Genomic DNA, 55,627 nt, shown 5'->3' on the forward strand with positions numbered 1-55,627 from the left:
CGTCTCGAAGTAACCGGTATCATCCGGCCGCCGGTCGCAAGACCCGGCGGCGACCGCGCGCGGCCGCGTCGTTCCGACCGGCCGCGCGCCATTTAAACCACCTCAGCGAAGGAATCATCATGGTTGAACTGCATACGAACCACGGCGTCATCAAGCTCGAACTCGACGCCGAGAAAGCGCCGAAGACGGTGGAAAACTTCCTTGAATACGTGAAGAAGGGCCACTACGACGGCACCATCTTCCATCGCGTGATCAACGGTTTCATGATCCAGGGCGGCGGCTTCGCGCCGGGCATGACGCAAAAGCCGACCGACGCGCCGATCGACAACGAAGCGAACAACGGCCTCAAGAACGACACGTACACGATCGCGATGGCCCGCACCAACGATCCGCACTCGGCCACCGCGCAATTCTTCATCAACGTCAACGACAACGACTTCCTGAACCACTCGTCGCCGACCCCGCAAGGCTGGGGCTACACGGTGTTCGGCAAGGTCGTCGAAGGCCAGGACGTGGTCGACCAGATCAAGGGCGTGAAGACGGGCAGCAAGGGCTTCCACCAGGACGTGCCGAACGACGACGTCGTGATCGAAAAGGCCGTGGCGGTCTGACGCGGCGCGAGGAGGCCTTCGATGCTGCAGGAAACACCGCCGCGAAGCGTCTCCGCGGGCGTGCCGGGCGAGCCTTCGCTCGCGCATGCGGCACGCCCGTTCCTGTTCGTTTCCGATCTGCACCTGAGCGAATCGATCCCGCACACCGTCGCGGCGTTCGAGCATTTCGTCCGCTTCACCGCCGACAGCGCGGATTCGGTCTTCATCCTCGGCGACCTGTTCGAATACTGGATCGGCGACGACACCCTCGACGACGATCCGTTCGCCGCCCGCATGGCGGCGCTCATGCATACCCTCTCCGAACGCGGCATCGCGCTCTACGTGATGCACGGCAATCGCGACTTCCTGCTCGGCCGGCGCTTCATGAAGGCGGCGGGCGCGATGCTGCTGCCCGATCCGTCGGTGATCCTGGCGTTCGGCAAGCGCATCGTGCTCGCGCACGGCGACGCGCAGTGCACGGCCGATCGCGGCTATCAGGTGTTCCGCGCGTTCGCGCGCAACGGCTTCGCGCAGTGGCTGTTCCTGTCGTGCCCGCTGCGCTGGCGGCAACGGCTCGCGCAGCGGATGCGCGCGAACAGCGAAGCGGGCCGCACGCGGCCGGCCTCGCCGCGCTACGACGTCACCGCGCGCGGTGTGGCCGCGCTGTTCGCGCGCAGCGGTGCGCGAACCATGATCCACGGCCACACGCACCGCCCCGCGCGACATCTCGAAGCCGACGGCGTGCGCTGGGTGCTGCCCGACTGGGAGCTCGATCACGGGCCGCGGCGCGGCGGCTATCTGCGCGTCGACGCCGAAGGCATCCACGCGCTGCCGCTCGACTGAGCCCCACGCGTCGGCCCCTGCGCGCGTTCGGCCGCGCAGGCCCGGCGCCCCACCCGGCGTTCAGCGCGATTCGAGCGCCTGCCCCTCCAGCACCGCCGACAGCCGGCGCAGGTCGAGACGGGCGCCGTCGGCGCCCTGCAACGCTTCGAGCCGCGCGCCGAGACGCTCCAGCGCCGCGACGATCTCGTCGACCCGCTGGCTTTCCTTCGCCGCATGATCGATCAGCCCGTGGATCGCGAGCGACATCGGATCATCGGCGTTCGGCGTGATGCCATAGGCGCAAAACGCCGCGCGCTCGGGGGCGGGCTTCGCGTCGGCGGGCATCACCACGCGGGCCGGATTGCCGACCGCGGTGCCGCCTGCCGGCACCGGCTTCACGACCACCGCGTTCGAGCCGATCTTGGCGCCGTCGCCGACCGTGAAGCCGCCCAGCACCTTCGCGCCCGCGCCAACGATCACGCCGCGCCCGAGCGTCGGGTGGCGCTTCGCGCCGCGCGTGAGCGAGGTACCGCCGAGCGTCACGCCCTGGTAGATGGTGCAGTCGTCGCCGATCTCCGCCGTCTCGCCGATCACCACGCCCATGCCGTGATCGATGAACACGCGCCGGCCGAGCGTCGCGCCCGGATGGATCTCGATCCCGGTCGCGGCGCGGCCGAGCTGCGACACGAAGCGCCCGAGCCAGCGCCGGCCTCGCCGCCAGCACGCATGCGCGGCGCGGTGGAACAGCAGCGCGTGCAGCCCCGGGTAACAGGTGAGCACCTCCCAGGCGCTGCGGGCGGCGGGATCGCGCGCGCGGATCGTGGCGATGTCTTCGCGAAGTCTCGTGAACATGGTCGACGGAGGAAAAGGCCGGGCGCGGCGCCGCCGGGCGTGGGCGATAGCAGCGTGGCTGCTTTGCTTATCACGTTTCGTGAGATGCGAACGGATTGTAGGACCTGCCGCGCGAACGCGCTGGGCGCGCCGCGTTCACCCCGCCGCCGGCAGGGACATTGACGGCGCGCGGCGCGACAAACGGGCGCGGCCCCGTTGGGAACCGCGCGCGCTTGTCATGGTGTGGGCAGGGTCAGGCGTCCGGATCCGCGCCCGGGCCGCGCGCCTTCAGCAGCGCATGCTTGGCGATCCCGCGCAGGATGTTGACCTCCTCGCGCTCGAGCCCGGTGCGCGCGAACAGGCGCCGCAGGCGCGACATCAGCTTCTTCGGATGGCGCGGATCGAGGAATTCGAGCGCGATCAGCGCGTTCTCCAGGTGCACGAACATCCGCTCGATCTCGTCGCTCTGCGCGAGCGAGCCGACCTCGGCATCCGGGACGGGCGCGCCGGTGTCCTCGAGGAGCGCGATCCGCAACTCGTAGGCCAGCACCTGCACCGCTTGCGCGAGGTTGAGCGAGCTGTAGGCGGGATTGGCCGGAATATGCGCGAGCGCGCTGCAGCGCTCGACATGCTCGTTCGACAGGCCGGTACGCTCGTTGCCGAACACCAGCGCGATGTCGCCCGTCGCCACCTGGCGGTGCGCTTCGCCGGCCGCGGCCCGCGGCGCGAGCCGCGGCGGCCCGTATTCGCGCGAGCGCGCGGTCAGCGCGATCGACCAATGCACGCCGTTCAGCGCGTCGGCGAGGGTCGGCACGACATGCGCGGACGCGAGCACGTCGTCGGCGCCGCTCGCCATCGCGATCGCCTCCGGATCGCTCTGGACATGGGGCACGCGCGGCGCGACCAGCACCAGCCGCGAAAAGCCCATCGTCTTCAGCGCGCGCGCCGCCGCGCCGACGTTGCCGGGATGGCTCGGCTCGACGAGCACGAATCGGGTGGACGTGAAACCGCCCCGCGCGGGGCCGGAGGATGCCGCGCCGCCGGCGGGCGCGGAGGGATTCTGCATAGGTTCCAAAACAGTGCGGTTCATTCAGTTCGAATCCCGCTATGGTAGCGCCAAAGCGCCCGCCGCCCCGCTCGTCCGGACGGCCGACCGGGGTTGGTCTCGCCGTTTCGCGAAAATACGGCGCGACTCAGGTAAAATCACGGCTTCACGCGCGGCAGCCGCCCTCGGTGGCCGCGCATCGTTCTTTGTCAATTCGCGTCCTCCGTCGACGAAATGCGTGCCCAGCCCCGGTCAGACCAGCCGGCACCGCTTCGCCCGGTTCGATCCACTATCGTGGCGCCTCGCGCCGCCAGCTCCAGGATTCAGTCTCATGCATCCCATGCTCAACATCGCTGTCAAGGCCGCGCGTCGCGCCGGGCAGATCATCAACCGCGCCTCGCTCGATCTCGATCTGATCGAGATCCGCAAGAAGCAGCACAATGATTTCGTGACGGAAATCGACAAGGCGTCGGAAGACGCCATCATCGAGACGCTGAAGACCGCCTACCCCGACCACGCGATCCTCGCCGAGGAATCGGGCCAGTCGGACAACGAATCCGAATTCCAGTGGATCATCGATCCGCTCGACGGCACGACCAACTTCATCCACGGCTTTCCGTACTACTGCGTATCGATCGCGCTCGCGCACAAGGGCGTGATCACGCAGGCTGTCGTCTACGATCCGAACAACAACGACCTGTTCACCGCCACGCGCGGCCGCGGCGCCTACCTGAACGACCGTCGCATCCGCGTCGGCCGGCGCGACCGCCTCGCCGACGCGCTGATCGGCACGGGCTTCCCGTTCCGCGAGAAGGACGGCCTCGAAGCCTACAGCCGCCTGTTCATGGAAATGACCCAGGCCTGCACCGGCCTGCGCCGCCCGGGCGCCGCCGCGCTCGACCTCGCCAACGTGGCGGCCGGCCGTCTCGACGGCTTCTTCGAGCAAGGCATCAACGCCTGGGACATCGCCGCGGGCAGCCTGCTGATCACTGAGGCGGGCGGGCTCGTCGGCAACTACCTGGGCGACGCCGACTTCCTCGACCGCCGCGAGGTCCTCGCCGCGAATCCGAAGCTGTACGCGCAGATGATCCCGATCCTGAACCGCTATTCGCACATGCGCCCGGCCGCGGAATAAGCCTCCGCATCCGGCCTGCACGGCCCGCGTCGCGTCCTGCGACGCGGGCCGTTTTCATTGGTGAAGCCGTGGTTTCTTGCGTCACGGATGAGCGTGCGACGTTTGTTTCGTGCGCCGCTGGAGACGGCCAGAGGCATCCGCACGCGGGCGTCCCGATCGCTGATCGCCGCGCGCCCGCTGTGCCGCGCCGATGCGAGATGCGACGCGTCAGTCAGCGCTCCCAGCGCCAGCCGCATCGCACGCGTGGCGTGGACGTCCGGCGCTCGCGAACAACGCCGGCCCCGCATCCGCCGCCGGGGATGCGGGCCGCCCTCTCGCCGCCATCGCGATGAGCAGGCGCAATCGATCGCCGCCGCCGCGACGGCATCGGACTGGATCCGGAACGCCGCGCCCGCTCAAACCGCGTCGTCCGCGTGCGCCTTCCGGTAATGCAACGGCGTTTGCCCACACCAGATCTTGAAGGCGCGCGTGAACGCGCTCTGCTCGGAATAGCCGAGCATCAAGGCGATCTCGGGCAAGGACAAGCGCCGATCCGCCAGATAGCGCCGAGCCAGTTGAAAGCGCAGCTGATTCAGTAAGCCCTTGTAGGTCAGGTTGCGTTCCTGCAAACGTCGATAGACCGTGCGCGCAGGCACCCCCATCCGGCGGGCGACCTGCTCCAGCGCGGGTTCGCCTTCCCGCAGCGTATCGGCCATCAGTTGCTGGAACTGGTTCAGGAAATTGTCCGGTTGCGGCAATACCTGCAACAGCGCTTCCGCTTGCTGATCGAGCACGGCATGCAGGTGCGGATCGCCGCCCGTGATCGGCAGATCCAGCGCAGCCCGAGGCAGATGCACGAGCAGCACGGGCGCGCCGAAGCGCACCGGACAGCCGAGCAGCGCCGCGTGAACGGTGGAATCGGCCGGCTCGCCGCCCGGAAAATCCACCTGCATGGGCGCGAGCCCGGCCCGACCGGTCAGCGTCCGGGTAATCCGGATCAGGCCCGCCACCAGCACTTCGTTCGACAACTGCGTGGACTGCCCGTAGGAGGCGTCCCAGCTGACGCGAAGTTCCCGGCCCTGTTCGTTGACGAAGCTCGGCGCGAGATTGTGCAGCAGGGGCTGGAAGCGCTGGAACCGCAGCAGGGCCTGCCCCAGGGTGTCGCAGGACGCCGCCAGATAGCCGAGCACGCCGAGGTGACGCACCTCGGCGTGCGAGCCGATCCGCAGGCCCAGGGCGGGCAGCGGTTGAACCTGCGCCATGCGTTCCAGCAGCGCCCACCAGACCGTGATGGGCATGCGTTGGCTGGCTGCGTAGGGCTTGAGGGCGACGCGCAATTCGGGGGCCGGGAGATCGCAGTCGTCCAGGTAGCTCAGCAGCAGCCCCGCCAGTCCGCCCCACACGTAGACATCGGCCGTCACGACCTCACCTCCGTGGCGCAAATCGTCAAAAACGAAAATTCTATGTCAATACAGCGCCGGCTCGGCAGCGGAAGATGCCCCATTCATCGAGACCCGAGGTGTCGTCATGCACGCGTTCATTGAGTGGGCCAACCTGAACATGGCTCCCTATTTCGACTGGATGCAGATCGTGCTCATCGCCGGGCTGCCGGCGTTCGGGCTCAGCTTTCTGCTCGAATGGGTCTGGGTGCGCCGCCGCAGCGGCGCATGGCAGGCGGCCGAGCGCGGGCAACGGTTCTACTGGAAGGAGGTGCTGGCCAATCTCGCGCTGGGCCAGGTCTATTACCTCGCCGAATTCGCGGCCAATCTCGCGTTCCTCGCCACCTTCACGACCTTCATCTGGCAGCATCGGCTGCTGACAGTGCCGATCAACGCGTGGACGCTGCCGCTCATCTTCCTCGTCGAGGAACTCTGCTACTACGGGTATCACCGCAGCGCGCACCGGATCCGCTGGTTCTGGACGCAGCACGTCTCGCACCACAGCGGGGAGATCATGAACATGAGCACCGCCGCGCGACAGAGCGTGCTCAACGGCGTGATCGGCGTGTGGCTGTTCTTCATTCCGCCGGTGCTGCTGGGCGTGCACCCGGCCGTGATCGCGGCGATGCTCGGCCTGAACCTCGCGTTCCAGTGGTTCGTGCATACCGAGACCGTGCCGAAGCTGCATCCGGTGCTCGAATGGCTGCTCAATACGCCCTCGAACCACCGCGCGCACCACGGGCGCAATCCGCAGTACATCGATCGCAACTACGGCGGCGTGTTGATGATCTACGATCATCTGTTCGGCACTTACGTCGTCGAGCGCGAGAAGGTGGCGTACGGCATTCCGCGTCAGATCAAGAGCTACAGCTGGGTCGTGCTGAATCTGCATGAGTTCGTGGATATGTGGCGCGACGCGCTGGCGCCCGGGCCGCTGGCGCAGCGTTTGAAGCACTTCTGGATGCCGCCCGAGTGGGAGCGTCCGGGGCATGCGCCGATTCATACCTGGACGGTGGAACGCGAGGAGCGTGGGGCCGTGGAGGATCGCGAGGATCAGGTCGCGTGATCCGGCGCGTGGCGCGAAGGACGCCCGCCGAGATGTCGCCCGGAAACGAACCCGGCCTGCTTGCTACCCGCCTGCAAGCCCCTGCACTGCTCCGCAATCGTCGGACGTCGAGACGATATGCGCGCCGCTCGACAAGGTGCCCGGACCGAGGCGCGCACCTCGAAATCGCGGAGGCCGTCGGAGGGTTCAAAACGGCACGCTAAGCGGCCACGTTTGCCGTTTTGCTCGCCAGATTGGACGCAAAGCAGATCAGGTTGCCGTCGACATCGTTGACGATCAGGCTGCGCATTGCCCAAGGCTCGTCGCGCGGCGCTTGCCAAATCCGAGCGCCGGCCTTTTGCAGTGAATCGTGCAGGACGTTGACGTCAGAAACCTCGATGAACGCGCTCAGCAAGTCCTCGCCGGCAGCGCGATCGATGACAGGCCGGCACACGTGACGGATTGCCAGAATCGCCTCGTCACGCGCCACGTGAGCGTAGAAAGGGGGTTCGCCGAAGACGAACAATGGATGAAAGCCAAGTGGTCCCGTGTAATAGGCGAGCGCCGCCTGGAAGTCTTGGACGAAGAGGTTCGGAATGGCCTGTTTCAACATGGCTGTCTCCTTGGATGCTCATGCGCCGAATACTTCCATCATCCGCCAATGCGGCCTTCAGCCCGCGCGAATCATGGCGTCGCGTGGGTGCGTCGGCGCCGCGGGCAAGCGCCGACGAACAGCCATCCGAAGTGATGCCCGGAGTGGACTGGATGCCGCATCTGCGGATCGCGCTCACACGGCATCCACTCCGGGAGGCGCGCGCATTGATCCCGGCCGCCGCCGATAGACTACCCCGGGCATGTCGGAATGGCGAGCCGGGTCGAAATCCGGCTCACCGGGCGGGATGAGCGCCCCCGATACGAGCGTGTGAATTCAAGGTTCGACACACTTCACCTGCCCGCGCGGTGTTCAAGTTCGCCTCAATCGACAGCGCTGTCGTCGTCGGACGCGGCGCTCCATCGACCTAACTCTGCAGAAAAAACCACGCGCAGCGCGGCGGATGAGCACACGCGCCTTGACCGATCAGGCGCGCAGGCATCCGCATGCATTCGGCGCCCCTCTGCGCCACGCCATGCCGCCGACCCCGCGCCCTTGTTCACCCTACCTGCATTTGAACGCTGGCTGCCTGCACGCGATCGCCTGACGGCCGAACCACATGGCTCATCTGGCGCAGGGCATGCTCGAAAGCACGTAGACTGTCGTGACTAAACGCCTCAACCCGCCCTCCGGCCGCCCGGAGACACGCCGCCTCTGCCCGCCTGCAAGCCCCCCACGCCGCCGTCACGATCGTTAGCCGCACGGACGACCTCACCCCACCGTCTCCACCCATGTAAACTAGCGCCTGTTACCCAAGCCTTCCGCTCACCAGCGGATCCCCCCGCGCGCCGCCACGGCCTGCGCCCCGGGATCCCACGCACCGAATTCACAGTTGATGGAAAACACGCCCGTTAGTGCAGAACCGCAAATGGACCCGACCGCGCCCGCGCCGGGCTCCAACGACGCCCCCAACGCGGCGTCGCGCGCGCTGCGCGACCTGGAGAACCATACGCCGATGATGCAGCAGTATCTCCGCATCAAGGCCGATCATCCCGATACGCTCGTCTTCTACCGGATGGGCGACTTCTACGAACTGTTCTTCGAAGACGCGGAAAAAGCCTCCCGCCTGCTCGACCTGACGCTCACGCAGCGCGGCGCCTCGGCCGGCACGCCGATCAAGATGGCGGGCGTGCCGCACCACGCGGTCGAGCAATACCTCGCGAAGCTCGTCAAGTTCGGCGAGTCCGCCGCGATCTGCGAACAGATCGGCGATCCGGCCACCTCGAAGGGGCCGGTCGAACGCAAGGTCGTGCGCGTCGTCACGCCCGGCACGCTGACCGACGCCGCGCTGCTGTCCGACAAGACCGACGTCTTCCTGCTCGCGCTCAGCGTCGGCCACAACAAGCGCGGCGTGCCGTCCACCCTCGGCCTCGCCTGGCTCAATCTCGCGAGCGGCGCGCTGCGCCTCGCCGAGCTGCCGCCCGAGCAGCTCGGCGCGGCGCTCGAACGCATCCGCCCCGCGGAAGTGCTCGCCGCCGAGGCCGACGCGCAGGCGCTGCCGCCCGGCATCGGCGCGGTCCGGCGCGTGCCGGCCTGGCACTTCGACATCGCCTCGGGCACCCAGCGCCTGTGCGACCAGCTCGACGTCGCGAGCCTCGAAGGCTTCGGCGCGCATTCGCTGACGAGCGCCTGCGGCGCGGCCGGCGCGCTGCTGCTCTACGCGGCGGCCACGCAGGGCCAGCAATTGCGCCACGTGCGCAGCCTGAAAGTCGAGAACGAATCCGAGTACATCGGGCTCGATCCGGCCACGCGGCGCAATCTCGAACTCACGGAGACCCTGCGCGGCACCGAATCGCCCACGCTGTTCTCCCTGCTCGACGCCTGCTGCACCACGATGGGCAGCCGCCTGCTGCGCCACTGGCTCCATCACCCGCCGCGCGCGTCGGTCGCCGCGCAACACCGCCAGCAGGCGATCGGCGCGCTGCTCGACGCCCCCGCGCACGACGGCCTCGACGGCCTGCGCAGCGCGCTGCGGCAGATCGCCGACGTCGAACGCATCACCGGCCGGCTCGCGCTGCTGTCCGCGCGGCCGCGCGACCTGTCGAGCCTGCGCGACACCTTCGCCGCGCTGCCCACACTGCGCGCGCGCGTCGCGGCGATCGCGCCGAACGCCGCCGCGCTCGCCCGTCTCGAAGCGGCGCTCGAACCGCCCGCGGAGTGCCTGCACCTGCTGCAAAGCGCGATCGCCGAGGAGCCGGCCGCGATGGTGCGCGACGGCGGCGTGATCGCGCGCGGCTACGATGCCGACCTCGACGAGCTGCGCGACATCTCCGAAAACTGCGGCCAGTTCCTGATCGACCTCGAGACGCGCGAGCGCACCCGCACCGGCATCGGCAATCTGCGCGTCGAGTACAACAAGGTGCATGGCTTCTACATCGAGGTCACGCGCGGCCAGACCGACAAGGTGCCGGACGATTACCGACGCCGCCAGACGCTGAAGAACGCCGAGCGCTACATCACGCCCGAGCTGAAGACCTTCGAGGACAAGGCGCTGTCCGCGCAGGAACGCGCGCTGTCGCGCGAGCGCGCGCTGTACGACGCGGTGCTGCAGGCGCTGCTGCCGTTCATCGAATCGTGCCAGCGGGTCGCGGCCGCGCTGGCGGAACTCGACGTGCTCGGCGCGTTCGCCGAACGCGCGCGCGCGCTCGACTGGGTCGCGCCGGCCTTCTCCGACGAGATCGGCATCGAGATCGAGCAAGGCCGCCATCCGGTCGTCGAGGCGCAGGTCGAGCAGTTCATCGCGAACGACTGCCGCCTGAACCCGGAGCGCAAGCTGCTGCTGATCACCGGCCCGAACATGGGCGGTAAGTCCACCTTCATGCGCCAGACCGCGCTGATCGCGCTGATGGCCTATGTCGGCAGCTACGTGCCGGCCCGCGCCGCGCGCTTCGGCCCGATCGACCGCATCTTCACGCGGATCGGCGCAGCCGACGATCTCGCGGGCGGCCGCTCGACCTTCATGGTCGAGATGACCGAGGCCGCCGCGATCCTCAACGACGCGACCCCGCACAGCCTCGTGCTGATGGACGAGATCGGCCGCGGCACGTCGACCTTCGACGGCCTCGCGCTCGCCTGGGCGATCGCGCGCCACCTGTTGTCGCACAACGCGTGCTACACGCTGTTCGCCACCCACTACTTCGAGCTGACCCAGTTGCCGTCGGAATTCCCGCATGCCGCGAACGTGCACCTGTCGGCCGTCGAGCACGGCCACGGCATCGTATTCCTGCACGCGGTCAACGATGGCCCGGCGAACCAGAGCTACGGCCTGCAGGTCGCGCAATTGGCGGGCGTGCCCACGCCCGTGATCCGCGCGGCGCGCAAGCACCTGGCCTACCTCGAACAGCAGTCCGCGGGCCACGCCACACCGCAACTCGACCTGTTCACCGCGCCCGCCGTGTTCGAGGACGCGGACGACACGCCCACGCCATCCTGCGACGCGCCCGCGCATCCGGCGCTCACCCGCCTGCTCGCGCTCGATCCCGACGATCTGAAGCCGCGCGACGCACTCGATCTGCTGTACGAGCTGCACGCGCTGGCCCGCGCGGATGGAGCGGATGCGCAACGTTGAGCATCCCGCGCGGCGGCGCGGCGCCTCCTGGCGCCCGCCGTTGCTCGCGCTCGCGCTGTCCGCCATGCTGACCGGCCCGGCGGCTGCCGCGCCGGAGGCGCGCGGCAGCGCCTATGCGTTCGCGGTGCTGACGAGCGTGTTCGACACGCCCACCGACGAAGCGCCCGCGCAACGCCTGCTGGACGCGATCGGGCGCGACCGCTCGGTGTCGTTCATCGTCTACGACGGCAACCTGAAGGGTGCGCGCGAAGCCTGCCGCGATGCGCTGTACGAGCAGCGTCTCGCGCTCTTCAACGCATCGCGCATCCCGCTCGTGTTCGTGCCCGGGCAGGCCGACTGGGCCGCGTGCGGCGCAGCGGCGCTGGGCGGCTACGATCCGGTCGAGCGGCTCGATTTCCTGCGCCAGGATCTGTTCTCCGATCCCGCCACGCTCGGCCAGACCCCGCTGCCGCTGACGCGCGAGAGCGAAGTGCCCCGCTTCCGGCCGTACCGCGAGAATGTCCGCTGGGTGCAGGGCGATACGGTGTACGTCGGCCTCAACGCACCCGCGCCGAACAACCGCTATCTGATCGCGGGCGGACGCAACGGCGAATTCGAGGACCGGGTGATCGCCAACGGGTTCTGGATCGACCACGCGGCCGAATACGCGAAGCGCCGCGACGCGCGCGCGCTCGTGATCTTCATGGAAGGGGATCCGCAGTTCGAGCGCTACGAGCGCGCGGACCGCTTTGCCTGGCTGCGCTTCAACCGGCCGCGCAACCGCGACGGTTTCCGTGAGTTGAAGCGAGCGCTGGTGAAGGCCGCGGCGACTTTCCGCCGGCCGGTGCTGATCGTGCATGCAAGCGGCGAGCCGCTCGCCGACGGGTTCCGGATCGATCGTCCGTTGCGTGACGACAAGGGGGAACTGGTGACGAACCTGACGCGTATCGCGGTGGCGTCGCACCAACGTCTCACGCAGTGGTTGCGGATCGACGTCAATCCCGGGCGCCAACCGATGTTCAGCGTCGGCGTGCGGGCCGTGCCGAAGTCGCTGCCTCAACCGCCCGCGCTGCCCGCCGCACCGCGCGACGAGACGCCGTTGCCGCCGATGCCGGAAATCCCCGCGCTGCCGGATCTGCCCGATCCGGGCGCGAGCGACGCCATGCCGCCCGCGCATGAACATCCCGACTACCGCGCGCCCGAACCGCAGTCGGGCGCGACGGCGCCGGGCTCAATGCAAGGTACGCCCTGAGTCGCGATCGTTCGACTCGTCGTCTTCATCCTCGTCGACGATCTCGAGGCCTTCCGCGCCATGCGCGTGCTCGTGTTCGATCTCATCCTCGGTCGCTTCGCGCACGTCCTTGACCGTCAACGCGAAACGCAGCGCCATGCCGGCGAGCGGATGGTTGCCGTCGAGCACGACCTTGTCTTCCGCGACGTCCGTCACCGTGTAGATCAGCGAATCCACTTCCTCGTCGCCGTCTTCCGGCGTGCCTTCGAACTGCATGCCGACTTCGAGCGGCTCCGGGAAACGCTCGCGCGGCTCGATCTTCACCAGTTCCGGATCGTAATCGCCGAAGGCATCCTGCGGTTCGAGCTGGATCTGCGTCTCGAAGCCCGGCTCATGCCCGTCGAGCTGTTCCTCGATCTTGGGGAACGTGCCATCATAGCCGCCGTGCAGATACACCATCGGCTCGTCACTTTCCTCGATAAGGTTGCCCTGTGCGTCCGACAGCTTGTACGTGACCGAGACCACAGTGTTTTTTGCGATTTTCATCCAATTCTCCCAATTACAAATCTCATTATACGATGCCCAAACGGTCCCAAGTCGAACCGTCCGGCCGTGCGCGCGCAAGTGTCGGCGCACCGCGGCCCGACGCGCCGACGCCGCTGCTCGGCGGCCTGACGCCCGCGCAATTCATGCGCCGATACTGGCAGAAAAAGCCCTTGCTCATCCGTCAGGCAATACCCGACGTCACGGCGCCGCTGTCGCGCGACGCGTTGTTCGAACTGGCCGGCGACTACGATGCGGAAGCGCGCCTCATCACGCACTTTCGCAACCGCTGGCAACTCGAGCACGGCCCGTTCGAGGCCGAGCAGTTGCCGAGCGTCACGCGCCGCGCGTGGACGCTGCTGATCCAGGGGCTCGACCTGCACGACGACAATGCGCGCGCGCTGCTCGAACGCTTCCGCTTCATCCCCGACGCGCGCCTCGACGACCTGATGATCTCGTACGCCACGGACGGCGGCGGCGTCGGGCCGCACTTCGACTCGTACGACGTGTTCCTGCTGCAGGTTCACGGCAAGCGCCGCTGGCGCATCGGCGCGCAAACCGACCTGTCGCTGCAGACGGGCGTGCCGCTCAAGATCCTCGAACACTTCGAACCGACCGACGAATGGGTGCTGGAACCGGGCGACATGTTGTACCTGCCGCCCCACATCGCCCATGACGGCCTCGCCGAGGGCGAATGCATGACCTGCTCGATCGGCTTCCGCGCGCCGTCCGCGGGCGAGCTGGGCGCGCAGTTCCTCTATCATCTGGCGGAGCGCGGCGGCGTGCGCACGGGCGCGCGCGCCGACGCGGCGTACCGCGATCCGGGCCAGCCGGCCGTGGACACGCCCGCGCAACTGCCGCCCGCGATGGTCGAGCGCGTGACGGCCATGCTCTCCAGCATCAAATGGAGCGATCGCGACATTGGTGAATTCCTCGGTTGTTATCTGAGCGAACCCAAACCGAACGTCGTTTTCGAGCCCCCCGCCCGCGTGCTCGGCGAGGCCGCCTTCGCGGCCCGGGCGGCCCGCGAAGGCTTACGACTCGACAGAAGGACCGCGTTGTTGTATAACGCGCGCTCGTACTTCATCAACGGCGAGGAAAACCCGCTTCAAACGGCCTCAAAATGGCTGCCGGAGGTGGCCAATACTCGCCAGATGGGGGCGAAACGCTTTGTAACACTATCTGGCGACCCTGCAATGACAGCCTTGCTGCACGAATGGTATCGTGCGGGCTGGATACGGGTCGGCAAGCTGGAGTAAAGTTGCTGATTCGTCAGCCCATGCAAAGCGGAATTTGTATGGGAAAGACAACGTATTGACCCCGGATTTGTCGACGGTCGATAGGAAAGTGCATATAATTTCCGCCCAAGCCGTAGGGAAGATTCACGCTCTTGAAAGTGCATCTCCACCAGCGGCCCAGGTCGGTGTTGGAGCACATTACCGGTATTGTTTCGCGCTGTTGCTTACCTTTAACCATAAAAGGACGTGATCATGAAGAAATCCCTCCTCGTAGCTTCCCTGTTGGCTGCTGTTGCACTGGCTGCGTGCAACAAGAGCGCTGATCAAGCTGCTTCGGCTGCTAGCGACGCTTCGGCTGCTGCTGCTTCGGCTGCTTCGACGGCTGCTGCTGCAGCGACGGACGCTGCTTCGAGCGTGTCGGCTGCTGCAAGCGATGCAGCTGCTGCAGTGGCGTCGGCTGCTTCGGCAGCGACGGCCGCTCCGGCTTCGGGCGCAAGCCAGTAAGTCGCAGGGTCAGCATCAGCTGAAAAAAACCGGCCTTCGGGCCGGTTTTTTTATGGGCGCGAAAAACGCGCCACGCATCGCCACTGAAAGCCTAACGCAAGCAGAGCCAATCAAATCCGTCGCTCTGCGACGCCACCCGCACGTCGTCGGGCTGCCCGCCCAGCGCCCCCGCGAGCCCCGCCTGCGCCAGCTCCGGCAGGTTGTTCTGCTGACTCAGGTGAGCGGCGACCACATGCTGCAGGCGCGTGCGATCGAGCGACGCGAGAATCTCCGCCGCCGCCTCGTTGCTCAGGTGGCCGTGATTGCCCCCGATCCGGGCCTTCAGCGAGGCCGGATAGCGGCTGCCCGCCAGCATGGCGACATCATGATTGGATTCGAGCACGAGGCCGTCGCAGCCGCCCAGCGTCGCGCAAATATGCGGCGTCGCCGTGCCGACGTCGGTCAGCACGCCAAGCCGATGCGCGCCGTCCGAAAACACGAACTGGAGCGGTTCACGCGCATCGTGGGGAACGGTGTAGGGATGCAGGCACAGATCGCCGAGCGGCGCCGCCTCGTCGCCCCACAACACGTGGAGATCGATGTCGGCCGCATCGGCGCCCACGGCGCGCGCGGTGCCCCAGCTCATGTAGAGCGGCAGCGCCGCGCGGCGCGCGAGCGTCAGCGCACTGCCGATGTGGTCGCTGTGTTCGTGAGTGATCAGGATCGCGTCGAGCTGGTCGACGCGCAGATCGAGGCGCGCAAGCCGGCGCTCGATCTCTTTCCCCGAAAAACCGCAGTCGAGCAGGACGCGCGTGGTCGTGACGCCGTCGGAGGCCTCGACGACCAGCGCGTTCCCTTCGCTGCCGCTTCCCAGGCTCGCGAAGCGCACCTCAGTTCAACTGCGCGTGCAGCAGCGAGATGATGCGCTGCGCATCGGAGGAGTTGTCGACCTGGCCGTTCGCGTCGACCACCGCGATCTGCGTCTTCGCATCGCCCTGCGGACGCACGTTGACGAGGAACTCCTTGCCCGGCTTCGCGGCCGTCGGGCCGCCGTAGAACAGCTTGCCGAACAGGCCGTCGCGCTTCAGCTCTTCCATCGAGTTGGCGTAGCGCACGTAGTAGATGCCCTTTTCGCGATCGCGATTGTCGACCGTGAAGTTGGTGCGGTCGAGCGCGAGGCCGACGCGCAGCCAGGCGCGATCGAACGACTCCGACAGGTCGAGGGTCGCGCCGGAATCCACCACCGTCGCGGGCGCCGTCGCCGGACGCGCTTCCGTCAGCAGTTGCTTCGCCTGCGCGTCGGTCAGCCCGAACTTCTCCATCAGCTTCGCGAGGAACACGGCTTCCAGCACCGGATTGCGCGGACGCTCCTCCCAACGCGACGAGGTGCCGCCCTGCGGCCCCGTCATCATTTCCTCCATCGCGCTGTGCGTGATCGAGATGTCGGTGTTGCCGTCCGCGGTGCGCGTGACGAGCGTGCGGAAGCGGTCGCGCGTGCCCGACGAGTAGACGAAATCGATCACGCGGCCGATCGAGCGGCGGAACCAGTCATCCGGAATGTTCGCGCGGTTTTCCGCCCAGTCGGTCGCCATGATGCCGGTGGCGGGCGCATCGGTCTTCAGCGAGAAGCCGTTGTCCTGCCAGAATTCCTTGAGCTGCGGCCACAGCTGCTCCGGCGTGCGGCCGTCGACCACGAGCCAGCGATGGTCGCCGTCGCGCTCGACGTGCATGCCGTACGGATCGCGCGCGCTCGGCTGCCCTTCCGTCGCGTTGCCGGCCGGCGTCACCTGGCGCGTCGGCGCCGAGCCGAGGCCCGAATTGGTCGGCGGCGCGACATACGCGGGCGTGAGCGGCACCGCGCTCAGATCCTGCGGCACCGCGAGCGGCGGCGCCGCGCCGGTCGACTTGTAGTTGACCCGGTCGGGCGCGAGATAGTCGTTCAGCGTGTCACAGCCGGCGAGCGCGCCCAGCGCGAACGCGACGATCGCAACCTGGAGGGCGCGCGGGGAAAAGGCGAAATGTTTCATGAAGTCCTTCGTCTTGCTAGAACGCATGTCATGGGCGACGCCGGGCTGGTATGCCGGGTCAGTGTCGAAAAAAGCGGTGCAATACCAATGCGGCCGCCCGATGGGGCGGCCGCGTCCGGCTCAACTCGGGATGCCGGCTTCGCGTAACGCGCCGCGCACGGCGTCGTGGCAGCGTTCGTCGAGCGGCGTCAGCGGCAGGCGGATACCGCCCTCGATCCGACCCATCTGCTGCAGGGCCCATTTCACCGGAATCGGATTCGCCTCGATGAACAGGTGCTTGTGCAGCGACAGCAGTTTCATGTGGATCTCGCGCGCCGTCGCGACATCGCCCGCCAGCGCGGCACGGCACAGCGCGCTCATCGCGCGCGGCGCGACGTTCGCCGTCACCGAGATATTGCCGTGGCCGCCCAGCAGCATCAGCGCGATCGCGGTCGGATCGTCGCCGCTGTAGATCGCGAAATGCGCGGGCGCGCCCTTGATCAGTTGCACGGCGCGATCGATGTTGCCGGTCGCCTCCTTCACGCCGACGATGCCCGGCACCTCGGCGAGACGCAGGATCGTCTCGTTCGACATGTCCGCGACCGTGCGGCCCGGCACGTTGTACAGGATCACCGGCAGGTCGACCGCCTCGGCGATCGTGCGGAAATGGCGGTACATGCCTTCCTGGGTGGGCTTGTTGTAGTACGGCACCACCTGAAGCGTCGCGTCGGCGCCGACCGCCTTCGCCTGCTTCGACAGCTCGATCGCTTCCGCCGTCGAATTGCCGCCCGCGCCCGCGATGATCGGGATCCGTTTCGCCGCGTGCTCGACCGCGGTCTGGATCGTCTGGATATGTTCGTCAACCGAAACCGTCGCCGACTCCCCGCTCGTGCCGACCACGACGAGGGCATCCGTCCCCTCTTCGATATGCCAGTCGATCAGTTTGCGGAACGCCGGCAGATCGAGGCTGCCGTCTTCGTGCATCGGGGTGACGATCGCGGGGATGCTGCCGCGGATTTGAATGCCGTCTTGAGTGCCGTTAGCCATGAAGCGCGATGAATTTGAACCAGTAAACGTCGATTGTAGCGGATTAGACAGCCAGTCCGTAACGCGGAAATCCCGCCCCTGCCTGCAAAGCCTGTTCGCGCACCGCGCAGATGCGCTGCACGAAGGCTGCACGCGGCGCCGCCACGAAGCCGTCCTCGAACGCGATCACGCGCAGCGTGCCGCGCACCGCGTCCAGCAATTCGCCGGGCGCGAGCAGGAATGCGGGGTTGGACGGCTTGCCCAGCGTTTGGTTGCCGTGTGCGAAGGTTTCGTACAACAAGGCCCCGCCCGGCGCGAGTGCGTCGATCAGACGCGGCAGCAGCGGACGGTGCAGGTAGTTCGTGACCACCACGGCAGCGAAGCGCGCATCGGCCGCAAGCGGCCACGGCGCCCCCTCCAGGTCGGCCGCGCGCGCGTCGACCCCCGGCAGCGCCGCGAGCGACGCCAGCGCCGCCGGATCGCGCTCGAGCGCGCAGACCGGATGACCGCGCCCGGCGAACCAGCCCGCGTGCCGGCCGTGTCCGGCGGCGACGTCGAGCACCGCGCCGCCCGACGGCACGAGCGCCGCCCAGCGGCGCACCCACTCGGAGGGTGCGGGCGGCGCGCCGCCCGACGGAGCGCCGCCCGCCATCGTCACGGATGCCGCCTGCATGCTCAGTTGTACGAGAGGCCCATGGCCTCGCGCACGTCGCGCATCGTCTCGGTCGCGTGCTTGCGCGCCTTGTCGCAGCCGTCCGCGACGATCGCGCGCAGCAGCGACGGATCGTCCATGTATTTCTGCGCGCGCTCGAGCATCGGCTGCTGCTCGCGCAGGATGCCTTCGATCACCGGCTGCTTGCAGTCGAGGCAGCCGATGCCCGCCGTGCGGCAGCCGTTCTGCACCCACTCGTGGGTGGTCGCGTCGGTGTAGACCTGATGCAGCTGCCACACCGGGCACTTGTCCGGGTCGCCCGGATCGGTGCGGCGCACGCGCGCGGGATCGGTCGGCATCGTGCGGACCTTCTTGCTGATCGTCTCCGCGTCCTCGCGCAGCCCGATCGTGTTGCCGTACGACTTCGACATCTTCTGGCCGTCGAGGCCGGGCATGCGCGACGCCGCGGTCAGCAGCGCCTGCGGCTCGACGAGGATGATCTTGCGCGCGCCTTCGAGATAGCCGAACAGGCGCTCGCGATCGCTCATCGACAGGCTCTGCGACTCCTGCAGCATCGCGCGCGCCTGCTCGAGCGCCTCGTCGTCGCCCTCCTGCTGGTAGGCGTTGCGCAGCTCGTGATACAGCTTCGCGCGCTTGCCGCCGAGCTTCTTCGCGGCCTCGAGCGCCTTCTCCTCGAAGCCCGGCTCGCGGCCGTAGAGGTAGTTGAAGCGGCGCGCGATCTCGCGCGTCATCTCGACGTGCGGCACCTGGTCCTCGCCGACCGGCACGAGCGAACCGCGGTACAGCAGGATGTCGGCCGCCATCAGCACCGGATAACCCAGGAAGCCGTAGGTGGACAGATCCTTGTCCTTGAGCTTCTCCATCTGCTCCTTGTAGGTCGGCACCCGTTCGAGCCAGCCGAGCGGCGTGCTCATGCCGAGCAGCAGCGCCAGCTCGGCGTGCTCCGGCACCTTGCTCTGGATGAACAGCGTCGCCTGCGACGGATCGATCCCGGACGCGAGCCAGTCGATCAGCACGTCCCACACGTTCTTCTCGATCACCTCGGGCGTTTCGTAGTGCGTGGTCAGCGCATGCCAGTCGACCACGCAGAAGAAGCACGGATACTCGGACTGCAGTTTCACCCAGTTCTTCAGCACGCCGTGGTAATGGCCGAGGTGGAGCGACCCGGTGGGTCGCATGCCGGAAAAGATACGGTCTGGGAACATGATTGTCGTTAGAAAAGCGATGCGAATGGGGTCAGGACGGCGGTCACGACGTCGTAGCCGACGCCGACGAGCGGGCGCAGCCAGAATTTCGTCAACAGGCCGGTCGCGACGAGCGCGAGCACGATGAAGAAGCCGTACGGTTCGATCCGCGACAGCATGATCGACTGCTTCGGCGGCAGCAGCGCGGTCAGGATCCGGCCGCCGTCGAGCGGCGGCAGCGGGAACAGGTTCAGCACGCCGAGCACGAGATTCACGCCGACGCCCGCCGCGGCCATGCGCGTGAAGAACGGTTCGTCGACGCCCGCTCCGGCGAGCCCGATGCTGACGAAGCCCCACAGCAGCGCCTGCACGAAATTGCAGCCGGGGCCCGCGAGCGACACCCACAGGCTGCCCCAGCGCGGATTGCGCAGGTTGCCGAACGACACCGGCACGGGCTTCGCATAACCGAACAGGAACGCGCCGCTCGTCAGGAAATACAGCACGAGCGGGATCGCGATCGTGCCGATCGGATCGATGTGGCGCATCGGATTGAAGGACACGCGGCCCATCATGTAGGCGGTGTTGTCGCCGAGCAGGCGGGCGGCGTAGCCGTGGGCGGCCTCGTGCAGCGTGATCGCGAAGATCACGGGCAGTGCGTAGACGGCGATTGTTTGTATCAGGGAAGCATCCATAGCGCGCTATTGTAACAAGCAGGATCGGACCAGAACCGAACGGTTCGGTCAGGCATCACGCGTCGGCCGTCAGGCCGAACGGTTCGAGCGGGCCGCGCCCCGCGCGCACGAGCTGCGGCGCGTCGCCCGTCAGGTCGATCACGGTCGACGGTTCGCGCGGACACGCGCCGCCGTCGATCACGAGATCCAGCTGTTTCTCGAGCTGCATGCGAATCTCGTCGGGATCGTTGAGCGGTTCGTCGTCGGGCGGCAGGATCAGGGTCGTGCCGAGCAGCGGTTCGCCGAGCGCATCGAGCAGCGCGAGCGTGATCGCGTGATCCGGCACGCGCAGCCCGATGGTCTTGCGCGACGGATGCGACAGCCGGCGCGGCACTTCCTTGGTCGCCTGCAGCAGGAACACGTACGGGCCGGGCGTGACCGAGCGGATCAGGCGGTACTGGCGATTGTCGACCATCGCGAAATTGGCCAGCTCGGACAGATCGCGCACGAGCAGCGACAGATGCTGCTTGTCGTCGAGCTGGCGGATCCGCCGGATGCGCTCGACCGCGTCCTTGTCGTCGAGGCGGCAGCCGAGCGCATAGCTCGAATCGGTCGGCAGCGCAACCACGCCGCCCTGCTTGACGATCTCCACCGCCTGCTTGATCAGGCGCGGCTGCGGATTTTCCGGATGAATCCTGAAGAACTGGGACATGGGGGCGACGTTGAGAATGAGTACGCGAGCGCGCCGCCCCGCATCGGGCGGGGCCGCCGCGCCGCTTGCGCGGCGCTACAGCCAGCGTTCCCAGACGGGTTTGAGATCGGACGGCAGCGGCGGCAGGCTGCCAAGGTCGACACGGCCCTCGCCCGGCCCGTGGAAATCCGAGCCGCGCGACGCCTCGAAACCGAAGCGCCGGGCCACATCCGCGTATTCGCGGTACTGGTCGGGCGTGTGGCTGCCCGTCACCACTTCGATCGCGCGGCCGCCGAGGTCGATGAATTCCGCGAAGAACGCATCGAACTCGATCGGCGTGAACGCATAGCGCCCCGGATGCGCGATGATCGCCTCGCCGCCCGCCTGCCGGATCCAGCCCACCGCGTCGGCAAGCTTCGCCCAACGATGCGGCACGTAGCCGGGCTTGCCGTCGCCGAGGAAGCTGTCGAACACGTCGGCCGTCGAGGCCGCGACGCCGTGCTCGACCAGGAAGCGCGCGAAATGCGTGCGCGAGATCAGGTCGGGATTCGACACGTACTTGAGCGCGCCCTCGTACGCGCCGGGAATGCCGAGCGCCTCGAGCTGCTCGCCGATCGCGACCGCGCGCGCCGCGCGCCCGTGCCGGGTGCGGTACAGGCCGTCGACGAGCGCCGGGTGAGCCGGATCGAGATTGAGGCCGACGATGTGCACGGTGCGCGACGCCCAGGTCACCGAGATCTCGACGCCGCTCAGATAACGCATGCCGAGCGCCTCCGCGGTCGCGCGCGCCTCCTGCTGTCCGCCGATCTCGTCGTGGTCGGTCAGCGACCACAGCGTGACGCCGCCCGCATGGGCGCGGCGCGCGACGTCGACGGGCGACAGCTGGCCGTCGGAAACATTGGAATGGCAGTGGAGATCGGCGTTCATCATCGGCATGGAAGGTTCCCAGCCATTCTACTGCAATGCGACAATCCGCCCCTGCCCCTCGCACGTCGACTTACGCGCAGAATGCCTCGATCAGCGCGGCGATCTGCTCGGGCTGGTCGTGATGGACCATGTGGCCCGCGTCGTCGACATACTTCTCGCGCCAGTCCGGGAACGCGGCGAAGCGCGCCTTGAACTCCGCCAGCGGGATCTCGCCCGCGAGCTGCGCGAGGGTCGGCGAGTTCACCGCCTCGACGTGCAGCACCTTCGCGCGCACCTGCGCCCAGCTCGCCATCACCTCGTCGAGGCGATACAGCATCGGCCCCATCATCTTGTGCGCGGGGTCCGCCAGCAGGTGATAGCGGCCGTCGTCGCGCAGCGTCGCCCAATGCCGGGCCAGGAAGGCCGCGCGGCGCGGCTCAAGGCGCGGATTGGTCTTGGTGAGGCGCGCGGCAACCTCGTCGAGCGAGGCGTACGCGCGCAACTCGGGCGGCGCATGCAGATCGTCGAGCCAGCGCCGCAGCCGCTTCGGCGCCTGCTCGGCGCGCGCCGGCGGCAGCCCGAAACCCTCCAGGTCGACCACCCGCCGCACCCGCTCGGGCCGCACGCCCGCATACAGGCACACCACGTTCGCCCCCATGCTGTGGCCGACCAGGTTCACCTCGCCCGTCGGCGTGTAGTGGTCGATCAGCGCATCGAGATCCGCGAGATATTCCTGGAACCAGTAATGACCGCCGCCGCTCGCCGCGACCGTCCAGTCGGACAGCCCGAAGCCGCGCGCGTCGGGCGCGAGCACCTGCCAGTCGCCCGCGAGCGCGTCGACGACGAACTGGAACGACGCCGCGACATCCATCCAGCCATGCAGCATGTAGAGCGTCGGCGCATCGGGCCGCCCCCAGCGCCGGACGTGCAGTTTGACGCCACGCACGGTGACGAAGTCGGATGCGGATTGGATGGGATTCATCGCCGGGGCCAAAAAAGAATGGTCGTTCGATTATATCGGGCGCGGTGCGGCTGTACAGCGCGCGGATGCGCCCGTCTATCGAGGCCGCGCTCTAGGCGCGCTCGGGCGCGGACGGCTCGGCGTCCTGCGCCGCGAGCGCCGCCAGTTCCACGTCGTCGAAGCCGGCATCGCGCCGCGCGTCGAAGTTGAACGGGCCGCGCAGGCGCGGTGCATGGTGGGTTTCGGCAAGCCGCAGGTAGGTCACATGAGGGTCGAGCCCCGTCTGCGCGCACAGATGGCGGAACCACTGATTGCCGATCCGCACGTGGCCGATCTCGTCGCGCAGGATCACGTCGAGGATCGCCGCCGACGCCATGTCTCCGGCCTGCGCGAGCCGCGCGCGGATCGGCGGCGACGCGTCGAGCCCGCGCGCCTCCAGCGTGCGCGGCACGAGCGCCATGCGCGCGAGCACGTCGGCCGCGGTGCGTTCGCACATCTCCCACAGCCCGTTGTGCGCGGAAAAATCGCCGTACGCGTGGCCGAACTCGGCGAGACGCGCCACCAGCAGCGTGTAGTGATGCGCCTCTTCCGCCGCGACTTTCAGCCAGTCGGCGTAGAACGCCTCGGGCATGCCGCCGAAGCGCCAGACCGCGTCGAGCGCCAGATTGATCGCATTGAACTCGATGTGCGCGAGCGCGTGCAGCAGCGCGGCGCGCCCCGCTTCCGAGCGCATGTTGCGTCGCTGCAACTGGCGCGGCTCGACCAGCTCGGGCCGCGCCGGCCGCCCGGGCAGGCCGGCCGGCTCGGCCGGCGTGCGCGCCGGATCGGGCGTCGCGCAGCCCGCCTGACAATCCGCCCACAGCGCGCGCACCTGCGCGCACTTCGCCGTGGGATCGGTCTCGCGCAGCGCAGCGAGCGCCGCGTCGCGCAGGCCGCGCGCCGGGACGGAGGATAAATTCGGGACGGACATGAGGAATCCACGTCGAGGCGCGCCGGGAAGCTGCGCGCGCAAGCGTTTACAATAGGCGGTCAGGCCGGCGCGCCCAGCGCGCGCCGCACCTGGCGCCATTGTACCGGCGCCCAACCAGATCAATCGGAGACTTCGTGACCATCTACAAGCTCGGCGATACCGCCCCGACCATCCATGAAAGCGTCTTCGTCGCGGATACCGCGGCGATCATCGGCCAGGTCGTTCTCGAGGAGAACGCGAGCGTGTGGTTTGGCGCGACGATCCGCGGCGACAACGAGCCGATCAGGGTCGGCGCCGGCAGCAACGTGCAGGAAGGCGCGGTGCTGCACACCGACCCCGGCTGCCCGCTGACGATCGCGCCGAACGTCACGATCGGCCACCAGGCGATGCTGCATGGCTGCACGATCGGCGAGGGTTCGCTGATCGGGATTCAGGCGGTGGTCTTGAATCGCGCGGTGATCGGCCGCAACTGTCTGGTTGGCGCGGGCGCCGTGATCACGGAAGGCAAGACCTTCCCGGACAATTCGCTGATCCTGGGCGCGCCCGCCCGGGTCGCGCGCACCTTGTCCGACGAGGAGATCGCGAGCCTGCATGTGAACACGCGCAATTACGCCGAACGGCGTGCGTATTTCAAGGAGCAGCTCGTGCGGATCGGCTAGGCCGACTGCCCGCGCGAGCTGTCCGACTAGCGAGGAAAAAGAGTGAGCGACCAGTTACAGAAATTCATGTTCAGCGCGGCCCCGGTGCGCGGCGAGATCGTCTCGCTGAGCAATACGTGGCAGGAAGTCCTGACGCGCCGGGACTACCCGGCCCCGGTGCGCACCATGCTCGGCGAGATGATGGCCGCCTGCGCGCTGCTGTCCGCGAACCTGAAGTTCGACGGCATGCTCATCATGCAGATCTTCGGCGACGGCCCGGTCAAGATGCTCGTGGTGCAGTGCGGATCGGATCTGTCGATGCGCGCGACCGCGAAGTTCTCGGACCAGGTCGCGGCAACGATCGGCGACGACGTGGGCTTCGCCGAGCTGATCAACGCGAGCGGCCACGGCCGCTGCGTGATCACGCTCGATCCGGCCGACAAGCGACCCGGCCAGCAGCCGTACCAGGGCATCGTGCCGCTCAACGGCGAACATGGCCCGCTCGAATCGATCGCGCAGGTGCTCGAGCATTACATGCACCATTCCGAGCAGCTCGACACGCGCCTCTGGCTCGCGGCCAACCGCGACCGCGCCGTCGGCATGCTGCTGCAGAAGCTGCCCGGCGACGGCGGCATCGTGCCACGCGCGAACGAAACCGATGTGGATACCTGGGAACGGGTCTGCACGCTCGGCGGCACGCTGTCCTCGAAGGAACTGCTCGAAGTGGAACCCGAGACGGTGTTTCGGCGTCTGTTCTGGCAGGAGAACGTGCAGCACTTCGAACCGGCCGCGACGCGCTTCCAGTGCACCTGCTCGCGCGGCAAGGTCGGCTCGATGCTGCGCATGCTCGGTCGCGAGGAAGTCGACGGCGTGATCGAGGAGCGCGGCCACGTCGAGATCCACTGCGAATTCTGCAACCAGCGCTACGAGTTCGACCCCGTCGACATTGCGCAATTGTTCGCGGCGCCCGCGCTCGACACGGGTGTCGCCCCCGCCGCCGACCAGCGGCACTGACGTCCGCCGCGCCCCGTCCCGGGGCGTCGGCCGGCGCCGGATCGTCGTCGTTGTTGGAGATGCCAAGATGAAACCGTCTTACCGCCGCACCGCGCCGCTCGTCGCGCCCCTTGCGGTCACCCTCGCGCTCGCGGGCTGCGCGGTCGAGCCGCCGTCGACGCTGCTGAGCCGCCTGCCGGACGGCCAGCCCGGTGCGGCCGGCCCGGCTCACCCGCTCACGCCCGACGAACGCAAGCGTTTCGACGCGATCGATCGGCAGGTGCTCGCCGAGCAGAACCGGGCCATCACCGCCGACGCCGCCGCGCGCGCCTGGAGCTACTACACGCCGCCGCCCGTCACCTACTACGGCGGCTATTACGGCCGGGGCGGCTGGGGCAGCGGCATCGGCTACAGCTATCCCGGCTGGTGGTGGTAAAAACGCACGTCCGATTAACAAGCCGCAGGAAATAAAAAGCGCGACTCGCAAGTCGCGCTTTTTATCATGGGATCCGAAGCATCAGCCGTCGTGGTGCGCGGGTTTCGCCGCCTTGTTCGCATGCCGCTTGTCGGGCTTCGCGCGCGACTCCGGATTCGGCACCACGCGCACCGGCGCGGCCGACACCTCGCCGCGCGTCGACGTCGCCGCCATCTGCGCGCCGCTCGCCGCGAGCGCCGGCGCGTTCGGCGAGACGAACTGCACGAACACCTCGCTGTCCTTGACCATGCCCATCTCGTAGCGGGCGCGCTCCTCGATCGCCGCGGTGCCGTTTTGCAGATCCTGCACCTCGCCGCCGATCCGCTCGTTGCGCAGCTTCTCGTCGGCGTTGCGCTGCAACTGGTCGCTCAGCTGCTGGCGCAGCTCGTGTACCCGCAGCCAACCGCCGTGCCCCCACCAGAGAGGGTACTGAATCAACGCCAACAGGGCGATCAGAACGACGGTAACAAGCCGCATGAATGAACCGCAGATATAAGAATCGCCGCTCTGCGAGGATCACAGAGCGGCGTCATCGATGACAAGGACCGATAGTAACGCGTTAGCGCAAGTTATAGAACGCCGACTTGCCCGGATAGCTCGCGATGTCGCCGAGATCCTCTTCGATGCGCAGCAGTTGGTTGTACTTCGAAATGCGGTCGCTGCGCGACAGCGAACCCGTCTTGATCTGCCCCGCGTTCAGGCCGACCGCGATATCGGCGATCGTCGAATCCTCGGTTTCACCCGAACGGTGCGAAATCACCGCCGTGTAGCCCGCGCGCTTGGCCATCTCGATCGCCGCGAACGTTTCGGTCAACGTACCGATCTGATTGATCTTGATGAGGATCGAGTTCGCGATGCCCTGATCGATGCCTTCCTTCAGGATCCGCGTGTTCGTGACGAACAGGTCGTCGCCGACCAGCTGCACCTTCTTGCCCAGACGCTCGGTCAGCAGCTTCCAGCCGGCCCAGTCGCCTTCGTGCATGCCATCCTCGATCGACACGATCGGGAACTTGTCGGCGAGCGTGGCGAGATAGTCGGTGAATTCCGCCGACGACAGCTGCAGGCCTTCGCCCGCGAGCTGGTACTTGCCGTCGTGGTAGAACTCGGACGCCGCGCAATCGAGCGCGAGCAGCACGTCCTCGCCCGCGCGGTAGCCGGCCTTCTCGATCGCCTGCAGGATCATCGACAGGCACTCGTCGTTGCTGCCGAAGTTCGGCGCGAAGCCGCCCTCGTCGCCCACGGCCGTGCTCATGCCGCGATCCGACAGGATCTTCTTCAGCGCGTGGAACACTTCCGCGCCGCAACGCAGCGCTTCACGGAAGGTCGGCTGGCTGACCGGCACGATCATGAATTCCTGGATGTCCAGGCTGTTGTTCGCGTGCGCGCCGCCGTTGACGATGTTCATCATCGGCACCGGCAGCTGCATCGCGCCCGAGCCGCCGAAGTAGCGGTACAGCGGCAGGCCCGCTTCCTCGGCCGCCGCCTTCGCGACCGCCATCGACACCGCGAGCATCGCGTTCGCGCCGAGGCGCGACTTGTTGTCGGTGCCGTCCAGTTCGAGCAGCGTCTTGTCGAGGAACGCCTGCTCCGACGCGTCGAGGCCCATGATCGCCTCGGAGATTTCGGTGTTGATATGCTCGACCGCCTTCAGCACCCCCTTGCCGCCGTAACGGCCGGTTTCGCCGTCACGCAGTTCGATCGCCTCGCGCGAACCGGTGGACGCGCCCGACGGCACCGCCGCGCGGCCCATCGTGCCCGATTCGAGCAGCACGTCGCACTCGACCGTGGGGTTGCCGCGCGAATCCAGAATCTCGCGGCCGATGATATCTACGATTGCACTCATGGTTTCCTCTGAGGATGACGATGGATTCTGTCTGTCTCTACGTCTGCGGCGAGCGGCCCGCGCCCTCTGTGGACGCGTGGGCGGCCGCCGAGTTCATCAATTGAAATCGTTTTCCAGGAACGGCGTGCGCTTCACGGCCTGATCGAGCGTGACGAGCGTCTCGAGCAGCGCTTCCATGCGGTGCAGCGGCACGGCGTTCGGGCCGTCCGACTTGGCTTCGGCCGGGTTCGGGTGAGTCTCCATGAAGAGCCCGGCGACCCCCGTCGCGACCGCCGCGCGCGCGAGCACCGGCACGAATTCGCGCTGGCCGCCCGAACTCGTGCCCTGCCCGCCCGGCAGCTGCACCGAGTGGGTGGCGTCGAACACGACCGGCGCACCCGTCTCGCGCATGATCGCGAGCGAACGCATGTCGGACACGAGGTTGTTGTAGCCGAACGACGCACCGCGCTCGCACGCGAAGAAGCGGTCCTCGGACAGGCCGGCTTCGCGCGCGGCCGCCCGCGCCTTGTCGATCACGTTCTTCATGTCGTGCGGCGCGAGGAACTGGCCCTTCTTGATGTTGACGGGCTTGCCCGAGCGCGCGCAGGCGTGGATGAAATCAGTCTGGCGGCACAGGAACGCGGGCGTCTGCAGGACGTCGACCACCGACGCAACCGCCTCGATCTCCTCGATCGCGTGCACGTCGGTCAGGATCGGCAGGCCGAGCTGGCGCTTGACCTCGGACAGGATCCGCAGCCCTTCGTCCATCCCGAGCCCGCGGAACGACGTGCCGGAGCTGCGGTTCGCCTTGTCGTACGACGACTTGTAGATCAGCGGTACGTTCAGCTTCGCGCAGATTTCCTTCAGCCGGCCCGCGGTATCGAGCGCCATCTGCTCGGATTCGACGACGCAGGTGCCGGCGATCAGGAAGAACGGCCGGTCGAGACCGACTTCGAAATCGCCCAGTTTCATGCTTTCACTCCGGCCCGCGCCTGCTGGTTCGCGAGCGCGGCTTCGACAAACGACTTGAAGAGCGGATGACCGTCACGCGGCGTGGACGTGAATTCCGGGTGGAACTGCACGCCGACGAACCACGGGTGCATCGAACGCGGCAGCTCCATCATTTCCGGCAGGTCCTCGCTCGGGGTCCGTGCGCTGATGATGAGGCCGCCCGCCTCGAGTTGGGGCACCAGGCGGTTATTCACTTCATAACGGTGGCGATGGCGCTCGTTCACGTCGTTGCCATAAATCTCCGCCGCGAGCGTGCCGGGCTTGATCGGGCAGCGCTGCGAGCCGAGCCGCATCGTGCCGCCGAGATCCGACTCCTCGGTGCGCTTCTCGACCTTGCCGTCGCGGTCGTACCACTCGGTGATCAGCGCGACCACGCGCGACGGCGTGTTCGGATCGAACTCGGTGCTGTTCGCGCCGGCCAGGCCGACCACGTCGCGCGCGAACTCGATCACCGCGAGCTGCATGCCGAGGCAGATGCCGAGGTACGGCACCTTCGCTTCGCGCGCATAGCGGATCGCCGCGATCTTGCCTTCCGTGCCGCGCCGGCCGAAGCCGCCCGGCACCAGCACCGCGTCGAGATGCGCGAGGCTCGCCGCGCCGTTGGTCTCGAGTTCCTCGGAATCGATGTACTCGATGTTGACCTTGGTCGAGGTGTGGATCGACGCATGGCGCAGCGCCTCGATCAGCGACTTGTACGACTCCGTCAGGTCGACGTACTTGCCGACCATGCCGATCGTGACTTCGTGCTTCGGATTCTGCAGCTTGTCGACGAGCCCCGCCCACATCTCGAGCTGAGCCGGCTGCGGCGACAGCTTCAATTCCTCGCAGATGATCTTGTCGAGACCCTGGTCGTGCAGCATCTGCGGAATCTTGTAGATGCTGTCGACGTCCCACACCGAGATCACGGCGTCTTCCGGCACGTTCGAGAACAGCGAGATCTTCTTCGATTCGTCGTCGGGGATGCGGCGGTCCGCGCGGCACAGCAGCACGTGCGGCGAGATACCGATCTCGCGCAGCTTCTGCACGCTGTGCTGGGTCGGCTTCGTCTTCAGCTCGCCCGCCGTCGCGATGAACGGCACGAGCGTCAGGTGGACGAAGCAGGCGCTGTTGCGGCCGAGGCGCAGGCTCATCTGGCGCGCGGCCTCAAGGAACGGCAGCGATTCGATATCGCCCACCGTGCCGCCGATCTCGACGATCGCCACGTCGGGCTCGCCGCAGGTCGCGGACGCCGCGCCGCGCTCGATGAACGCCTGGATCTCGTTGGTGATGTGCGGGATCACCTGCACGGTCTTGCCGAGATAGTCGCCGCGGCGCTCCTTGCGGATCACCGATTCGTAGATCTGGCCCGTGGTGAAGTTGTTGGCCTTGCGCATCTTCGTGCTGATGAAGCGCTCATAGTGGCCGAGATCGAGGTCGGTTTCCGCACCGTCTTCCGTCACGAACACTTCGCCGTGCTGGAACGGGCTCATCGTGCCGGGGTCGACGTTGATGTACGGATCGAGTTTGAGGAGGGTGACTTTCAGGCCGCGCGATTCGAGAATCGCGGCGAGGGAGGCGGCGGCAATCCCCTTGCCGAGGGAAGAAACTACGCCGCCGGTGACGAAAACATATTTGGTCATCGCTGAGTGCTCGCGGGAAAAACGGATTATACCGTAAAGCCCGCTCATCTCTCAGCATTCGCTCCCCGATCCTGCCCTATCGAGGTGAGTCCCCGCTCCGTTTCACGCGCACCGCGGCGCCTGCGCGCCGCCCTCCGCGATGCGCAGCGCATTGAGCATCCGCTGCAGCGCACGGGCGGTCTCGAGTGGCCGTTCCATCGGGAACAGATGGCTGCCCTCCAGCCATTCGACCCGGCCGCGCGCCGCCCGCCGCGTCGCATCGAGACCGATCTGGCGGACCTCGCGCGAGCGCGTGCCGGCGAGGAACCCGATCGGCACGGGCGCGCCGTGCGCGAGCCGCGGGCCGAGCGTGTGCGGCAGCGTGCGGTAGATCATGTACTCGACCTCGCGGTCGAATGCGAGCGCCCGCTCACCGCCGGCGCTGGTCTGCGGAATACCGTGGTCGATGTAATCGGACAACATCCGCTCGTCCCAGCGCGCGAACGCGGGCTTTTCGCGGAAATGCCGCCACGCGTCGTCGCGGCTCGCCCAGTGGGTGCGCCGGGTGCGCGTGGCCGCGGCGGGCGACAGCCGCTCGTCGAGCCCGGTCCACTGGCTCGCGCGCAGCGCGCTGCTGCGCCAGCCGGCGATCACCGGCGAATCGAGCATCACGACGCCGCGCACCCACTGCGGCCGCTTGAGCGCCGCCATCAGCGACAGATAGCCGCCGAGCGAGTGACCGACCAGCCAGACCGGCCGCTCGTAGCGGCCGCCGATGTCGTCGAGCAGCTGGTCGACGAGATGCGGCCAGTCGCGCGTCACCGGAAAGCGCCGGTCGTGGCCGATGCGCTCGATGTAGCGCAACTCGTACTGGTCGCCCAGCTCGGCGAAGATGGTCCGGTAAGTCGACGCCGGAAAGCCGTTCGCATGCGAGAAATGGAGGATGTCCTTCAAACGCCGCTGTCTCCTGTGATCGGGGCTCGCACCGCGTCACCGGTCCATCCAGTAGCGCCGATGCGCGTCGCGATAACGCTCGAGCTCGAGCCCATCCGCCGCCCCGGCCCGGACCTCGATGCGCACCGCGCCGTCCTGGTCGGTGCGCGGCAGCGCGATGGCGCGCCCGAGATAGCGCGCCCAGACGGTCGGGTGCGGGTGCCTGAAACGATTTGCGTAGCCTACCTGAAATACCGCGATGCGCGGCGCCACCGAATCGAGGAAAGGTTCGGTCGACGCGGTGCGGCTGCCGTGATGCGGCACCAGCAGCACCTGCGCCGCGAGCGCCGCGCGATCGCGCGCGACGAGCCGCCGCTCGGCGCGCGCATCGATGTCGCCCGTCAGCAGCGCGGCCTGCGCGCCGGCCGCGACGCGCAGCACGCAGGAACGGCCGTTCGTACCGGCCGCGCCCGGCCCGCGCTCCGGCCACAGCATCGCGAACTCGACGCCGTCCCAGTGCCAGCGCTGCCCCGCCACGCACGGCAGCCGCGCCGCGCCCGCCGCCTGCGCGGTCTGCCACAGCGGATGCGCGGGCGGCAATTCGCCCACCAGCTGCCGCACCGGCAGCGCGCCGAGCACCGCCGGCGCACCGCCCGCGTGGTCGGCGTCCGCATGGCTCAGCACCAGCGCGTCGAGCGCCGCGATGCCGCGCGAGCGCAGGTAGGGCGCGACGATCCGTTCCCCGGCATGCGTCGCCTCCGGGCCCGGACCGGCATCGAACAGCAGGCTGTGGCGCGCGGTCTCGACGAGCGCCGCGCCGCCCTGCCCGACATCGAGCACGGTCAGGCGGAATGCGCCGGGCGGCGGCGCGGATGGCGGCGGCGCGAGGCACGGCAGCCAGGCGAGCGGCGCGGCCCAGCGCAGCGGCCAACCGCGCGGCGCGAGCGCCCACAGCGTGCCGGCCGCGGCCAGCGCCAGCACGCGCCCGTCCGGGGCCGGCAGCCACCAGAGCGCGCCCGGCGCGTCGGCCAGCCATGCGCCGGCGCGCATCATCCCGGCCACCAGCAGGTGTGCAAGCCGGAATGCGAGCGCGTCGAGCGGCGCCGGCAGCACGACGCCGACCAGCACCGTCGGCGCAACGACGAGGCTGACCCAGGGAATCGCGAACGCGTTCGCGACCGGCCCGAGCAACGGAATCTGCGAGAACCACAGCAGCGTCAGCGGCGCGAGCGCGACGGTCACCGCGTACTGGGTGCGCGCCGCCTGCGCCGCACGGCGCGCGAGCCCCCGCCACGCGCCGGCGCGCCAGCACCGCCCGCCGTGCTCCGCCGCCTCTCGCTCAGCCGGCTCGCGCGCCGGGCCGAACCGCCCGGACACGACAAACAGGATCGCCGCGACCGCGCCGAACGACAGCCAGAATCCGGGCGCGAGCACCGCCCACGGATCGGCCAGCAGCACGCAGCCGAGCGCGAACGCCAGCACCGCCGAGGGCGCGACGCGCCGCCCGCTCAGGTAGGCGACGCTCACCGCCGCGAGCATCCACCACGCGCGCTGCGCCGGCACGTTGAAGCCCGCCAGCGCCGCATAACCGGCCGCGCCCAGCAACGCGCCGAGCGCGCCGACCTGCTGCGCGGCCGCGATCAGCGGCGCGTCCCGGCCGAACCCGCGCGCGCGTCGCCACCCGGCGGCGGCCAGGCCGCCGCACAAGCCGCCGACGATGCCGATATGCAGGCCGGAGATCGCGACCAGATGGCTCGTGCCGGTGGCCCGCAGCACCTGCCAGTCCGCCGCGCGGATCCCGTGCTGCGCGCCGATCGCGAGCGCGGCGACGATGCCGCGATGCGGCGCGTCGCCGAGCACGGCGCCGATCCGCGCATCCAGCGCGGCGCGGGCGCGCTCGATCACGGCCTGCCGGGCAGGCCGGCCCGGCAGGCGCCGCGCCGCCTGCGGCACGGACACATAGCCGCGCGCGCGGATGTCGCGCGCGAGCCAGCCGGCCTCGGCATCACGCACGCCGAAATTCGCATTGCCGTGCGGCCGCCGCAACCGCACGACCAATCGCCAGCGTTCGCCGGGCGTCAGCGTGGGCGGCGCGGGCGCCGCCCCGCGCACGATCCAGGCCAGCGCGACGCGTGCGGGAAACCGCGCGCGGGCGCCGTCCGCCTCGATCGACTCGACGGCGAGCAGGAACCGCACGCCGTCGGGCCCGCGCGCGGGCAGGCCGCGCACGACGCCCGTCACGGTCAGATCGCGCCCTTCCCAGTTCGCGGGCAAGGTGACGGCAAGGCGGGCGTACGCGCGACAAGCGGCGTAGCCCGCGCCCGCGAGGCACACGGCGGCGCACAGCGCCACGCCGGCCGCCCGTCGACGCCACCGGCCGCCCGCGCCCGCCTCGCCGCGCGCGAGCCATGCCGCACCCGCCGCCAGTCCACCGGCCAGCGCACTCCCCGCCACCCACGCGAGCGCGCCCGGAAGCGCCGCCTGCCCTTGCAGCCAGACGATCCCGAGCGCGAACGCGAGCACCCTGGTCCGCATCGCGCCTCCCGTTCGCGGGCCGCGCACCGGCCCCGTTCGTGCGGACGATTATGCGGAAGCGAGGGCGAGCCGGGGCAGCGCGGCGTGCGCGTTGGCCGAAGTGGAGAGAGCGAGTCCGGTCGCGTCGAGATCGCGCAGCGCGGCGAGCGCCGCGCCGATCGCCGGCACCTGGTCCGGCGTGTTGCGCATCCGGTAGCGCCACTCGGGCGCGATGTCGGGCGCATCGGTCTCGACGACCAGCGCGGCGAGCGGCAATTGCGCGGCGAGCCGGCGGATCTGCAGCGCGCGCTCGAACGTAAGATTGCCGCCGAAGCCCAGATGCAGCCCCTGCGCGAGATAGGCCTCGGCCTGCTGGAAGCTGCCGTTGAAGGCGTGCGCGATGCCGCGCCGCACGTTGAAACGGCGCAGGCCCGCGAGCACGCGATCCTGCGACTTGCGCACGTGGCACAGCACGGGCAGGTCGAACTCGCGCGCGAGCTTCAGCTGCGCCTGATAGAAATGCTGCTGCCGGGCTTCGTCGAGCCCCGGCACGAAATAGTCGAGCCCGATCTCGCCGATCGCGACGAAGCGCGGATCGTCGAGGCTTGCCTCGATCTCCATGCGCAGCAGGTCGAGATCGCCGTCCTGCGCATGCGGCGTATACATCGGATGGATGCCCAGCGCGTACGCGCCGCCCGGCGTCTGCTGCGCAAGCTCACGCACGATCGCGAAATTGGCGCGCCCGACGCTCGGAATCACGATGCGCGACACGCCCGCCTCGCGCGCCGCCGCCGCGACGGACGCGCGATCCGCGTCGAATTCGGCGGCGTCGAGATGGCAGTGCGTGTCGATCCACATCGCGTTACGCCGGGTGGACCGGCTCCTCGTGCAGCGTGCCGTCGCGCAGCCGCAGGATGCGGTCGCAGCGCGCGGCGAGATCCGGATCGTGGGTCACGATCACGAAGCTCGTGTCGAGCGTCTCCGACAGCTCCAGCATGAGATTGAACACGCGCTCGGCGGTCGCGCCGTCGAGATTGCCGGTCGGCTCGTCGGCGAGCACGCAGGCGGGCTTGGTCACGAGCGCGCGCGCGATCGCGACGCGCTGCCGCTCGCCGCCCGACAGCTCGCCGGGCCGGTGCTTCGCGCGATCGCCGAGCCCGACGCGGTCGAGCATGTCCTGCGCGTGATGGCGCGCCTCCTCGGTCGTCAGCCGGCGGATCCGCAGCGGCATCGCGACGTTGTCGAGCGCCGTGAACTCCGGCAGCAGGTGATGGAACTGATAGACGAAGCCGAGCGCGCGGTTGCGCAGGTCGTTGCGCTCGCGCTCGGCCAGCTGCGTGAACGGCTTGCCGAGCAGCGACACCTGCCCGGCGCTCGGCTCGTCGAGGCCGCCCAGCACGTGCAGCAGCGTGCTCTTGCCGGAGCCCGATGCGCCGATGATCGCGAGCTTCTCGCCGCGTCGCACCGATACTTCGGCATTGCTGAGCACCGAGACGTCGAGGCCGCCCTGCCCGAACACCTTGGTGATGCCGTGCGCCTCGATCACGTGGTCCCGCGCCTGCGCGCGGTGCGGAAGGGATTGATCCATAGTGTGTTCCAGAACCCGGTCATTCATAACGCAGCGCCTCCGCGGGACGCACCTTGGCGCCGCGCCAGCTTGGATAGAGGGTCGCCAGCGCCGACAGCACGAACGCCATCGCGCCGATCTTGATCACGTCGCCCGGCACCAGCTCGGACGGCAGTTCGCTGATGAAGTACACCGACGGCGGCAGGAATTGCACGCCCAGCGCATGCTCGATCATCGGCACGAGCCACGGAATGCTCCACGCGATCAGGCAGCCGAGGCCGACGCCCGCCGCCGTGCCGACGAAGCCGATCGTCACGCCCTGCACCACGAAGATCTTCATGATCGAGCCGGGCTGCGCGCCGAGCGTGCGCAGGATCGCGATGTCGGCCTGCTTGTTGGTCACCGTCATCACGAGCGACGACACGAGGTTGAACGCGGCCACCGCGATGATCAGCGTCAGGATGATGAACATCATCCGCTTCTCGATCTGCACCGCGGAGAACCAGGTCTTGTTCTGCTGGGTCCAGTCGCGGATGTAGAGATCGCCCGACAGCGAACGCGACAACTCGACCGCGACCTGCGGCGCCTGCTGCATGTCCTTCAGGCGCAGCCGCACGCCGGTCGGCGCGGGCAGCCTGAACAGCACCTGCGCGTCCTGGATGTCGATCATCGCGAGCGTGCTGTCGAACTCGTAATGCCCCGACTCGAAGATCCCGACCACCGTGAACTGCTTGAGGCGCGGCATCATGCCGGCGGGCGTCATGGTGCCCTCCGGCGCGACCAGCGTCACGCGGTCGCCGACCGTCACGCCGAGATTGCCGGCGAGCGCGTCGCCGAGCACGATGCCGAACTGGCCCGGCGCGAGCGCCGCGAGCGAGCCCGCCTTCATGTCCTTGCCGACCTCGGACACCTGCGGCTCCAGCGCCGGATCGATGCCGCGCAGCATCACGCCGCTCACCGCGTCCTGCCGCGTCAGCAGCGCCTGCGCGTCGACGTACGGCGCCGTGCCGATCACGGCCGGGTTGCGGCGCGCTTCCTGCGCGGTCAGCTGCCAGTTCGGCATCGAGCCCGTCGGCGAGAACACCTCGACGTGGGCGAGCACCGACAGCATCCGGTCGCGCACCTCCCGCTGGAAGCCGTTCATCACCGACAGCACGACGATCAGCGCCGCGACGCCGAGCGCGATCCCGAGCGTCGACACCAGCGCGATGAAGGAAATGAAACCGTTGCCGGTCGTGCGTTTGCCGGCGCGCGTGTAGCGCCAGCCGATCTGCCATTCGTACGGAAGTTTCAAGCGTGTCCTTTGTGCGGGTTGCAACGGATGCGGCCGGGCCGGGCCGCGCGGGCCGGCCACCCAGGCCCGAACGGGCGGAGTGTGCCACACAATACTTAACCGGCCCTGAAATCAAGCGGGGCCGGCGCACGGCGCCGCGCCGGACTCCGATTCTACCAACCGGGCCGCGGACGGCAGGCCGGTTTGCCCTACAATGCGCACCATCATGCCTGACCGCTCTCTCCATTTCCTGCTCCCCTTCGCGCTGCCGCCCGCCGACGTCGCGCCCCACCTGCCCGCCTCCGACCATCCCGCGCTCGACCGCCTGGTCGCGCGCGCGCGCGCCGAGGCGCGCCGCGCCGGCGACGACTTCCAGCGCACGCTGCCGCACGAGCGCTGGCTCGCGCGGCAGTTCGGCGCGAGCGACCCCGCCGAGACCGACGCCGCGCCGCTCGCGCCCTACATGCTCGGCGCCGACGGCGGCGAGCCCGGCGACGCGACCTGGGCCTGCGTCCAGCCCGTCCACGTGCAGATCGCGCGCGACCACCTGGTGCTGATCGATCCCGCCTCGCTCGATCTGGCAGACGACGACGCCGCGCAGCTGCTCGCCGTCGCGCGGCCGCTGATCGAGGAACTCGACGTCGCGCTGCAGGCGCCGCACCCGGCGCGCTGGTATCTGTCGAGCCCGCGGCTCGCGACGCTCGCGGGCGCCGCGCCGCTGCGCGCGAGCGGCCGCAACATCGAGATCTGGCTGCCGCACGAGGCGACCACGGGCGAGCGCTCGCGCCTGTGGATGAAGCTGCAGAACGAAGTGCAGATGGCCTGGTTCCAGCATCCGGTCAACGAGGCGCGCGAAGCGCGCGGGCTGCCGTCCGTGAACTCGATCTGGTTCCACGGGCAGGGCGCGCGCCGGCCGGTCGCGAGCCCATTCGCGCAGGTGCTGTCGACCGCGCCCGCCGCGCTCGGCCTCGCCCGCGCGGCCGGGGCGCCGCACGCGGCCCCGCCCGCCGGCTTCGATGCGCTGCCGGCTCCGTCCGGCGCGACCCTCGTCGAACTCGACACTCTGACCCGCCCCTACATCGAGCAGGACTGGGCGCAATGGCACGCGGCGCTGGCCGCGCTCGAGCGCGACTGGTTCGCCCCCGCGCTCGCGGCGCTTGCGGCGGGCCGGCTCGACGCGCTCGCGCTCACGCTCGGCGGCGACATCGGCGACCTGACGCTGCGCGTGACGCGCGGCGACCTGCGCAAATTCTGGCGCCGCCGCGCCTTCACTTCCCTGTTCGAATCCGACTCCGTTTAACGCATGACCCGCATCGTCACCCGCTCCGCTCCGCCCGCCGACGCCGCCGCGCTGACCCGCCACGGCCTCCACCCCGTGCTCGCCCGCCTCTACGCGGCGCGCGGCGTCACCTCGCCCGACGACGTCGAGACCGCGCTGTCGCGCCTGTTGCCGCCCGCCGGCCTGAAAGGCTGCGCGGACGCCGCCGCGCTGCTCGCCGACGCGCTCGCCGCCGGCCGCCGGATGCTGGTGGTGGCCGACTACGACTGCGACGGCGCGACCGCCTGCGCGGTCGCGGTGCGCGGCCTGCGGATGTTCGGCGCGCAGATCGACTACCTGGTGCCGAACCGCTTCGAATACGGCTACGGCCTGACCCCGGAAATCGTCGCCCTCGCGGCCGAGCGCAAGCCCGACCTGCTGATCACGGTCGACAACGGGATCGCGAGCGTCGCGGGCGTCGCCGCCGCCAATGCGCTCGGCATCGACGTGCTGGTCACCGACCACCACCTGCCCGGCGACGCGCTGCCGGCCGCCCGCGCGATCGTCAATCCGAACCAGCCCGGCTGCGCATTCGAAAGCAAGCACATCGCCGGCGTCGGCGTGATGTTCTACGTGCTGCTCGCGCTGCGCGCCGAGCTGCGCCGGCGCGGCGCGTTCGACGCGGCGCGCCCCGAGCCGCGCCTCGACGGCCTGCTCGACCTCGTCGCGCTCGGCACCGTGGCGGACGTGGTGCGCCTCGACGGCAACAACCGGGTGCTGGTCGCGCAAGGCCTGCAGCGGATCCGCGCCGGCCGCATGCAGCCCGGCATCGCGGCGCTGTTCCGCGCGGCCGCCCGCGACGCGCGCGTGGCGTCGGGCTTCGACCTCGGTTTCGGCCTCGGCCCGCGCCTGAACGCGGCCGGCCGCCTGTCGGACATGTCGCTCGGCATCGAATGCCTGACCACCGACGACGTCGGCCGCGCCTGGGCGCTCGCGCAGCAGCTCGACACGATGAACCGCGAACGCCGCGAGATCGAGGCCGGCATGCAGCAGCAGGCGCTCGCCGACCTGGCCGCGGTCGATCCCGCCGAGGCGGCGACGATCACGCTGTTCAAGCCGGACTGGCACCAGGGCGTGATCGGCATCGTCGCCGGCCGCCTCAAGGAGAAATTCCACCGCCCCGCGTTCACGTTCGCGCACGCCGACGACGGCGGCGCGCGCGTGAAGGGCTCGGGCCGCTCGATCCCGGGCTTCCACCTGCGCGACGCGCTCGACCTGATGTCGAAGCGCGAGCCGGACCTGCTCGTCACGTTCGGCGGACATGCGATGGCGGCGGGCGTCACGCTCGACACCGCGAACGTGCCGCGCTTCGCCGCCGCGTTCGAGGCGGTCGCGCGCGAATGGCTGTCGGCCGAGGCGCTCGCCCGCGTGATCGAGACCGACGGCGACCTCGAGGACGCGTATTTCACGCCGCAGTTCGTCGCGCTGCTCGACGCGGCGGTGTGGGGCCAGGGCTTTCCGGCCCCGCTGTTCTCGGGCGAATTCGAGGTGGCGTCTCAGGCGCTCGTCAAGGACAAGCACCTGAAACTGCAGCTGCTGCGCGGCCGCCAGCGCTTCAGCGCGATCTGGTTCAACCACACCGAATCGCTGCCCGCGCACGCCACCGTCGCGTACCGGCTGGCGAGCGACACCTGGAACGGCGTCGCGCGCGTACAGCTGATCGTCGAGCACGCGGCCTGAGCGCCGCGCCCGGTGCCGGCCGCCGCCCCCGATCGGCTATAATTTCCCCTTTTTAGAAGCCGGAAAAGCGAACAAGATCATGGAAGCGGAACGTCTCAACGCGATCGAAAGCTCCCTGCTCGACCTGCGCCAGCGCGCGGGCGAGCTTCGGGGGTATCTTTGACTACGACGTCAAAGCAGCCCGCCTGACGGAAGTCAACAAGGAACTCGAAGACCCGAACGTCTGGAACGACTCGAAGAACGCCCAGGCGCTCGGTCGCGAGAAGAAGCTGCTCGAAGGCGTCGTGACGACGCTGACGGCGCTCGACGGCGACCTGCGCGACGCGCTGGACCTGTTCGAGCTGGCCCGCGAGGAAGGCGACGAGGACACCCTCGTCGCGTGCGAAGGCGATGCGGCCGCGCTCGAGGCGCGCGTCGGCGACATCGAATTCCGCCGGATGTTCTCGAACCCGGCCGACCCGAACAACTGCTTCATCGACATCCAGGCGGGCGCGGGCGGCACCGAGGCCTGCGACTGGGCGTCGATGCTGCTGCGCCAGTACCTGCGCTACTGCGAGCGCAAGGGCTTCAAGGCCGAGGTGCTCGAGGAATCCGACGGCGACGTCGCCGGCATCAAGAACGCGACGGTCAAGGTCTCGGGCGAATACGCGTACGGCTTCCTGCGCACCGAGACCGGCATCCACCGGCTGGTGCGCAAGTCGCCGTTCGATTCATCGGGCGGCCGCCACACGTCGTTCTCGTCGGTGTTCGTCTATCCGGAGATCGACGACTCGATCGAGGTCGAGATCAACCCGGCCGATCTGCGGATCGACACCTACCGCGCCTCGGGCGCGGGCGGCCAGCACATCAACAAGACCGACTCGGCGGTGCGGATCACGCACATGCCGACGGGCATCGTCGTGCAGTGCCAGAACGACCGCTCGCAGCACCGCAACCGCGCCGAAGCGATGGCGATGCTGAAGTCGCGCCTGTACGAGGTCGAGCTGCGCAAGCGCCAGGCCGAGCAGGACAAGCTCGAGTCGAGCAAGACCGACGTGGGCTGGGGCCACCAGATCCGCTCGTACGTGCTCGACCAGAGCCGCGTGAAGGATCTGCGCACGAACGTCGAAATGAGCAATACGCGGGCCGTGCTCGACGGCGACCTCGACGACTTCATCAGCGCCAGCCTGAAACAGGGCGTGTAACGCCCACGGCGCGGCGGCCCGCGGCCGCCGCGCCCGCCTCGCCCCGTACACGCCCCCACTCCGAATTCCGACCATCATGACCGAACCCACCCAACCGCAGGCCGCCCCGGCGGCGGACGAGAACCAGATCATCGCCGAGCGCCGCGACAAGCTGCGCGCGCTGCGCGAACAGGGCGTCGCCTATCCGAACGACTTCCAGCCCACCCACCACGCCGCCGACCTGCAGACGACCTACGCCGATACCGACAAGGACGCGCTCGAGGCGCAGGCGCTCGGCGTGGCGCTCGCGGGCCGCATGATGCTCAAGCGCGTGATGGGCAAGGCCAGCTTCGCGACGGTCCAGGACGGCTCGGGCCAGATCCAGTTCTTCGTGACCGCCGCCGACGTCGGCGCGGAGACCTACGAGGCGTTCAAGAAGTGGGACCTCGGCGACATCGTCGCCGCGCGCGGCGTGCTGTTCCGCACCAACAAGGGCGAGCTGTCGGTCAAGTGCACCGAGCTGCGCCTGCTGGCGAAGGCGCTGCGCCCGCTGCCGGACAAGTTCCACGGCCTCGCCGACCAGGAAACCCGCTACCGCCAGCGCTACGTCGACCTGATCGTCACGCCCGAGACGCGCAACACGTTCCGCGCGCGCACCAAGGCGATCGCCTCGATCCGCCAGTTCATGAGCAGCGCCGACTTCATGGAAGTCGAGACGCCGATGCTGCACCCGATCCCGGGCGGCGCGAGCGCGAAGCCGTTCGTCACGCACCACAACGCGCTCGACATGCAGATGTTCCTGCGCATCGCGCCCGAGCTGTACCTGAAGCGGCTGGTCGTCGGCGGCTTCGAGCGCGTGTTCGAGATCAACCGGAATTTCCGTAACGAGGGCGTGTCGCCGCGCCACAATCCGGAATTCACGATGATGGAGTTCTACGCCGCGTACACCGATTACCGCTGGCTGATGGACTTCACCGAGCGCCTGATCCGCCAAGCGGCGATCGATGCGCTCGGCACCGCGACGATCCAGTACCAGGGCCGCGAGCTGGACCTGGCCAAGCCGTTCCACCGGCTCACGATCAGCCAGGCGATCCAGAAGTACGCGCCCGGCTACACCGACGCGCAACTGACCGACCCGGCCTTCGTGCGCACCGAGCTGAAGCGGCTCGGCGTCGACGTCGCGCAACCCGCGTTCCTGAACGCCGGGCTCGGCGCGCTGCAACTCGCGCTGTTCGAGGAAACCGCCGAGTCGCAGCTGTGGGAACCCACCTACATCATCGACTATCCCGTCGAAGTGTCGCCGCTCGCGCGCGCCTCGGACACGGCGCCCGGCATCACCGAGCGCTTCGAGCTGTTCATGACGGGCCGCGAGATCGCCAACGGGTTCTCCGAGCTCAACGATCCGGAAGACCAGGCCGCGCGCTTCAAGAAGCAGGTCGAGCAGAAGGATGCCGGCGACGAGGAAGCGATGTTCTTCGACGCCGACTACATCCGCGCGCTCGAGTACGGCATGCCTCCGACAGGCGGCTGCGGCATCGGCATCGACCGTCTCGTGATGCTGCTGACCGACAGCCCGACGATCCGCGACGTGCTGCTGTTCCCGCACCTGCGCCGCGAGGACTGAATCCGGCCGGGCCGCCGCGCCGCGCGGCGGCCCGAAAGCTTTGTAACCGGCGGTAAATGCCCTCGCGCGCGCCGCCTGGCGCGCGCCTCCCTCCCCGCTTGTCCGCCTTGTGCCATCGGCTTCGCGCCATATGCGCGCCACCGCCCCGCCACGCCGCCGCACGGCGAATCGTTACAACTTGAAACGCCCGCCCACGGGGCTTTGATCGACACTACCGGCACAAAACAACGCACGCGTGCGTGCGCCAGGAGAGTCGAAAAATGGACAACCAGAACACCACACAGCAACGCCAGCGCCTCCATCCGCTCATCGCGACCGCGGCTGGCGCCGTCATCATCGCCAGCCTCGCCGCCACGGCGGCCGTCACGGGCCTGTTCCCGAAGGCGGGCGGCGCCGACGCGCAGAACCCGCAAACGCAGGCCGCGCTGATCGCGTCGCAGCCCGCGGTCGACACCTCGGCCGCCGCCAGCGCCGCGCTCGCCGCCCAGGCCCAGCAGCAGGCCGCGCAACAGCAGGCCGCGCAGCAGGCGGCCCTGCAACAGCAACAGCAGCAGGCGCAGGTCGCGCCCCAGCCGGCGCCGAGGCCCGCGCCCAAGCGCGTGGTCCAGCACCGCCCGGCCCCGCAGCCGCCGGAATACGCGCAACAGCCGGCCCAGCCGCAACCGTCGTATTGCCAGACCTGCGGCACGGTCGTCGCCGTCGTGCCGATGCGCACGGCGGGCCAGAGCAGCGGGATCGGCGCGATCGGCGGCGCGGCGGCGGGCGGCCTGCTCGGCAACCAGTTCGGGCACGGCAACGGCCGCACCGCGATGACGATCCTCGGCGCACTGGGCGGCGGCCTCGCCGGCAATTCGGTCGAGAAGCAAGTGCGCAGCGAAACGGACTACCAGGTGCGCGTACAGATGGAAAGCGGCGCGACCCGCACCTTCACGTATCGCGGCGCCCCGCCGTTCGGCGAAGGTCAGCGCGTGCGCATCGAGAACGGCACGCTGGTCGGCGCGTAAGCGCCCGCCCGTCGCGGCATGAAAAAAGGCGCGCGACCCTTTCGGGTCGCGCGCCTTTTCGCTTGAGCCCGCCGCGCGTCGCGCGGCAGGCTCAGTCCTCGTCGTCGAAGTCCGACTCGTCGATCCAGTGCAGCTGGATCGCTTCCAGGATCTTCTCGCCCGAATGATTCGGGTCGTCGTTGAAGCCGTCGAGCGCGAGCACCCACTGGCGCAGCTCGGTGAAGCGGATCGTCTTGGGGTCGACGTCCGGGTACTTGTCCGCGAGCGCAATCGCGATCTCGCGCGAATCCGTCCATTTCATCGTACCGCCCTCCTTCGAACGCATGCGTCAGTGATTCTCTTTCGCGTGGTTGATCGAGTACTTCGGGATCTCGACGACCAGCTCCGAGTCTTCCTTGATGATCGCCTGGCACGACAGCCGCGACGTCGGCTCGAGGCCCCAGGCGCGGTCGAGCAGATCGTCCTCGTCCTCGTCCGACGGGTCCAGGTCGTTGAAGCCTTCGCGCACGATCACGTGGCAGGTCGTGCACGCGCACGACTTCTCGCAGGCGTGCTCGATCTCGATGCCGTTGTCGAGCAGGTTGTCGCAGATGCTCTTGCCGGGCGTCGCGTCGATGACCGCGCCATCCGGACACAGTTCGACGTGGGGCAACACTACGATTTGAGGCATGTTCGTTCCGTTGTTCAGCAGGTGCGCGGCCCGCTCGCCGCGCCGTCTAAGGTGCTCCGCCGGCCGGCGGCCGCGCGGAGCGCATGGTGTCAGATCTCGTCGAGCTTGCGGCCCGCGAGCGCGCGCTTGATGCCCTTGTTCATCCGGCGCGCCGCGAATTCGTCGGTGCCGTCGGCCAGCGCCTGGGTCGCGGCCTCGATCGCCGCCGCGTCGTCGCCGGGCGCGAGCGCGCGCAGCGCGGCGGCCAGCGCGTCGACCGTCACGCGTTCCGCCGCATCGAGCAGTTCGCCGTCGGCGGCCAGCGCCGCCTCGGTCGCTTCCAGCAGACGCTCGGCATCGACCTGCGCCTCGCGCAGCGCGCGCGCGCGCATGTCGATCTCGGCGGACTGGAAGCTGTCCTCGAGCATCTTCGCGATATCGTCGTCGGCGAGGCCGTAGGACGGCTTGACGACGACCGATGCCTCGACGCCCGAGTGCTGCTCGCGCGCGAACACCGACAGCAGCCCGTCCGCGTCGACCTGATAGGTCACGCGGATCCGCGCCGCGCCCGCCGTCATCGGCGGGATGCCGCGCAGTTCGAAGCGCGCGAGCGAGCGGCAGTCCGCCACCAGTTCGCGTTCGCCCTGCACCACGTGGATCGCCATCGCGGTCTGGCCGTCCTTGAAGGTCGTGAATTCCTGCGCGCGCGCGACCGGAATCGTCGAATTGCGCGGAATGATCTTCTCGACCAGCCCGCCCATCGTCTCGACGCCCAGCGACAGCGGGATCACGTCGAGCAGCAGCCAGTCGTCGCCATTGCCGCGGTTGCCCGCCAGCAGATCGGCCTGGATCGCCGCGCCGAGCGCGACGACCTGATCGGGATCGAGATTGACGAGCGGCGGCTGGCCGAAATGCGCGGCCACCGCCGCGCGAATCACCGGCATGCGCGTCGCGCCGCCGACCAGCACCACGCCCTTGATGTCGGCCGCGCTCACCTGCGCGTCGCGCAGCGCCTTGCGGGTCGGCGCCAGCGTGCGCTGCACGAGCGGCTCGACCAGCGCCGCGAAGGCGTCGGCGCCGAGCGTCTGCACGAGGCGCGCGCCGTTCGACAGCGTCACGTCGAGCGTCGCCTCGGCCGCGTCCGACAGCGCTTCCTTGAGCACGCGCACCCGGTCGAGCAGCAGGCGCACGTCGCCGGGCGCGAGCGAACGCGCCGCGAGGCCCGCCTGCGCGAGCACATGGTCGAACAGCACGTGATCGAAGTCGTCGCCGCCGAGCGCGGAATCGCCACCCGCCGCCAGCACCTCGAACACGCCCTTGGTCAGCTTCAGGATCGACAGGTCGAAGGTGCCGCCGCCGAGGTCATAGACCGCGTACAGGCCTTCCGAACCATTGTCGAGGCCGTACGCGATCGCGGCCGCGGTCGGCTCGTTCAGGAGGCGCAGGACGTTGAGCCCGGCAAGCCGCGCGGCGTCCTTGGTCGCCTGACGCTGCGCTTCATCGAAGTAGGCCGGCACCGTGATCACCGCGCCGACCAGCTCGTCGCCAAGCGAATCCTCGGCGCGCTGCCGCAGGGTCGCGAGAATCTCGGCCGACACCTCGACCGGGCTCTTCACGCCGTCGACCGTGCGGATCTGCACCATGCCGGGCGCATCGACGAAATCGTAGGGCGCGTTCGCCGCGCCTTCGACCTCGTGCCGGCCGCGCCCCATGAAACGCTTGACCGACACGATCGTGTTGCGCGGATCGCTCGCCGCCTCGGCCTTCGCGGTGTGGCCGATCCGGCGCCCGCCCTTCTCGAGGTAGCGGACCACCGACGGCAGCAGCACGCGGCCGTCATCGTCGGGCAACACTTCGGGCACGCTGTTGCGGACCGCGGCGACGAGCGAGTTCGTCGTGCCGAGATCGATGCCGACGGCGAGCCGCCGTTGATGCGGCGCGGGCGCCATGCCGGGTTCGGAGATTTGCAGTAAGGCCATTTGTTTCTTCGGTGAGGGGCGCTTCGCCCCGCTTGCAACGCGTGCCGCGAGGGCACGCCGTTAATGTTCGAGACGCTCGATCTGCGCGTCGATTTCCGCCGCGACGCGCTCGATGAACATCAGCTGACGCACCGCCTCGGCGGCGCCCTGGTCCGCGCCGCTGTCGAGCAGCGCGCCGAGCTTGTCGAGCCGCTGGCGCTTCTCGTCGCGCAGCGTCGCGAGCAGCGCGTCGAGCGCATCGACGTTGCGCGCCGCGGCGGCGTCCTCGATCCCCTCGCGCCACGCCATCTGCTGCATCAGGAACGCCGGCTCCATCGCGGTATTGTTCTCCGCGCCGATATCGATGCCGCGCAGCCCGAGCAGATAGCTCGCACGCTTGAGCGGATCGCGCAGGGTCTGGTAGGCCTCGTTCGCGCGCGTCGCCCACTGCATCGCAATGCGCTTTTGCGCGTCGCCCGCGGCGGCGAAGCGGTCGGGATGGACCTGGGTCTGCACCGCGCGGTACGCGGCGTCGAGCGCCTGCGGATCGAGCGCGAATCGCGCCGGCAGGTCAAAGAGATCGAAGTGGCTGTCCTTCAGCGAGACCATCGCATCGCGTCCATCAGGTAAAGGGCCGGCGGCGCCAGGCGCCGCACGTTAAAAAGGCGGCTCATGCCGCCTCTCGAGCGCGTCGCGCGAAGTCTCGTCACACGCGGAACGATTCGCCGCAGCCGCACTCGTCCTTCACGTTCGGGTTGTTGAACCTGAAGCCTTCGTTCAACCCTTCGCGCGCGAAGTCGAGCTCGGTGCCGTCGATATACGCGAGACTCTTCGGGTCGACGTACACCTTCACGCCGTGGCTCTCGAACATCTGGTCCTCGCCGGCGACCTCATCGACATACTCGAGCTTGTAGGCCAGGCCCGAGCAGCCGGTGGTGCGCACGCCGAGCCGCAGGCCCAGCCCCTTGCCGCGCCGCGTCAGGTACTTCCGCACATGCTGCGCTGCTTTTTCGGTCAGTGTGATTGCCATGATGTCCTTGCGCGCGGAGCTCGCCAAGCGTGGCGAGCGGACCGCGTATTGCATTCCTGAAGCCGCTGCGTGATCCGTTCCGGGGCCGCTCAGGCCGCAGCGCCGTCGTGGCGCTTCTTGTAGTCGGCCACGGCCGCCTTGATCGCGTCTTCCGCGAGGATCGAGCAGTGGATCTTCACCGGCGGCAGCGCGAGTTCCTCGGCGATCTGCGTGTTCTTGATCGCGAGCGCCTGGTCGAGCGTCTTGCCCTTCACCCACTCGGTGACGAGCGAGCTGGAGGCGATCGCCGAACCGCAGCCGTAGGTCTTGAACTTCGCGTCCTCGATGACGCCGTCCGCGCCGACGCGGATCTGCAGCTTCATCACGTCGCCGCAGGCGGGCGCGCCGACCATGCCGGTGCCGACCGCGTCGTCGTCCTTCTCGAACGAGCCGACGTTGCGCGGGTTTTCGTAGTGATCCAGAACCTTGTTGCTGTATGACATGACTCAGACTCCTTGCTTCGTTTCGTCATCGCGGCGCGCGGGCGCCGCGACATGATTCAGTGGGCCGCCCATTCGATGGTCGACAGATCGATGCCTTCCTGGTGCATTTCCCAGAGCGGCGACAGGTCGCGCAGCTTCGCGATCTTGCTCTTCAGCAGATTGATCACGTAGTCGACGTCCTGCTCCGTCGTGAAGCGGCCGACCGTGAAGCGGATCGAGCTGTGCGCCAGTTCGTCGTTGCGGCCCAGCGCGCGCAGCACGTAGGACGGCTCGAGCGACGCGGACGTGCAGGCGGAGCCCGACGACACCGCGACATCCTTGATCGCCATGATCAGCGACTCGCCTTCGACGAAGTTGAAGCTGATGTTCAGGTTGTGCGGGACGCGCTGCTCCATGTCGCCGTTCACATAGGTTTCGTCGATCTCGGACAGGCCGCGCAGCAGCTTGTCGCGCAGCATGCGGACGCGTTCGTTCTCGGTCGCCATTTCCTCGCGCGCGATCCGGAACGCCTCGCCCATGCCGACGATCTGGTGGGTCGCCAGCGTGCCCGAGCGCATGCCGCGCTCGTGGCCGCCGCCGTGCATCTGCGCCTCGATCCGCACGCGCGGCTTGCGGCGCACGTACAGCGCGCCGATGCCCTTCGGACCGTAGGTCTTGTGCGCCGAGAACGACATCAGGTCGACCTTCAGCTTGGCGAGGTCGATCTCGACCTTGCCCGTCGACTGCGCGGCGTCGACGTGGAAAATGATGCCCTTCTCACGGCACAGCTCGCCGATCGTCGCGATATCCTGGATCACGCCGATCTCGTTGTTCACGTGCATCACCGACACGAGGATCGTGTCCGGGCGCAGCGCGGCCTTCAGTGCGTCGAGGTCGACGAGGCCGTCGTCCTTGACGTCGAGGTAGGTCACTTCGAAGCCTTCGCGCTCCAGCTCGCGGCAGGTGTCGAGCACGGCCTTGTGCTCGGTCTTCACCGTGATGAGGTGCTTGCCCTTGCCCTGGTAGAAATGCGCCGCGCCCTTGATCGCGAGGTTGTCGGATTCGGTCGCGCCGGACGTCCAGATGATTTCACGCGGATCGGCGTTCACGAGCGCCGCCACCTGTTCGCGCGCCTCTTCGACCCCGCGCTCGGCATCCCAGCCATAGGCATGGCTGCGCGACGCCGGGTTGCCGAACTGCTCGCGCAGGTACGGCACCATCTTGTCGACCACGCGCGGATCGACGGGCGTCGTTGCGCTGTAGTCCATGTAGATGGGCAGGTGGGGAATCTCGTTGTTCATCTGTCGCTCCGGGTATTCTGTTCAGTGCAGGGACGATTTGTTGTGCTGGCCGCCACTCGGCAGCGCATCATGAGCTCGCGATGTTGAAGACCGAGTTCGGCCCGAGCGGCATCGGCCGGACCGGCTCGACGGCCGATACGGCCTGCTCCGGGGCGCGGCGGTCGCGCAGCACCGCCGGCGCGCCTTCGCGCGCGCGCTGCTGATCGACGAGATCCTGCAGCGACACCGAATCGAGGTATTCGACCATCTTCTGGTTGAGCGTCGACCACAGCTCGTGCGTCATGCAGTGGCCGTCGGGCTGCTTCGTGCCTTCGCACGCGCCCTTGCCGCCGCATTGCGTCGCATCGAGCGGCTCGTCGACCGCGATGATGATGTCCGCGACCGTCACGTCCTGCGCGCGGCGCGCAAGGTTGTAACCGCCGCCCGGCCCACGGACCGACTCGACGATTTCATGGCGGCGCAGCTTGCCGAACAGCTGCTCGAGGTACGACAGCGAGATCCGCTGGCGCTGGCTGATGCCGGCTAGCGTCACCGGGCCCTGCTCGTGGCGCAGTGCCAAGTCAATCATCGCCGTGACAGCGAAACGACCTTTCGTGGTGAGTCTCATGATGTTTGGGGGCAGCAATCTTGACGATTTTGGTCAAGTATAAATAACTGACGCTTTTAGTCAAGTATCCCTGTCTCGAAAAGGGGATTCGCGAAGCGCTTAGTTACCGGTGCGCGGTGCGTCGGTCAGGTGCATGAGGAGGCCGCGGCAGGCGTCCTCGCATTGGTCGAGGACCTGCTCGAATCCTTGCGCGCCGCCGAAATACGGGTCCGCGATCTCGCGCACCGCGGCATCGCTGCCGAACTCGGCCAGCAACCTGACCTTGTCGTGATGGCGCGCCGGGCAGCGCTTGCGCAGTTCCGCGAGGTTGGCCGCGTCCATCGCGAGCACGAGATCGAAGCGCTCGAAATCGCCCGGCTCGATCTGCCGGGCGCGCAGCGCCGACAGGTCATAGCCGCGCGAGCGCGCGGCCTGCTGCGCACGCGTATCGGGCGGCTCGCCGAGATGCCAGTCGCCGGTGCCGGCCGAATCGATCGTGATCGACCCGGCGAGCCCGGCCGCCCTGACCAGCTCGCGCATCACGCCTTCGGCGCTGGGCGAACGGCAGATATTGCCGAGACACACGAAGCAGATCGCAACGGATTTCATCACGCAACCGGGCTGCGGCGGCGAACCGCCCGAGTGGACAACACGCCATTATACAAAGACGCGCGCCGGCCCGCCGAGGACGCCCGTCCGCTCACAGCGTCTTCGCGGCGGCGATCGGCGCGTCGCTCGCCATCGCCGGACGCGCCGGCGCATCCGCGTCGCCGACCAACCCGAACGACACGGCGCGCGCGAGTTCGGCCGAAGCCTGATGGATCGCGAGCGGTTCGCGCGGATGCGCATTGCCCGCCGCGTGCAGGTAAGCCGCAGCCGCCAACGGCACGACGATCGCCAACGGCCAGTACATCGCTATTGTCTTTCTCATGATGTGACCTCTCCAGACTGCAGCGCCGGACCTGTGTCCGATGCTTGCATGTCGAGATTCTATAGATCACGTCTATCGAGATAAATATCCGAATAGCGAACGCAGTGTTGCGTGGGGATGAACAGTGTCGATCCCCACGCGCCCCGGGGTCAGCCGAGATGACTGCGCGACGCCGCGTACAGCTCGCGGAACGTCCGGCCGGTGGGCGTCGGCAGGTCGCGCGTGGCGCTCCAGCCGGCCCCGAACGGCAGCCGCCGGATCCCGCGCCGCTCGGACGCGCCGCCGCCCGCCCGCTCGAGGATGCGCACCGCGAGCTTGGTCGTGAGCGCATAGAGCGTCGGCCGGCGCGCGAGGAAGCCCCAGGCCGCGAGCGCCGCGCGTTCGCGCCAGGGGCGCAGCCCGCGCTCCACCTGCTTCTCGCGCAGCTTGCGCAGCAGCGAGGACAGCGGAATGCCGACCGGACACACGCTGTCGCACTCGCCGCACAAGGTGGCGGCCTGCGGCAGGTCGAGCGTCGATTCGAGCCCGACGTAGCTCGGCGTGAGCACCGAGCCCATCGGCCCCGGATAGACCCAGCCGTACGCATGCCCGCCGACCTTCTGGTACACCGGGCAATGGTTCATGCATGCGCCGCAGCGGATGCAGCGCAGCATCTCCTGGAACTCGCCGCCGAGGAGCCCGCTGCGGCCGCCGTCGACCAGCACCACGTACATGTGCTCGGGGCCGTCCACATCGCCCTCGCCGCGCGGGCCGGTGAGCAGCGAGAGATAGTTGGAGGTCTTCTGCCCGGTCGCCGAGCGCGGCAGGAGCCGCATCGCGGTCGCGAGATCCTCGAGCGTCGGCAACACCTTCTCGATGCCCGTCACCGCGACGTGCACGCGCGGCATCACCGTGCACATCCCTTCGTTGCCCTCGTTGGTCACGAGCACGACCGAGCCGGTCTCGGCGATCAGGAAGTTGCCGCCCGTCACCCCCATGTCCGCCGACAGGAATTGCGGCCGCAGCATCTCGCGCGCCTCGTGCGTCATCGCGGGGATGTCCGTCAGGCGCGGCCGACCGTGCGTCTTCGCGAACAGGTCCGCGATCTCGTCCTGGTCCTTGTGCACGGCGGGCGCGATGATGTGGCTCGGCGCCTCGTTGTCGTTGATCTGCAGGATGTACTCGCCGAGGTCGGTCTCGATCGACTGCACGCCGATGCCCGCCATCACCGCGTTCAGGCGCATCTCCTCGGTCACCATCGACTTCGTCTTGATGACCTTCTTCACGTCGTGGCGCCGCGCGATGTCGGCGACGAGCTGCGCCGCGTCGTCCATGCTCTCGGCGTACAGCACGGTGGCGCCGCGCCGCGCGGCCTCGCGCTCGAACGCCTCGAGCCACTGGTCGAGATCGTCGAGCGCGCGGTCGCGGCGCGCCTTCAGCGCGGCCCGCGTCGCCGCGAAATCGATCTGCGTGAGCGATTCGGCGCGCGCCGACACGAACTTGCTCGACAGTTTCTTGAGGTTCTGCTGCAGGCGCTGGTCCGCGAGCTTCTGGCCCGCGCGCGCCTTGAAATGCATCGATTGGACTTGCATGGCGGCTCGCTGTGGATTCGGAAACGGAAGGGGCGCGGCGCTCAGGCGTCGCCCGCCAGCACCTGCGCGATGTGCAGCACGCGCGTGGCGTGGTCGCCCGTGCGGCGCAGCCGCCCCTCGATATTGAGCATGCAGCCGAGATCGCCGAGCACCACGGTCGGCGCGCCGCTCGCGCGGACGTTCGCGCACTTCTCGTCGACGATCGCGGTCGAGATGTCGCCGTACTTCAGCGCAAAGGTGCCGCCGAAGCCGCAGCAGTGCTCGCAATCCTTCATCTCCCGGACCTCGACGCCGCGCTGCGCGAGCAACGCGCGCGGCTGCGCCTTCACACCCAGCTCGCGCAATCCCGAGCAGGAATCATGGTAGGTCACGGGCCCCGCGAACTCGCCCGGCTCCAGCGTCACCTTCGCGACGTTCACGAGGAAATCGGTCAGCTCATACACCCGCGAGCGCAGGCGGCCGTAGCGCGCCATCAGCTCGGGATCGTCGCGGAACAGGTCGCCGTAATGCACGCGCAGCATCCCGCCGCACGAACCCGACGGCACCACCACGTAATCGAACGGCTCGAACTCGCGCAGCGTCTTCTCCGCGAGGTCGCGCGCGAGCGCACGCTCGCCGCTGTTGTAGCCCGGCTGGCCGCAGCAGGTCTGCGCGGCCGGGACGACCACCTCGAAGCCCGCCTGCTGGATCAGCTTCAACGCAGAGAACCCGATCTCGGGCCGCATCAGGTCGATCAGGCACGTCACGAACAAACCGACTCGCATAGCCACTCCTTCGAGAAAACGACGCTCATTATCCGCGCTTTGCCGCGCGAAACCAACGCATCGCGAACAGCCGCCGCACGCGAGGACTTCCTCGAACGCCGTTCGCTTTTTTCACTATACGAGATACAATCGTTCGTCCCAGCATCCGATGCATCACCGACCCGCCACGATGAGCAACCCGAATCCGGATTCCAAAACGTCGATCCAAGTGATCGAGCGCATGATGCGGCTTCTCGACGCGCTCGCCGGCCACACCGATCCGGTCAGCCTGAAGGAGCTTGCCCAGAGCACCGAGCTGCATCCGTCGACCGCGCACCGGATCCTGAACGACATGGTCACCTGCCGTCTCGTCGACCGCTCCGATCCGGGCACCTACCGGCTCGGCATGCGCCTGCTCGAACTCGGCAACCTCGTGAAGGCGCGCCTGTCGGTGCGCGATGCCGCGCTGACGCCGATGCGCGAGCTGCACCGCCTCACGGGCCAGACGGTCAATCTGTCGGTGCGCCAGGGCGACGAGATCGTCTATATCGAACGCGCGTATTCGGAACGCTCGGGCATGCAGGTGGTGCGCGCGATCGGCGGCCGCGCGCCGCTGCACCTGACGTCGGTCGGCAAGCTGTTCCTGGCCGCCGACGAGACGTCGCGGGTGCGCGCCTACGCGACCCGCACCGGGCTCGCCGGCCACACGCAGAACAGCATCACCGATCTCACGAAACTCGAACGCGAACTGACCCTGGTGCGCCAGCAGGCCTGCGCGCGCGACAACGAGGAACTGGAACTGGGCGTGCGTTGCATCGCGGCCGGCATCTACGACGACTCAGGCAAGCTGGTCGCCGGACTGTCGCTGTCCGCGCCGGCCGACCGGCTGCAGGATGCCTGGCTCGGCCAGCTGAGCCACACCGCGCTGACGATCTCCGAGTCGCTCGGCTACCAGCACGCACCCAAGGATGCCGATGCGAGCGCGCTGAGGCACGCGTGACGCCGCGTTCCGGACGCCATGAAAAAAGCCCCGCTCAAGCGGGGCTTTTTTCATGGCGTCGCGCAACCGGCGCGCCGGGATCAGGTTCCACCCGTCGCCGTGTTGGCCGCGGTCAGCCGTTCGCCGCCGCCGTTGTCGAGCCAGCTGCGCACGCGCGACGCGTCCGCGAAGCGCGAGTACTTGCCGAACGAATCGAGCAGCACCATCACGATCGGACGACCGTGGATCGTGGTCTGCATCACCAGACACTCGCCCGCTTCGTTGATGAAGCCCGTCTTCTGCAGACCGATGTCCCACGACGGATTGCGCACCAGCGCGTTCGTGTTGTTGTAGGCGAGTGAACGCTTGCCCGTGAACACGTCGTAGCTGCGGTCGGTCGAGAACTTGCGGATCAGCGGGTACTGGTACGCCGCGTTCACCATCTTCACCAGGTCGCGCGCGCTCGACACGTTCTGGCTCGACAGCCCGGTCGAGTTCTCGAAATGCGTGTCGTTCATGCCGAGCGACTTCGCCTTCGCGTTCATCGCCGCGATGAACGCCGGCCGGCCGCCCGTGTAGTAACGCGACAGCGCGGCGGCCGCACGATTCTCCGACGCCATCAGCGCGATGTGCAGCATGTCTTCGCGCGACAGCGTCGACCCGACCGACAGGCGCGACCCCGTGCCCTTCTCGTAGTCGCGATCCTCGTCCGTCACGTCGATCTGGTCGGTCAGCGACATTTTCGAATCGAGCACGACCATCGCGGTCATCAGCTTCGAGATCGACGCGATCGGCACCACGGCGCGCGAGTTCTTGTCGAACAGCGGCTCGGACGAATTCTGGTCGATCACGTAGGCGACGCTCGAACGCAGCGCGAGCGCGTCAGGCGTCTCGTGCAGGCCGAACGCCTGGCCGACCGACGGCGGGCGCGGCTGGAACGCCACCTTGCGCACCCCGCGGTGCCCCCCGTTCGACACGAAGGTCACGCGCTTGCGCGTCGCCTTCGCGCGCGGCGCTTCCTTCGCGACGGCAGGACGCACGCCCTTCTTGGCGGACGCAGTGGCCTTCTTCTTGCCCTTCGCGGGCTGGGATGCCTTCGCGGGCGCGGCGAGCGCCTCGGCAGGCGCGATCGCGGCAGTGGCCATCAGCACCGACACGGCCACGGAGACCGCGGTGCCGAGGGCCATGCCCTGCATCATTTTGAACGGTGAAAACAATTGGGCTTTCATTGGGGTCTGAACAAAGCGGGCGGGAGGTTTCCGCAAGTGTAGTTAAACCGGAAAAAATAAGCAATATTAGGCACTTACCGTCTTTCGTTAAACCGGAATGTAAGACACGATCATCTCAAGACAATCGGCCCTCCCGTTTTCATCGAAAAATACGATGAGATGCAAGGATGCCGGCCCGCCGGCACTCACTTAGCGGTTTATCGGCAATCCGGGAACAGGATGAAGCGGGGAAATCACGCATACTGCCTACTGCTGCCAGGCGGCCCGAACGGCCCGCCGGCAAGGGCGCCGGCGCATCGTGCGTCCGGCGGCCCGACCAACGGCGCGCGTTTCGACCAGCATTCGGGGTAAACGTTCCACCCCCTCAACTGGTTTACCTGCGCGCCGTCATGGTGCGCCCCGCCGCCTGCCCCACCTCGGCGCGCAGCGCGGCACAGCGCTTGAAACCGATCCCAATGTTGCGGGATAACTCATTGTTTTGTCGATAATTTACCGATATTGTGCGACGCACAAAATATCCTTGACATTCGTTTTTGGCGGCCTAAAATAACTCTCATTGTTGCGATGCACAAAGCACCGCACGAGCGTCGTTCCCCAAACTTGTGCCTTTCCCCAAGCGATCATCGATCGATTTTCAGGAGCGTGAACCATGTCTTTGCTGACCCCCGAGCAATTCGCCGCCGCCCAGAAAGCCCACTTCGAAAGCCTGTTCGGCCTGACGACCAAGGCCTTTGAAGGCGTTGAGAAGCTCGTCGAACTGAATCTGCAAGTCGTGAAGTCGACGCTCGCGGAAAGCCAGGAAAACGTGCAGCGCGCGCTGTCCGTGAAGGACGCGCAGGAACTGCTCGCGCTGCAGGCCAGCCTGACCCAGCCGATCGCCGAGAAGGTCCTGTCGTACAGCCGCCATC

General features: G+C 68.4%; 56 protein-coding genes and 1 pseudogene (2 of these 57 only partly in view). 19 read left to right on the top strand and 38 right to left on the bottom strand.

All coding sequences use genetic code 11. The annotated features are described in order from the left end of the window. The 3 genes from Bsp3421_RS23280 to Bsp3421_RS23290 form a co-directional block, all read left to right on the top strand. A protein-coding gene (locus tag Bsp3421_RS23280) for a peptidylprolyl isomerase (RefSeq protein ID WP_274003811.1) crosses the window boundary here: on the top strand, positions 1-13 show its final stretch. Its footprint begins 569 nt before the window's first position; 13 of the gene's 582 nt are visible here — the last part of the coding sequence; its start codon lies beyond the left edge, outside the window; its stop codon occupies positions 11-13. 106 nt (positions 14-119) lie between these two features. Continuing rightward, a complete protein-coding gene (locus Bsp3421_RS23285; protein WP_274003813.1) occupies positions 120-611 on the top strand; it encodes a peptidylprolyl isomerase in 492 nt (163 codons plus the stop codon). A 21-nt stretch (positions 612-632) separates the two neighbouring features. Further along, positions 633-1,433: a UDP-2,3-diacylglucosamine diphosphatase gene (locus tag Bsp3421_RS23290; protein ID WP_274003815.1), complete on the top strand. Its 801-nt coding sequence runs from the start codon at positions 633-635 to the stop codon at positions 1,431-1,433. Between the two features lie 60 nt (positions 1,434-1,493). Here the strand turns inward: Bsp3421_RS23290 and cysE are convergent, their stop codons facing one another. Both cysE and Bsp3421_RS23300 read right to left on the bottom strand, forming a co-directional pair. After that, complete coding sequence (cysE, locus tag Bsp3421_RS23295; protein ID WP_274003817.1) at positions 1,494-2,264, bottom strand: serine O-acetyltransferase; 771 nt, start codon at positions 2,262-2,264, stop codon at positions 1,494-1,496. 232 nt (positions 2,265-2,496) lie between these two features. Beyond that, positions 2,497-3,318, bottom strand: a complete 822-nt coding sequence (locus Bsp3421_RS23300) for an RNA methyltransferase (RefSeq protein ID WP_274004328.1) — start codon at positions 3,316-3,318, stop codon at positions 2,497-2,499. Positions 3,319-3,619: 301 nt separating this feature from the next. Between Bsp3421_RS23300 and Bsp3421_RS23305 the strand changes: the two genes are divergently transcribed. Then, a complete protein-coding gene (locus tag Bsp3421_RS23305; RefSeq protein WP_274003819.1) occupies positions 3,620-4,423 on the top strand; it encodes an inositol monophosphatase family protein in 804 nt (267 codons plus the stop codon). Positions 4,424-4,818: 395 nt separating this feature from the next. On the opposite strand, the gene Bsp3421_RS23310 is transcribed toward Bsp3421_RS23305, so the two are convergent. After that, entirely contained in the window at positions 4,819-5,823 is a 1,005-nt protein-coding gene (locus Bsp3421_RS23310) for an AraC family transcriptional regulator (RefSeq protein ID WP_274003820.1), read from the bottom strand. A gap of 106 nt (positions 5,824-5,929) precedes the next feature. On the opposite strand from Bsp3421_RS23310, the gene Bsp3421_RS23315 reads away from it, so the two are divergent. After that, positions 5,930-6,907 (top strand): sterol desaturase family protein, encoded by a 978-nt coding sequence (locus tag Bsp3421_RS23315; RefSeq protein ID WP_274003822.1) that lies wholly within the window; start codon positions 5,930-5,932, stop codon positions 6,905-6,907. Between the two features lie 199 nt (positions 6,908-7,106). Here the strand turns inward: Bsp3421_RS23315 and Bsp3421_RS23320 are convergent, their stop codons facing one another. Then, the gene (locus Bsp3421_RS23320) at positions 7,107-7,499 is read right to left on the bottom strand and encodes a VOC family protein (RefSeq protein ID WP_274003824.1); all 393 of its coding nucleotides are present in this window, start codon (positions 7,497-7,499) and stop codon (positions 7,107-7,109) included. Positions 7,500-8,406: 907 nt separating this feature from the next. Between Bsp3421_RS23320 and mutS the strand changes: the two genes are divergently transcribed. Further along, positions 8,407-11,106 carry a DNA mismatch repair protein MutS gene (gene mutS, locus Bsp3421_RS23325; protein WP_274003825.1) on the top strand — a complete coding sequence of 900 codons (2,700 nt, stop codon included), beginning with the start codon at positions 8,407-8,409 and terminating at the stop codon, positions 11,104-11,106. After that, positions 11,093-12,337, top strand: a complete 1,245-nt coding sequence (locus Bsp3421_RS23330; RefSeq protein ID WP_274003826.1) for a hypothetical protein — start codon at positions 11,093-11,095, stop codon at positions 12,335-12,337. Before mutS ends, Bsp3421_RS23330 begins: the two co-directional genes overlap by 14 nt. Here the strand turns inward: Bsp3421_RS23330 and Bsp3421_RS23335 are convergent. Beyond that, complete coding sequence (locus Bsp3421_RS23335; RefSeq protein WP_274003827.1) at positions 12,317-12,862, bottom strand: FKBP-type peptidyl-prolyl cis-trans isomerase; 546 nt, start codon at positions 12,860-12,862, stop codon at positions 12,317-12,319. The two genes, Bsp3421_RS23330 and Bsp3421_RS23335, sit on opposite strands and share 21 nt — an antisense overlap. A 32-nt stretch (positions 12,863-12,894) precedes the next feature. Between Bsp3421_RS23335 and Bsp3421_RS23340 the strand changes: the two genes are divergently transcribed. Together Bsp3421_RS23340 and Bsp3421_RS34095 are read left to right on the top strand one after the other, a co-directional pair. Next, the gene (locus Bsp3421_RS23340) at positions 12,895-14,118 is read left to right on the top strand and encodes a cupin domain-containing protein (RefSeq protein WP_274003828.1); all 1,224 of its coding nucleotides are present in this window, start codon (positions 12,895-12,897) and stop codon (positions 14,116-14,118) included. Between the two features lie 55 nt (positions 14,119-14,173). Then, positions 14,174-14,420 (top strand): annotated as a pseudogene (locus tag Bsp3421_RS34095) (hypothetical protein). Positions 14,421-14,437: 17 nt separating this feature from the next. Here the strand turns inward: Bsp3421_RS34095 and Bsp3421_RS23345 are convergent. The 11 genes from Bsp3421_RS23345 to Bsp3421_RS23395 all read right to left on the bottom strand — a co-directional run bounded on the left by Bsp3421_RS23345 (position 14,438) and on the right by Bsp3421_RS23395 (position 23,668). Continuing rightward, complete coding sequence (locus tag Bsp3421_RS23345; protein ID WP_252985495.1) at positions 14,438-14,617, bottom strand: hypothetical protein; 180 nt, start codon at positions 14,615-14,617, stop codon at positions 14,438-14,440. 75 nt (positions 14,618-14,692) lie between these two features. Further along, a complete protein-coding gene (locus Bsp3421_RS23350; protein WP_274003829.1) occupies positions 14,693-15,469 on the bottom strand; it encodes an MBL fold metallo-hydrolase in 777 nt (258 codons plus the stop codon). Between the two features lies 1 nt (position 15,470). Continuing rightward, the gene (gene bamC, locus Bsp3421_RS23355) at positions 15,471-16,607 is read right to left on the bottom strand and encodes an outer membrane protein assembly factor BamC (RefSeq protein ID WP_274003830.1); all 1,137 of its coding nucleotides are present in this window, start codon (positions 16,605-16,607) and stop codon (positions 15,471-15,473) included. Between the two features lie 120 nt (positions 16,608-16,727). Then, the gene (gene dapA, locus Bsp3421_RS23360; RefSeq protein ID WP_274003831.1) at positions 16,728-17,633 is read right to left on the bottom strand and encodes a 4-hydroxy-tetrahydrodipicolinate synthase; all 906 of its coding nucleotides are present in this window, start codon (positions 17,631-17,633) and stop codon (positions 16,728-16,730) included. Between the two features lie 43 nt (positions 17,634-17,676). Then, positions 17,677-18,285, bottom strand: a complete 609-nt coding sequence (locus tag Bsp3421_RS23365) for a class I SAM-dependent methyltransferase (protein WP_274003832.1) — start codon at positions 18,283-18,285, stop codon at positions 17,677-17,679. Positions 18,286-18,287: 2 nt separating this feature from the next. After that, entirely contained in the window at positions 18,288-19,490 is a 1,203-nt protein-coding gene (locus Bsp3421_RS23370) for a tryptophan--tRNA ligase (RefSeq protein ID WP_252985484.1), read from the bottom strand. A gap of 8 nt (positions 19,491-19,498) precedes the next feature. Then, a complete protein-coding gene (locus Bsp3421_RS23375) occupies positions 19,499-20,161 on the bottom strand; it encodes a site-2 protease family protein (protein WP_274003833.1) in 663 nt (220 codons plus the stop codon). A 55-nt stretch (positions 20,162-20,216) separates the two neighbouring features. Further along, positions 20,217-20,852 (bottom strand): L-threonylcarbamoyladenylate synthase, encoded by a 636-nt coding sequence (locus Bsp3421_RS23380; protein WP_274003834.1) that lies wholly within the window; start codon positions 20,850-20,852, stop codon positions 20,217-20,219. Positions 20,853-20,927: 75 nt separating this feature from the next. Continuing rightward, on the bottom strand, positions 20,928-21,758 hold the full coding sequence (locus Bsp3421_RS23385; protein ID WP_274004329.1) for a 3',5'-nucleoside bisphosphate phosphatase: 831 nt from the start codon (positions 21,756-21,758) through the stop codon (positions 20,928-20,930). Between the two features lie 70 nt (positions 21,759-21,828). Beyond that, positions 21,829-22,719 carry an alpha/beta fold hydrolase gene (locus tag Bsp3421_RS23390; RefSeq protein ID WP_274003835.1) on the bottom strand — a complete coding sequence of 297 codons (891 nt, stop codon included), beginning with the start codon at positions 22,717-22,719 and terminating at the stop codon, positions 21,829-21,831. A gap of 91 nt (positions 22,720-22,810) precedes the next feature. Next, entirely contained in the window at positions 22,811-23,668 is an 858-nt protein-coding gene (locus tag Bsp3421_RS23395) for a ferritin-like domain-containing protein (protein WP_274003836.1), read from the bottom strand. Between the two features lie 134 nt (positions 23,669-23,802). Between Bsp3421_RS23395 and Bsp3421_RS23400 the strand changes: the two genes are divergently transcribed. From Bsp3421_RS23400 to Bsp3421_RS23410, 3 genes are all read left to right on the top strand, one after another. Continuing rightward, positions 23,803-24,327, top strand: a complete 525-nt coding sequence (locus Bsp3421_RS23400) for a gamma carbonic anhydrase family protein (protein ID WP_274003837.1) — start codon at positions 23,803-23,805, stop codon at positions 24,325-24,327. Between the two features lie 42 nt (positions 24,328-24,369). Next, positions 24,370-25,320: an Hsp33 family molecular chaperone HslO gene (gene hslO / locus Bsp3421_RS23405; protein ID WP_274003838.1), complete on the top strand. Its 951-nt coding sequence runs from the start codon at positions 24,370-24,372 to the stop codon at positions 25,318-25,320. 67 nt (positions 25,321-25,387) lie between these two features. Further along, a complete protein-coding gene (locus Bsp3421_RS23410; protein ID WP_274003839.1) occupies positions 25,388-25,735 on the top strand; it encodes a hypothetical protein in 348 nt (115 codons plus the stop codon). Positions 25,736-25,816: 81 nt separating this feature from the next. Here the strand turns inward: Bsp3421_RS23410 and ftsB are convergent, their stop codons facing one another. The 9 genes from ftsB to Bsp3421_RS23455 all read right to left on the bottom strand — a co-directional run bounded on the left by ftsB (position 25,817) and on the right by Bsp3421_RS23455 (position 36,513). Next, complete coding sequence (gene ftsB / locus Bsp3421_RS23415) at positions 25,817-26,251, bottom strand: cell division protein FtsB (protein WP_274003840.1); 435 nt, start codon at positions 26,249-26,251, stop codon at positions 25,817-25,819. An 82-nt stretch (positions 26,252-26,333) separates the two neighbouring features. Further along, positions 26,334-27,617, bottom strand: a complete 1,284-nt coding sequence (eno, locus tag Bsp3421_RS23420; protein WP_274003841.1) for a phosphopyruvate hydratase — start codon at positions 27,615-27,617, stop codon at positions 26,334-26,336. Between the two features lie 96 nt (positions 27,618-27,713). Continuing rightward, positions 27,714-28,568, bottom strand: coding sequence for a 3-deoxy-8-phosphooctulonate synthase (kdsA, locus tag Bsp3421_RS23425; protein WP_274003842.1), 855 nt, complete (start codon positions 28,566-28,568; stop codon positions 27,714-27,716). Further along, on the bottom strand, positions 28,565-30,226 hold the full coding sequence (locus Bsp3421_RS23430) for a CTP synthase (RefSeq protein ID WP_274003843.1): 1,662 nt from the start codon (positions 30,224-30,226) through the stop codon (positions 28,565-28,567). Before Bsp3421_RS23430 ends, kdsA begins: the two co-directional genes overlap by 4 nt. A gap of 102 nt (positions 30,227-30,328) precedes the next feature. Continuing rightward, on the bottom strand, positions 30,329-31,159 hold the full coding sequence (locus Bsp3421_RS23435; RefSeq protein ID WP_274003844.1) for an alpha/beta fold hydrolase: 831 nt from the start codon (positions 31,157-31,159) through the stop codon (positions 30,329-30,331). Positions 31,160-31,195: 36 nt separating this feature from the next. Then, the gene (locus tag Bsp3421_RS23440) at positions 31,196-33,673 is read right to left on the bottom strand and encodes a ComEC/Rec2 family competence protein (protein WP_274003846.1); all 2,478 of its coding nucleotides are present in this window, start codon (positions 33,671-33,673) and stop codon (positions 31,196-31,198) included. A 48-nt stretch (positions 33,674-33,721) separates the two neighbouring features. Then, the gene (locus tag Bsp3421_RS23445; RefSeq protein ID WP_274003847.1) at positions 33,722-34,510 is read right to left on the bottom strand and encodes a TatD family hydrolase; all 789 of its coding nucleotides are present in this window, start codon (positions 34,508-34,510) and stop codon (positions 33,722-33,724) included. A 4-nt stretch (positions 34,511-34,514) separates the two neighbouring features. Next, the gene (gene lolD / locus Bsp3421_RS23450; protein ID WP_443111586.1) at positions 34,515-35,267 is read right to left on the bottom strand and encodes a lipoprotein-releasing ABC transporter ATP-binding protein LolD; all 753 of its coding nucleotides are present in this window, start codon (positions 35,265-35,267) and stop codon (positions 34,515-34,517) included. Continuing rightward, entirely contained in the window at positions 35,260-36,513 is a 1,254-nt protein-coding gene (locus Bsp3421_RS23455; protein ID WP_274003849.1) for a lipoprotein-releasing ABC transporter permease subunit, read from the bottom strand. The genes lolD and Bsp3421_RS23455 overlap by 8 nt, the downstream gene beginning before the upstream one ends. A gap of 205 nt (positions 36,514-36,718) precedes the next feature. Between Bsp3421_RS23455 and Bsp3421_RS23460 the strand changes: the two genes are divergently transcribed. The 5 genes from Bsp3421_RS23460 (at position 36,719) to Bsp3421_RS23480 (ending at position 43,281) form a co-directional block, all read left to right on the top strand. Further along, positions 36,719-37,792 (top strand): regulator, encoded by a 1,074-nt coding sequence (locus Bsp3421_RS23460; protein ID WP_274003850.1) that lies wholly within the window; start codon positions 36,719-36,721, stop codon positions 37,790-37,792. 3 nt (positions 37,793-37,795) lie between these two features. Then, positions 37,796-39,490 (top strand): single-stranded-DNA-specific exonuclease RecJ, encoded by a 1,695-nt coding sequence (gene recJ, locus Bsp3421_RS23465; protein WP_274003852.1) that lies wholly within the window; start codon positions 37,796-37,798, stop codon positions 39,488-39,490. Positions 39,491-39,569: 79 nt separating this feature from the next. Next, positions 39,570-40,674 (top strand): peptide chain release factor 2 gene (gene prfB / locus Bsp3421_RS23470; protein WP_274003854.1). Its coding sequence is split into 2 segments (ribosomal slippage): positions 39,570-39,650 and positions 39,652-40,674, totalling 1,104 coding nucleotides; the frame shifts between segments, so codons are not numbered across the junction. A gap of 76 nt (positions 40,675-40,750) precedes the next feature. Further along, the gene (gene lysS / locus Bsp3421_RS23475; RefSeq protein ID WP_274003855.1) at positions 40,751-42,277 is read left to right on the top strand and encodes a lysine--tRNA ligase; all 1,527 of its coding nucleotides are present in this window, start codon (positions 40,751-40,753) and stop codon (positions 42,275-42,277) included. A gap of 260 nt (positions 42,278-42,537) precedes the next feature. Continuing rightward, complete coding sequence (locus tag Bsp3421_RS23480; RefSeq protein ID WP_274003857.1) at positions 42,538-43,281, top strand: glycine zipper 2TM domain-containing protein; 744 nt, start codon at positions 42,538-42,540, stop codon at positions 43,279-43,281. Positions 43,282-43,372: 91 nt separating this feature from the next. Here the strand turns inward: Bsp3421_RS23480 and iscX are convergent, their stop codons facing one another. From iscX to Bsp3421_RS23540, 12 genes are all read right to left on the bottom strand, one after another. Further along, complete coding sequence (gene iscX / locus Bsp3421_RS23485; protein WP_274003859.1) at positions 43,373-43,582, bottom strand: Fe-S cluster assembly protein IscX; 210 nt, start codon at positions 43,580-43,582, stop codon at positions 43,373-43,375. A 27-nt stretch (positions 43,583-43,609) separates the two neighbouring features. After that, positions 43,610-43,951 (bottom strand): ISC system 2Fe-2S type ferredoxin, encoded by a 342-nt coding sequence (gene fdx, locus Bsp3421_RS23490; RefSeq protein WP_274003860.1) that lies wholly within the window; start codon positions 43,949-43,951, stop codon positions 43,610-43,612. A gap of 89 nt (positions 43,952-44,040) precedes the next feature. Beyond that, entirely contained in the window at positions 44,041-45,909 is a 1,869-nt protein-coding gene (gene hscA / locus Bsp3421_RS23495; RefSeq protein ID WP_274003862.1) for a Fe-S protein assembly chaperone HscA, read from the bottom strand. Between the two features lie 60 nt (positions 45,910-45,969). Continuing rightward, positions 45,970-46,497, bottom strand: a complete 528-nt coding sequence (hscB, locus tag Bsp3421_RS23500) for a Fe-S protein assembly co-chaperone HscB (RefSeq protein ID WP_274003863.1) — start codon at positions 46,495-46,497, stop codon at positions 45,970-45,972. 97 nt (positions 46,498-46,594) lie between these two features. Continuing rightward, the gene (gene iscA, locus Bsp3421_RS23505; RefSeq protein WP_274003864.1) at positions 46,595-46,918 is read right to left on the bottom strand and encodes an iron-sulfur cluster assembly protein IscA; all 324 of its coding nucleotides are present in this window, start codon (positions 46,916-46,918) and stop codon (positions 46,595-46,597) included. A gap of 89 nt (positions 46,919-47,007) precedes the next feature. Next, positions 47,008-47,400 (bottom strand): Fe-S cluster assembly scaffold IscU, encoded by a 393-nt coding sequence (iscU, locus tag Bsp3421_RS23510; protein ID WP_252986616.1) that lies wholly within the window; start codon positions 47,398-47,400, stop codon positions 47,008-47,010. Between the two features lie 56 nt (positions 47,401-47,456). Continuing rightward, positions 47,457-48,680 (bottom strand): IscS subfamily cysteine desulfurase, encoded by a 1,224-nt coding sequence (locus Bsp3421_RS23515; protein ID WP_274003866.1) that lies wholly within the window; start codon positions 48,678-48,680, stop codon positions 47,457-47,459. 67 nt (positions 48,681-48,747) lie between these two features. Further along, a complete protein-coding gene (gene iscR / locus Bsp3421_RS23520; RefSeq protein WP_274003868.1) occupies positions 48,748-49,287 on the bottom strand; it encodes a Fe-S cluster assembly transcriptional regulator IscR in 540 nt (179 codons plus the stop codon). 99 nt (positions 49,288-49,386) lie between these two features. Then, a complete protein-coding gene (locus Bsp3421_RS23525) occupies positions 49,387-49,875 on the bottom strand; it encodes a low molecular weight protein-tyrosine-phosphatase (protein ID WP_274004330.1) in 489 nt (162 codons plus the stop codon). A gap of 91 nt (positions 49,876-49,966) precedes the next feature. Beyond that, entirely contained in the window at positions 49,967-50,197 is a 231-nt protein-coding gene (locus Bsp3421_RS23530; RefSeq protein WP_274003870.1) for a hypothetical protein, read from the bottom strand. Between the two features lie 149 nt (positions 50,198-50,346). Next, positions 50,347-51,768: a LutB/LldF family L-lactate oxidation iron-sulfur protein gene (locus Bsp3421_RS23535; RefSeq protein ID WP_274003871.1), complete on the bottom strand. Its 1,422-nt coding sequence runs from the start codon at positions 51,766-51,768 to the stop codon at positions 50,347-50,349. A 41-nt stretch (positions 51,769-51,809) separates the two neighbouring features. Then, complete coding sequence (locus tag Bsp3421_RS23540; protein WP_274003873.1) at positions 51,810-52,532, bottom strand: (Fe-S)-binding protein; 723 nt, start codon at positions 52,530-52,532, stop codon at positions 51,810-51,812. A 169-nt stretch (positions 52,533-52,701) separates the two neighbouring features. Here Bsp3421_RS23540 and Bsp3421_RS23545 point away from each other — a divergent pair, with 169 nt between their 5' ends. Continuing rightward, positions 52,702-53,511, top strand: coding sequence for an IclR family transcriptional regulator (locus tag Bsp3421_RS23545; RefSeq protein ID WP_274003875.1), 810 nt, complete (start codon positions 52,702-52,704; stop codon positions 53,509-53,511). Between the two features lie 80 nt (positions 53,512-53,591). On the opposite strand, the gene pbpG is transcribed toward Bsp3421_RS23545, so the two are convergent. Beyond that, on the bottom strand, positions 53,592-54,719 hold the full coding sequence (gene pbpG, locus Bsp3421_RS23550) for a D-alanyl-D-alanine endopeptidase (RefSeq protein ID WP_274003878.1): 1,128 nt from the start codon (positions 54,717-54,719) through the stop codon (positions 53,592-53,594). A 649-nt stretch (positions 54,720-55,368) separates the two neighbouring features. On the opposite strand from pbpG, the gene Bsp3421_RS23555 reads away from it, so the two are divergent. Then, positions 55,369-55,627, top strand: partial view of a phasin family protein gene (locus Bsp3421_RS23555; protein ID WP_252986625.1) — the start only. The gene runs 335 nt beyond the window's last position; only the first 259 of its 594 coding nucleotides appear in the window; it begins with the start codon at positions 55,369-55,371; its stop codon lies beyond the right edge, outside the window.

Source organism: Burkholderia sp. FERM BP-3421 (assembly GCF_028657905.1).
Lineage (GTDB): Bacteria > Pseudomonadota > Gammaproteobacteria > Burkholderiales > Burkholderiaceae > Burkholderia.

What these genes read in the sequence shown, in the direction of transcription:
- hscB (WP_274003863.1), bottom strand. Translation starts at nt 46,497, where the DNA reads ATGGTCTCGCTGAAGGACAGCCACTTCGATCTCTTTGACCTGCCGGCG.
- Bsp3421_RS23460 (WP_274003850.1), top strand. Translation starts at nt 36,719, where the DNA reads ATGCCTGACCGCTCTCTCCATTTCCTGCTCCCCTTCGCGCTGCCGCCC.
- Bsp3421_RS23540 (WP_274003873.1), bottom strand. Translation starts at nt 52,532, where the DNA reads ATGCGAGTCGGTTTGTTCGTGACGTGCCTGATCGACCTGATGCGGCCC.
- Bsp3421_RS23440 (WP_274003846.1), bottom strand. Translation starts at nt 33,673, where the DNA reads ATGCGGACCAGGGTGCTCGCGTTCGCGCTCGGGATCGTCTGGCTGCAA.
- eno (WP_274003841.1), bottom strand. Translation starts at nt 27,617, where the DNA reads ATGAGTGCAATCGTAGATATCATCGGCCGCGAGATTCTGGATTCGCGC.
- Bsp3421_RS23530 (WP_274003870.1), bottom strand. Translation starts at nt 50,197, where the DNA reads ATGAGAAAGACAATAGCGATGTACTGGCCGTTGGCGATCGTCGTGCCG.
- Bsp3421_RS23330 (WP_274003826.1), top strand. Translation starts at nt 11,093, where the DNA reads ATGCGCAACGTTGAGCATCCCGCGCGGCGGCGCGGCGCCTCCTGGCGC.
- Bsp3421_RS23375 (WP_274003833.1), bottom strand. Translation starts at nt 20,161, where the DNA reads ATGGATGCTTCCCTGATACAAACAATCGCCGTCTACGCACTGCCCGTG.
- Bsp3421_RS23535 (WP_274003871.1), bottom strand. Translation starts at nt 51,768, where the DNA reads ATGCAAGTCCAATCGATGCATTTCAAGGCGCGCGCGGGCCAGAAGCTC.
- mutS (WP_274003825.1), top strand. Translation starts at nt 8,407, where the DNA reads ATGGACCCGACCGCGCCCGCGCCGGGCTCCAACGACGCCCCCAACGCG.
- recJ (WP_274003852.1), top strand. Translation starts at nt 37,796, where the DNA reads ATGACCCGCATCGTCACCCGCTCCGCTCCGCCCGCCGACGCCGCCGCG.
- Bsp3421_RS23480 (WP_274003857.1), top strand. Translation starts at nt 42,538, where the DNA reads ATGGACAACCAGAACACCACACAGCAACGCCAGCGCCTCCATCCGCTC.
- Bsp3421_RS23380 (WP_274003834.1), bottom strand. Translation starts at nt 20,852, where the DNA reads ATGTCCCAGTTCTTCAGGATTCATCCGGAAAATCCGCAGCCGCGCCTG.
- Bsp3421_RS23525 (WP_274004330.1), bottom strand. Translation starts at nt 49,875, where the DNA reads ATGAAATCCGTTGCGATCTGCTTCGTGTGTCTCGGCAATATCTGCCGT.
- iscA (WP_274003864.1), bottom strand. Translation starts at nt 46,918, where the DNA reads ATGGCAATCACACTGACCGAAAAAGCAGCGCAGCATGTGCGGAAGTAC.
- lolD (WP_443111586.1), bottom strand. Translation starts at nt 35,267, where the DNA reads ATGAATGACCGGGTTCTGGAACACACTATGGATCAATCCCTTCCGCAC.
- kdsA (WP_274003842.1), bottom strand. Translation starts at nt 28,568, where the DNA reads ATGAAACTGGGCGATTTCGAAGTCGGTCTCGACCGGCCGTTCTTCCTG.
- fdx (WP_274003860.1), bottom strand. Translation starts at nt 43,951, where the DNA reads ATGCCTCAAATCGTAGTGTTGCCCCACGTCGAACTGTGTCCGGATGGC.
- Bsp3421_RS23445 (WP_274003847.1), bottom strand. Translation starts at nt 34,510, where the DNA reads ATGTGGATCGACACGCACTGCCATCTCGACGCCGCCGAATTCGACGCG.
- hscA (WP_274003862.1), bottom strand. Translation starts at nt 45,909, where the DNA reads ATGGCCTTACTGCAAATCTCCGAACCCGGCATGGCGCCCGCGCCGCAT.
- Bsp3421_RS23345 (WP_252985495.1), bottom strand. Translation starts at nt 14,617, where the DNA reads ATGCTGACCCTGCGACTTACTGGCTTGCGCCCGAAGCCGGAGCGGCCG.
- dapA (WP_274003831.1), bottom strand. Translation starts at nt 17,633, where the DNA reads ATGGCTAACGGCACTCAAGACGGCATTCAAATCCGCGGCAGCATCCCC.
- Bsp3421_RS23545 (WP_274003875.1), top strand. Translation starts at nt 52,702, where the DNA reads ATGAGCAACCCGAATCCGGATTCCAAAACGTCGATCCAAGTGATCGAG.
- Bsp3421_RS23315 (WP_274003822.1), top strand. Translation starts at nt 5,930, where the DNA reads ATGCACGCGTTCATTGAGTGGGCCAACCTGAACATGGCTCCCTATTTC.
- iscU (WP_252986616.1), bottom strand. Translation starts at nt 47,400, where the DNA reads ATGTCATACAGCAACAAGGTTCTGGATCACTACGAAAACCCGCGCAAC.
- Bsp3421_RS23410 (WP_274003839.1), top strand. Translation starts at nt 25,388, where the DNA reads ATGAAACCGTCTTACCGCCGCACCGCGCCGCTCGTCGCGCCCCTTGCG.
- lysS (WP_274003855.1), top strand. Translation starts at nt 40,751, where the DNA reads ATGACCGAACCCACCCAACCGCAGGCCGCCCCGGCGGCGGACGAGAAC.
- Bsp3421_RS23390 (WP_274003835.1), bottom strand. Translation starts at nt 22,719, where the DNA reads ATGAATCCCATCCAATCCGCATCCGACTTCGTCACCGTGCGTGGCGTC.
- Bsp3421_RS23395 (WP_274003836.1), bottom strand. Translation starts at nt 23,668, where the DNA reads ATGTCCGTCCCGAATTTATCCTCCGTCCCGGCGCGCGGCCTGCGCGAC.
- cysE (WP_274003817.1), bottom strand. Translation starts at nt 2,264, where the DNA reads ATGTTCACGAGACTTCGCGAAGACATCGCCACGATCCGCGCGCGCGAT.
- Bsp3421_RS23340 (WP_274003828.1), top strand. Translation starts at nt 12,895, where the DNA reads ATGCCCAAACGGTCCCAAGTCGAACCGTCCGGCCGTGCGCGCGCAAGT.
- Bsp3421_RS23515 (WP_274003866.1), bottom strand. Translation starts at nt 48,680, where the DNA reads ATGAACAACGAGATTCCCCACCTGCCCATCTACATGGACTACAGCGCA.
- Bsp3421_RS23305 (WP_274003819.1), top strand. Translation starts at nt 3,620, where the DNA reads ATGCATCCCATGCTCAACATCGCTGTCAAGGCCGCGCGTCGCGCCGGG.
- Bsp3421_RS23335 (WP_274003827.1), bottom strand. Translation starts at nt 12,862, where the DNA reads ATGAAAATCGCAAAAAACACTGTGGTCTCGGTCACGTACAAGCTGTCG.
- iscR (WP_274003868.1), bottom strand. Translation starts at nt 49,287, where the DNA reads ATGAGACTCACCACGAAAGGTCGTTTCGCTGTCACGGCGATGATTGAC.
- pbpG (WP_274003878.1), bottom strand. Translation starts at nt 54,719, where the DNA reads ATGAAAGCCCAATTGTTTTCACCGTTCAAAATGATGCAGGGCATGGCC.
- ftsB (WP_274003840.1), bottom strand. Translation starts at nt 26,251, where the DNA reads ATGCGGCTTGTTACCGTCGTTCTGATCGCCCTGTTGGCGTTGATTCAG.
- Bsp3421_RS23385 (WP_274004329.1), bottom strand. Translation starts at nt 21,758, where the DNA reads ATGAACGCCGATCTCCACTGCCATTCCAATGTTTCCGACGGCCAGCTG.
- Bsp3421_RS23365 (WP_274003832.1), bottom strand. Translation starts at nt 18,285, where the DNA reads ATGCAGGCGGCATCCGTGACGATGGCGGGCGGCGCTCCGTCGGGCGGC.
- iscX (WP_274003859.1), bottom strand. Translation starts at nt 43,582, where the DNA reads ATGAAATGGACGGATTCGCGCGAGATCGCGATTGCGCTCGCGGACAAG.
- Bsp3421_RS23430 (WP_274003843.1), bottom strand. Translation starts at nt 30,226, where the DNA reads ATGACCAAATATGTTTTCGTCACCGGCGGCGTAGTTTCTTCCCTCGGC.
- Bsp3421_RS23370 (WP_252985484.1), bottom strand. Translation starts at nt 19,490, where the DNA reads ATGTTCCCAGACCGTATCTTTTCCGGCATGCGACCCACCGGGTCGCTC.
- bamC (WP_274003830.1), bottom strand. Translation starts at nt 16,607, where the DNA reads ATGAAACATTTCGCCTTTTCCCCGCGCGCCCTCCAGGTTGCGATCGTC.
- Bsp3421_RS23290 (WP_274003815.1), top strand. Translation starts at nt 633, where the DNA reads ATGCTGCAGGAAACACCGCCGCGAAGCGTCTCCGCGGGCGTGCCGGGC.
- Bsp3421_RS23285 (WP_274003813.1), top strand. Translation starts at nt 120, where the DNA reads ATGGTTGAACTGCATACGAACCACGGCGTCATCAAGCTCGAACTCGAC.
- Bsp3421_RS23320 (WP_274003824.1), bottom strand. Translation starts at nt 7,499, where the DNA reads ATGTTGAAACAGGCCATTCCGAACCTCTTCGTCCAAGACTTCCAGGCG.